Consider the following 57671-nt stretch of genomic DNA (forward strand, 5'->3'; position numbering starts at 1 on the left):
TCGTGTAGTCGAGCAATTGAGCATTGCCTGCTTGTCCATGACCAGGAACTACATGTTGGATGTTGCCATATTTTTGTCTGATTTCACGAACAGTGCCTGACCATGTTTGGATATTCCCATCACCTACGTATCCCTCTGTCGCACCGGTCTCTTTGATGAGGCATCCACCAAAAAGCACACTTTCCGGAACGATAGTGCTCACGATGTTGTCCGCTGTGTGTCCTTCTCCGAAGAATTCACTTTGGATTTCCACATCCCCGACTGTAGTCTTGAGGCGATTTTCAAAACCATTTTGTGGCAAAGTTTTATTTGACTCCTTAGCGAGTGTGATAGTATGTTGGTTGGCATAGGAGGGGATATTTGCTGCATGAACAATGTCCAAACCTCCCAGGCAGTCCGAATGAAAATGACTCACAATGACGGCCTCTACAGCTCGGTTGTTTTGCACTGTGACCCAGTGTAGTAATTCGATGGTTGCAGAATCCGTGGTGGGCGTGTCGAAGATAATAGCTTCATTTTCGTCCATATAGATGAGTCCGTTACAGGCCACATTGCCAAAATCCTGAGTTTGTAGATAGGACTCATGGATATAGGTGTTTGCTGTTAGCGGGTAGATTTTGAGATGTTCAGAGGTGTGATTTTCTATCTGCTTTGGTGAGCAGCTATAGATAGTCATGCAGAGACCTGTATATATGAAGATGTTGATGAGTTTCATGGAGTGTTGTTTTGGGAAGCTTATTTCTGTTGTTAATATATTTCGAATCTGGTACATAGACTGTCTATGTAATAGGAAACTTATCAAAAATATAAGAGTGGTCTGTGTTTTTAATTCTAATAGCGATACACGAACACTTATTGCTTGAATCACTTGATCTTAATAATGGACATTAAAAAAACTGTCCTTGCTTTGATACGTCATACCGCGTGTCAAAGCAAAGACAGTTTGTATTTAAGGATTGGAGTAGTTTTAGAGTTTACATTTCTCGGGTAGCTAGGGTTTCAGGCTTTTCTTCTCCGATCAAGATTTGGAATTTTTTGTAGATGTCAACTAGTCGGTGGTTTAGTAGATGAGGTACTCAGGCGGTCAGGATAGTTATACTGGAGAAACGATCTGATCTATAAAATAAACGAATTTGAAATGATATAAAACCGTTATTTTAAATAAATATAGATACATACATGTTGAGGTGTTTTTCTTGAGGTGAATTTTTAAGGAATGAATATTCAAATTTTATCATCTAACATTTGGTATCTGGGTAGTTACTGCATTATTCTTGTGACGTTAAAATTTGAAGTAGCATTTGAGAACGTACATTTAAATTTTAAAAAATGATTAACCAAAACGAATCAACCAAAACGAATCAACCAAAACGAATCAACCAAAACGAATCAACCAAAACGAATCAACCAATTTACTCGCTATTTAATTTTTTTCTCTATTATTTCTTGGTTGGTAGGGTGTGAACAGGAGCAGGTTAGTCCAGTCAAAGCGCCTGCGAAACACGTACTCACATCAGAAGAAGGTGCAATGATGCGACTGGGTAAACAAAAGGAAAATGCGTATTCGGTAGAGAATATGATTAAGGCGTATGAAAACCTGAAGGTAAATAGTAGGCTTTTAGAAGATATTGATATTCATGCTACGCATTTATATGTTCGATTTTTACCAAAGGACTCTTTGGATTATCAAGCCTTAGTATCTGATACCACCATGGAGTTTTTTGATTTTCCATTGGATTATGAAATTGTACAAACAGATCATAAATTTAGACCCTTTAAGTATGAGGTGCTTGCTGAGCTTTTCTTGACAGAAGATGAAAATGATCCTCTCTCAGGAGACGAGAGTTCTGCACGTCTCAATTTGGGAGTATTAGAGATGCTTGAGGACGAAGCGTTGCGTATCACGGGCAATCTAGAAGAAGAAAGAGAAAATGCTCGGGTGATGGGACGGTTCAACCCAAAGGGGAGAATCACTATTGATGAGGTTACTACTGACCGCAATACCTCTACCACTAGAGAGGTTGCGTTGAAACATACCAAAGTACGTGCGTACCGAGGGTTTAAATGGGGGTATGACTGGACAGATGCCAATGGTGATTTCAAAATCTCGAGACGGTTTAGATACAGTGTGAATTACACGCTGTTGTATGAACGGGGTGGGTTTGCTGTTACCAATTCCTTGGGTATTAGGACGGTGCATAAAAAGAATAGTAAATCTAGAACGTGGTACCGTAGAATCAAATATTCGGAAGAAGAGTCATGGACAAGAGCCACCGTGATGAATGCCATAGATGGCTATGTCACGCAGGCTAAACGATACAATGTGAAGTTGCCTGTGGCAGATCAAAAGGTGAAACTCAGGGCTAAATTGAAAAAGGGTCGGTCAAATGCATTAGGAGTAGCTAGACACTATGAACCCGCGATTGCATTGCTCAAACGAAACGATGTGGTTTTGTATACTAGGTTTAAATCTAATGCCAGATATGAGACCGATGATTTGTTTTCTCTAGTAATGCACGAGCTAGGGCATGTGAGCCATCACCTCAAGTCACCGATCAATGTCATCCTGAGCATTGGGATAGTAGGAGAGAGTTGGGCTACGATGATAGAATATTATTTTACTAGACCTTATTATCCAGAAGAAGTTAATCATTTAGATGATCAAAATAGAATTGATATTGAAGATGGTGGTGATGATTCTTGGAAATATACCCCTGTTTTTATCGATATGATCGATGATTCGAACCAGAGAGACGATCATGATTCCGATGATTTTGCAGACGATGACGTGGAGGGTTATTCGATATGGAACATACATCGCGCCTTGGACAACAAGACAAAACTGGATGGGGTCAAGGATTTTTTGAAGGATAACTATGCGAATACTACAGAAAGACATTTGGACAAATTGGTGGGTTTTTATAACGATATAAAAGAAGATAACAAATGAGAAATTTGATTTTAATATTGATAAGTTTAGTTGTAGTGGCATGTGATGCAGCCAATGACATAGATTATGATGCAGTGCGCCGGATTGTCAATGATACTGATTATCCTTTACAACTTGATGTTTACAACAGTACGGAGCATTTTCAATATGATATTGCCGCACGAGATACGTTAAATATTAGTGGTGAGTGTGAATCAGGAAATGTGCGTAGGTGTTATTTGGGATGGGATGGTAGTATGGTTTATGGGGAAATCACATTCTCTCAATCAAAAGTCTTGAAAGGAGAAGGGATAAGTGATTTGAACTGTAGAGAAGATCGAGCTGTACAGGGAGACCCTGTTAAGGGGTGTTATGGGTATGTCACTTCAAAGGAAGATGGGGTTTCCGTCTACACCTACACGATTGGTGAGGAGGACTATCAAAATGCTGTGCCGATCGATTGAGGTAAGATTACAGAATCATTTGATTATTAATAATGGACATTAAAAAACTGACTTTGCTTTGATATACAATATCACATATTAAGACAAAGACAGTTTTTATCTAAGATTAGGTGTGATTGTGGGGATTATATTTCGCTGTTAGCTAGGGTTTCAGGCTTTCCTTCTCCGATCAAGATTTGGAATTTTTTGTAGATGTCACGGGCGATGTTTCTGCCGAGATTGAGCCCTTCGATGTTGTCTGCTTGGATGTGGTAGCCTCCCATGACACGGGAGATGCCAGCCATTTCGCCTGCTTTGGTAAAGGTGGGGAAATGAAGCGTGACTGTGTCGCCAAGATTGTCGGGCTCGGTCATGATGCCAGGAACCAAATCTACTGACGAACCAAATTCATCACTGCCTGTGAATAAACGCAATGCCTCTGCACATCCACCACTGATGGTACTGTGCCCAGATACGTAGCTTGGGAATGGAGGACATAAGAAGCTGTTCGGTGAGTAAGGTCTCCATTCTTGGCCTTTCATTTCGGTCATTCCAACTTCTGGTCCTCCCCATGCTTTGATGGTTTCGTCTTGGTAGTAGTCGTGTACCAGTGCGAAAGGTCTTGCGAAATCATAGTACATTTTTGAATCCCAACATGCGATGAAACCATCCATGGCTACTGATTCCACATAAAAGTACATCTTGATATCGTCATCCAACGTGTGTTGGTCACGGATGGAGACTTGCTGCGCAAAGAGCAACCAGTGCCCTGCCTGCTGCACGGATTTGGGACCGTCACGCATGAACTCTACCAAGGCACGGTTTTCGTCGGTGAGGTTGGCTTGTAGGTCTACGACCTCTTTGACTTCAGCGGCTAGCTGCTCAGAGCCAACCATAGGAGGAGGCCCTGGTCTAAATTGACTGGCAGAATCAAGCATCAGAGGCTTTACCAATTGCCAGTAGGGTGTCAGACAGCCCGGAGCAAATTTCTTACCTTCCTTGTCAGAGAAGTACTTGGGCTGCCATCTGTTGAGTTCCACGTTGTTGTCTACGGTATTGATGGGCTGATACTCGGTGTAGTCGTAGTAGGGTTGTTTGGATGCTCCTGACTGTTCTCCGTATTGGTTAGAACCGTCGTTATGGCGAGCAGCTATTACTGCTTTGGCCGCTAGGTTTCCAATGCCTACGGGTGTGCTGGGGTCTAGGGACTCATCATTAGGGTCTAGTCCCATGGATGTCATAAAGTTACGATACATGGTCGAGTCAGAGTAGTAGTACTCCGACATGGCCCGGTAGGCAGCATAGCTAATGGCGATTTCTTTGTTTTCTAAAGTTAACTCGTCCATAGGTCGACGTTCTACACCTGTGAGGTAGACGGGAGTGGCTTTTTGATCATAGCGTGTCCATGCATCGAACATGGATGTGAAAATCAGCCCTAGAAAACGACTGGTGATCGTAGGACGTGGTTTGAACATGTCGGTATCATTGGCAGTAGCCTCTAGTGCTATTTTGCCCCACTGGTAGGCGATGTTGTCCGCGCCTCGGGGTTCTTCTACGATCGATTTTTCGGTGGAGTGCTGGCAGCCTGCGATCACGAGTAATGCGACGATGATGGGGAGTATTAGTTTGTTCATGTATTCGTGTTTTAGTCTTTCTGTTGAACAATACTATTTATTAATCTTTAAGCTTATTTCAATAGATGACGAATGGGAGCAAATAGTTGATGAATTATGGGTTTGGAAGGATAGAAATTATTTAAGGAAACCGCTCACTTGATGGGATTGGAAAACACATCAGTTGCGCTTAACTTGGTGCTTCTTATCCACTTATTTGAAACTATCACATGTCTAGAATTTCAAGCTTGTTGGTCGGAGCTATACCCGTTGCGGTTGTTCTATTTTTTGTCTCTTCCTGCCAGTTTTCTCAATCAGAAAAATTCGCCAACCAGTATGTTACCTACTGTGGCTCGTGTCATGCACTGCCATCGATAGACGATCTCCCAAAGCACATCTGGAGAGACAATGTGCTGCCTGAGATGGGGGCGAAGATGGGGATGCGAGATAGCACTTACAGCCCATATCAGGGTTTGTCTTTTCGACAGATGGAGGCTGTGATGAAAACAGGTCACTATCCAAGTCAGCCTATGTTGTCTGTCGAGGAATGGTCGGAGCTCAAGGAGTATATCATAAGCTTAGCGCCTGTTTCTTTGCCTGCGACCAGTGATGAAATAGAGGCAACTCTGGGACAGTTTGTGCCAGAGCCGATTGCACTGGATGATTCGGGTGGTGCTTTTACTGCTTTTTTGGCCTTCGATGAGCAACAAGGAAAAATCATGACAGCCAACCTGTCTGGGCAACTAGTGACCTATGATTATCCGAGCAGAACTACCGTTAAGACTAGCAGTTTTGGAAATGCAGTCACGGCGTATCAGGTAGATTCAGCTCGTCAGTATGCGACGCTGATAGGGATTTTGAATCCATCCGAGTTGAAGTCTGGGCAAGTCTATAGCATAGTGGATGGCCAGCACAAAGTAATTGCTGATGGATTGCATAGACCTGTACATACTTTGATCCGAGATCTCGATCAAGATGGTCAGGATGAAATCATAATCAGTGAATTTGGTCACTTGACAGGAGAACTCTCGATGCTCACAAAAGGAGATACGGGATACCAAAAAGAAACATTATACGCCATGCCGGGAGTGGTTCGGGTAGTGGCTGAGGATATGAACGGTGATGGATTAGAGGATTTGGTTTTCATGGCGTCACAGGGGAGAGAGGGTGTTTTTATCTTGTATCAAGAGGAAAGACTTAGTTTCCGTAGGGAACAGGTGATTGGTTTTAGTCCGGTGTATGGTAGCAGTTGGTTTGAAATGGTAGACTATGATGGCGATGGCGATCAGGACATCATCACTGTCAATGGAGACAATGCTGATTACTCCGTAGTGCTCAAGCCCTATCATGGTGTGAGGGTCTTTCTCAACGATGGGCATAACCAATTTTCAGAAGCATACTTTAGGCCGATTCATGGTGCCACACGGGTGACTGTTAGAGACTTTGATCAAGATGGAGATATGGATATGGCAGTGGTAGCAACGTTTCCAGATTACGCTACTACGCCTTTGCAGTCATTTGTGTATCTAGAGAATCAAAATTCAGATCAGTTTGTTTTTGAAGCCCAGACTTTTACGCAAGCTGATACAGGTCGATGGCTTGTCATGGATGCGGGAGACGTAGATCAGGATGGAGATGAAGATTTGATCTTGGGTTCATTTACTTATTCGTTTGTGTATGTGCCAGATAGCTTGAGCGAAACCTGGAATGCCAACCGTGTCGACCTGATGGTGTTAGAAAATCAATTGGTGAGATGATATAGATTTGAGAACCTAATAGTTGAGGTTGCCGTGCGTGCGTTTTGCACAAGGGGTGATTTAGTGATTTTTCACTTTCTTTTTCTGTTGATTTGCAGGTCTGACGAAACTTTAAAAATGAAAGTCGCATTTAGTCCTATATATCGCTATGATCAATTGCCCGAGGGACATCGTTTCCCGATGGAGAAATATGACTTGCTGCCACAGCAGTTGCTCTATGAAGGGACGCTAACCCAAAGGGATTTTTTCCATCCCAAGAGACTGACTGAAGAACAGATCCTCAGAACGCATACTGTCGACTATTGGCACAAACTGAAAACAGGGACGCTAAGTAAAAAGGAGATACGTAATACGGGGTTTCCGTTTCACCCCAGTTTAGTAGAGCGGGGCAGGCATATCGCGCATGGAACCCTACAATGTGCCTATCACGCAATGCAAGAAGGGGTCTCTCTCAATATCGCTGGAGGAACACATCATGCCTATGCCGATAGAGGAGAAGGTTTTTGCATCTTCAACGATATTGCCATCGCTTCTAACGAGCTACTACATACCGGTGCAGTGGATCAAATTCTAATCGTAGATTTGGATGTTCATCAAGGCAATGGGACAGCCAAAATATTTGAGCATGAGTCACGGGTGTTTACTTTTAGCATACATTGTGAGCACAACTACCCACTCCAAAAGGAAAGATCTGATCTTGATATAGGTTTGCCAGACCAGACCGATGATGAGGCTTACCTGCGTGTACTAGAGGATGTTTTGCCAGATTTGATCCGAACCGTCAGTCCTCAGATGATCTTTTATTTGAGTGGTGTAGATGTGATCGCTACGGATAAGTTAGGGAGACTGGCAATGAGTCGTGAGGGATGTCGCAGGCGAGATGAGTTCGTGTTCGAGCAGTGTTGTGAGTTTGGCGTGCCTGTAGCAGTAGCAATGGGTGGAGGATATTCGCATCGTTTGTCAGATATCGTGGCAGCTCATGCCAATACTTTTAAGGCTGCCGAGGAAATTTTCTTTTAACCCGAGTTTAACTCACGTTAGATCTATTGCTTTATCAAAATTGTCTTATTCTAAGTCATAAAAGAAGGAATCAAAGACAGTGGTAAAATCATCTATGGACTAGTTCAGTCGTTTTAAGAATCCTGTTATATTTACTCATGACACAAAGCAGCCATTTATGATCCAATTGCCCACAGAACTCCTAGATACATTTGGGAAAATTCTATATGCCGTAGCGAAAAGTGACGGTATAGTTCAAGATGAAGAACTCGCCGTGATCCGTAAAGTAATAGATGACCACACTTGGGCACAGGAGTTGGAGTTGTCCTTTGTTGTAGAGCGTGAGATGGACACAGATGCCGATGAGGTATTCGAAGAAGCCATGGAGGTCTTTGATCGCTATGACGTGCGGGAGCACTACGAACAATTCCTCGACTTACTTGATGAGGTGGCAGAAGCACACGGTGGGATCGTGAATGAAGAAAAAACTTTTATAGATCGATTTAGAAAACGATTATTGAATTAAGCAGTTGTATTCACTGTTTCTGCCATTTTTGAGGACACTCTTACTGTTTCAATATAAATCAGAAGGTTTACTGATTCCAAATCTCCCAAGCTTTCTCGGCCTGACCGACTAGCATTTTATAGCCGTTTTTTACTAGAGCACCTGCATTGAGTCCTTCTTGCATAAAGGCTGTGGTTTCAGGGTTGTAGACCAGATCGAATAACCGATGTTCGGGTGTCAAGGACTGGTAGGGGAGGTTGGCCTTGTCACTTACATCTGGATAGGTGCCTAGTGGTGTAGTATTGATGATGAGGTGATGCTCTTTTAGGGTTTCTGGTGTTTCCGATAGTTGGTCGTACGATATACAGTCCGTGCTGGCCGTACGTGAAACCATGAGGTATGGAATATTCAAATCTTCCAGTGCTTTCTTAATCGCCTTGGATGCGCCACCTGTGCCGAGCACGAGTGCTTTTTTGCCCTTTAAGTCCCAATCCTCAATAGAAGATTTGAACCCGTAATAGTCGGTGTTGTATCCTTTTAGTTTGCCATCAGGCATGAACTTAATCGTATTGACTGCTTGTATGGCCGCTGCATGACTATCTATTTCGTCCAGGTACTGCATGACCTCTAGCTTATATGGGATTGTAACATTGAGCCCAGATAGCGTACCGGTATGCTGAGCAAGTAGCTTAGGAAATTCATTGATTTGCTCCAATTCGAAAAGTTCGTATTCGCAATTGGGAATGTTTTCTTTTTGGTACTTTTCAGTGAAGTAGTTTTTGGAAAAGGAATAATGAAGCGTTTTCCCGATTAGACCGAATAGTTTCATTAAGACTGTTTTTTGGAAGCGTTGGATTTGACAATGAGGGCTATTTTTTCGATCACGATGACAATCATAAAGCCCAGTGTACCAAAGAGAATAGCTTGGATAATCATTGGTTGATGTCCAGTCTCAGATAGATACTGGGTAGGCAGGATGTTTTGCTCCAACACAGGGACTTGTTCACCTTTGATCCATTCGAATCGAATGGCTTTTTTCCAAGGCCATATCTTGTTCAGAGATCCAATCATAAAGCCTGCTAAAAGGGCGATGGCATAGTTGTGGAACTTCTTTAGAAACCATGAAATGGCTCTGGAAAAAGAAAAAAGCCCAGTGATACATCCTATTGCAAATACAAGAATTATAGTTATATCAAATTCATTGAGCGCTTTGAATATATAGGTGTATTTACCTAAAATAAGTAGTATAAAACTGCCGGAAATACCAGGTAAAATCATGGCACATATTGCAATTGCACCACTGATAAATATAAACCATAGCCCGTTTGGTGTGGTGGCTGGTGTCACAATAGTGATGAAGAAAGCTATTGCAATACCTGCTAAGCATGATAATAGCACCCCTATATTCCATTTAGTGATTTCTTTGGCTACTGAAATAGATGAAATGATTACAAGACCAAAGAAAAATGACCACAACTGTATTGGGTATATTTCTAATACGTGAGAAATCACCTTAGCTAAGGTGAATACACTAACTAATATTCCTAACAACAAAGGAAACAAAAAGGCACCATTGATATGTTGCCAGAATGCTTTGAGTTTGAATTGAGCGAGTAGTTTGAACGCCGTGATATCAAAAGAGCTAATGGAAGCCAATAGCTCTTCGTATATCCCTGTAATAAATGCAATCGTACCGCCAGATACGCCTGGTACTACGTCTGCACTACCCATTCCTATACCTTTGAGGAAAAGTAGTAAATAGTCTTTCAGTGATTTCATGTATGGGCTTGCTACAGTAGTAGCTTATTTGCTTTCAGCTTTCAAGAAGTGATCAAATGTGTCACCCCTCAAACCTAATCGGATGGTTTCTAATGGGATCACCTCGTTAGGAGCGATATTACCCAAATTAACATTAGATCCGAGGAGCTTGATGAACCATACTTGCTGTTCTTTTTGTGGCGCTTCCCAAAGTACTTTTTCCATCGGGATTTTTGTCAAAATTTCCTGAACCAATCCAGATCTCACTTCTCCAGTGGAGCGAAATAGCCCAACATTCCCACCTTCGCGAGCCTCTCCGATTACTTTCCATGCTCCTGCGTCTAGTTCTTTCTGCATCAATTCTATCCATTTGTATGGAGGAATGATTTCTTCGGCATCTTTGGATCCTACTTCAGATAGGACAGTGACTTGATCTGTGAGTGTTCTGATGTATTCACATTTTTTGTCATGATCCATGACCAGTGATCCATCAGATACTTCAGCATGGCTCAAGTTGTATTTGTCTAATACTCTACGGTATTCGTCAAATTGATTTCTCATGATGAACGCTTCGAATAACGTTCCTCCCAGATAGACTGGGATGCCAGCTTCACGGTAGACTGCTAATTTCTTGTCCAGGTTAGAAGTGACGTATGAAGTTGCCCAACCTAGTTTTACTATATCAATATGATCCCCAGAGGTTTCGATCATGTCTTCGGCTTGACGAGAGCTCAGCCCTTTGTCCATGACCATTGTAAATCCTTGTTCTCTTGGTTTTACTGTTCTACTTGGTAGATTCTCTATGTTGTAATTCATTCAAATAATTCAAAAATTCCTATACTCACTGGTCTCTTTTCGACTTGCAAATAAATTGATTTCTCTCATAGAAGCAAAGCGAAAGTACGAATGATTTCAGTGGGTGCTAATCTGTTATTTATACTGTTGGATTATTTTGTACAGTGCTTTTTGAGTCTCTAGGTTGGGAAAGTAATCATAAAGCAAGGTGTGTCCTTCATAGTCGAGGTACAAGCCTTTTTCTAGGAAGTTAAATGCTGTTTTGTATTTGCCACTTTCGATATAGTATACGACACACAAGTAATAGAGTGAAGCATCATCAGGGATTTCATTAATCCCATCTGTAATCACACCTATCGCGCGCTCCATATCTCCTTGTTCAAAGTAGATTTTAGACCAGTCTTTCCAGATGTCTGGGTTGTTAGGACTTAGTTGACTAGCCTCGTCATAGGCGTCAATACTGGATATAGTATTACCGACTTTGAACTCTGCCTTGGCAAGAGCTGTCCAGTAGTCGGGATTTTCTATGCCTAGTTTGAGTGCTTTGTTGAAAAAATGTACTGCCTCATACCATTTGTCTTGATGTCCGAGACAAATACCTGTGCAGTACCATGCCTCGTCATAGAACTGATCTAGTTTAGTTGCTTTGCGATAGTAGCGGATTGCTAGATCATACTGTTCCATGTTTTCATAGACAGATCCGATACTGAAATAGATTTCAGGCGTAGGTCCTTCTAGCTCGATAGTCGTTTTGAATGCATCTAGCGCCTGCTCGTTTTTTTTCAGCATCATGAACGAGTTGCCCATGTTGTAGTATGCCGAACTGTATTTGTCATCGATGGCGATACAGTATTCGTATGCGTTGATGGACTCTTCGTATTTTTCTAACTTATTATAGATAATACCGAGGTTGTACCACGCATATTCCGAATAGGGGTCTTTGTCTATGAATTCCTTGTAGTAGGTGACACTTGTGTCTAGTTCTCCCAGTACATCTAGACAGTATGCTAGTTCGTAGAGCGCAGATTCATTGTTTAGGTTTTCTTCTAAGGACATCTTAAAGTACTTGATAGCACTTTTGAAGTCTGAGATATTTTGATAGGCCAGTCCGATCGAAAAGTGAATTTCATCTTTTTCTTGGGTGTATTGTAGTGCAGTATGGAAACTCTCGAGAGCCTCTTCATGCTTGCCCTGCATGATCTGTACGTTGCCTTTAATCAGGTGGATGTCGCCATCGCCAGGGTTGAGATTAGAAGCATCATCCAGTAGTTTGATGGCTAATCCGTACTCCTCTAGGCTCGAATAGGTTTGGGCTTTGAGGATCATGAATTCAGCAGCGTATGGATGTTGATCCATTGCAAAACTGAGTGCTTTGAGTGCTTTCCTGAACTTAGAGTGCTCTATATAATGATGAACGATTTGTTCGTATTCATCGGTCGAAAAGTAAAACGCTTCCTTGTTCTCCTTATGCAGTTCGTATCTCTTGATGAGATCCTTATCTTCATTGCGTTTTTTGAAGTTTTCTTCCATCTACTAAATAATTAGGCTACAAAGATAGCTGTTTTTTAAAATCAATACTTTCAATGATCAGTTTTGAATATAGATATAAAATGCCAATTATGGAATGATACGGTGGGAGTAGACCAAGTAGATTATTGAATACTCACTATAGCGTTTGGGTAGTAATTGTAAGAAAATGAGAGGATTAGATGTGACTATACAATGTTAGAAAAAAAGTCTATTTTTTCTATTCAGGGTAATGCATGTGATAGAGTATAACTGAGTGTGTAACCATTGCCTAGTGTTTAGGCAATGGTGGTCAATATCTAATTAGAACGGTAGGTCGTCAGCATTGGAATCATTGCTGTTATTGAGCCATTCTGGTTCTGCAAGTGATTCTGAGGCACCGTTACCTGCTTGTGGAGCTGGGTTGCCGCCAGATACGTCATTGGCTGCAGAGATTCTCCATGCTTGTAGAGAGTTGAAGTACACTACTTGACCTTGAGGATTAGTCCATTTTCTACCTTTTAGATTAAAGGCTACATTGAGTTCTTGTCCGATGTTGAATGCATCGAGTTGCTCACATTTGTCTTGAATCAATTCAAATTTGACAAATTCAGGGTATTGCGGGTTCTCAGCATATTCTACTACAAATTCTCTTTTCTTGAATCCACTCGCTCCGAAAGTGGCTGTATCGTATTTCTCTAAAAGTTTTGCTTTGATTTCCATGGATAATGATTTGAATTGAAAAATGGGTGGCAAAGATGATGATTAGCCTCTGAACTCGCAAGAGCTTTTTGCCTTTCATTGAAGAATTATTGCGAACAGAAGATAAAACCCACTTATGGTTTAGGGAATAAAAAAGGGGGCTCGAATGAGTCCCCTTTTCGTGTCTTCGTAAGGTACTATTATTTGTTAGTACCTACGTTGTTTAGATCTTCGAAAGCACTTTTAAGTCTAGACACCATAGACTGCTCGGCAGCTCTAGTCCAAACTCTTGGATCGTAAGCTTTCTTGTTCGGCGCATCGGCTCCCTCTGGGTTACCAATTTGTCCTTGCAAGTAGTCTTTCTTGTTTTCGTAGTATTTTCTGATACCATCCCAGTATGACCACTGTAGATCTGTATCAATATTCATTTTGATCGCGCCATAAGAAATCGCTTCTCTGATTTCTTCTCTAGATGACCCTGATCCACCGTGGAATACGAAGTTTACTGGGTTTTCACCTGTTCCGTATTTCTTTTGAATGAAGTCTTGAGAATTTTTCAAGATTTTTGGTGTCAACTTGACGTTACCAGGTTTGTATACTCCATGCACGTTACCAAATGCTGCAGCAATAGTGAATTTATCACTCACTTTACCAAGCTCTTCGTATGCATACGCTACTTCTTCTGGTTGTGTGTATAGTTTAGACTCATCTACGTCAGAGTTGTCTACACCATCTTCTTCACCACCTGTGATACCCAATTCAATCTCTAGCGTCATGCCCATTTTAGACATTCTTTCTAGGTACTTTTTACATGTTTCGATGTTTTCTTCGATAGGCTCTTCAGACAAATCGATCATGTGCGAACTGAAAAGAGACTTGCCTGTTTTAGCATAAAACTCTTCTCCTGCATCTAACATACCGTCGATCCATGGCAATAATTTCTTGGCACAGTGATCTGTGTTCAAGATGACAGTCACACCGTATGCTTCAGCCATCATGTGGACATGGTGAGCACCAGCTACCGCACCTGCGATCGCTGCTTTTTGGCCGTCGTTAGATAATCCTTTTCCTGCATTGAAGGCGGCGCCTCCATTTGAGAACTGTACCATCACTGGAGATTCTAGATCTCTTGCGGTTTCCAATACTGCATTGATCGAGCTGCTACCAATTACGTTGGCTGCTGGCAATGCAAAATTGTTCTCATTCGCATACTTCAATAATTCGGTAACCTCGTCTCCGGTAAGTACCCCTGGCTTAAATTTCATAATTAATAATATTAGTGTTTGATATGGGTAATGGCTGGCAAATATATGTATTTGTCTGAAGATATATAAGTGATCCGAGGGCAATATCAATATACTTGGGGAGTTAATAAACCGAATGCCATAGCCTATAGGTGATGTGGTATTAAATTGAATTAAAAGTATAACCTTATCAACCTTAAAAAAGAATAGAAATGAAGAAGTTTTTGTATCCCTTAGTAGCAGTATTATTGATAGCATCTGCCTGTACGGAAGAAGAAAAAAGTGGAGACCTGACCCAAGAAGAAGCACAAGCAGTGATCACGAATATGTCGCAGGACATGGAGAGTGATGTGATTGATATGGTGGAATCAGAAGGAGTAGAAGCAGTCATGAGCATGGCGGATTTTTTATTAGAAACCGATGAGTCAGTTGAATTTATGCGTCAGGGGCAGTCACCAGTCGATGTGACTGCAATGATCAGTGATATAAAAGGACTGGGTAAAGCATTTGCTCCAAAGGCACGTAGACTGAAAGATGTGTCACCTGAGGAAGAGGAGGACTTTTCTTTCGAAGAGAGCTTAGGTATATATGTATGGAATGATACGGAGGGCTATTTCGAAATAGAGGACGAGACGGTAGATTTTATTGAGTTTAGATTCCCAGCGGAAGGATCTACGACCAACAATGCAAGTTTGTTTGTGTACGATCTTCAGCAGAGCGAGGAAGAGTTATCAGCTATCGATGCTGCTTTGAAAATAGACAATGAAGTAGTCGCGTCTGTAGATTTAGAAATAGAGTATGGCCAAGTACTCGCTGCAAACAAGATTAGCTTAGACTTGTTTTTGAAGCCTTTCACTTATAAAGTAGATGTAGACGATAGTGCTGAGAAAAGTTCTAGCGTGAGCGTATCTATTGCAAAAGACGATGAAGTGTTGACGTATGTGGATTTGTCAGTTGATTTCAAATCTTCTTTGAAACTAGAAGCAACGAAAGTAGATGGAGCGATAGGTTACAGAACTGTGGAAATCAAAGGGGATATTGATTTAGCAGGAATAGAAGCTGCTGAGGGAGAGAGGATCAATGACTATATCGACGTTAAACTCTATGCTGAGGGTAGTTTCGTAGGTGATTTGGAGTTGGATATTACCACAGATGAAGAAATTGATATTTTCGTAGTGTACAGCGATGGTACTTCCGAATCCTTGTTGGACCTGTTAGCACCTGTATTCGATGAAATCGAAGATATACTGGTAGAGACTTCCGAAGAAGTGATCTAAATGATCTTAGGATTATCGAACTACGAAGGGTGAGTCATGTGGCTCACCCTTTTTTTATAGCTCTTGAAATGTCTGTTGTTTTTTGATGAAATATCGAAATGGAACGAAAGGTATCTTTGGTTGTATGGAGAGTGTCTTGTTTTTAACCTGCTTCCGCTTTTTTAGGTTAAGAGGTATGCGCCAAAAGAAGTCTCTATGTGCTTTGAGTACAGCTAGGAAATGACCAAAGGAATCGTCTTTCCAGAACTTGATGGCTGACAACCAGTCTAGACTGAGTCTCACAGGTAGTTTCCAAATGAGATTGTCCAGACTTTCATTTTTGAGGATCATGGAGAGGTTGTTGCGGAAGTTGAGGTAGGTTTTTCGTGGGTTGATTTTGGAAAGTGTACCGCCACCCACATGATAGACCACACTCTGAGGGATGCAGTAGACTTTTCGTCCGCTGCGTTGTAGTCTCCAGCATAGGTCGATTTCTTCCATGTGAGCAAAGAATTCCTCGTCGAGTCCTCCTATGTTTTTGTAATCGGCTGTTCGGACGAACATCGCCGCACCAGTTGCCCAAAAGGTTTCCATAGTTTGGTCGTATTGTCCAGTATCTGTCTCTAAGGTGTCAAAGACTCGGCCTCTACAATAGGGGTAGCCTAGACTGTCTATGAAACCTCCGGCTGCACCTGCGTACTCAAATTTATCCTTGTCGTGAAAAGCTTTGATTTTGGGCTGACAGGCGGCTACTTCTGGATGTTGATCCATAAAGGTAATGATCGGGGTGATCCAGTTCGGAGTGACCTCTATGTCAGAGTTGAGCAGTACGCTGTATTCATGAGTGATCTGTGCTATGGCTCGGTTATACCCACCTGTAAAACCATAATTTTCTTCAAAAACAATAAGGCGAAGTTCAGGATACTCAGTACGAAGGTAGTCTAGCGAAGTGTCGGTCGAACAATTGTCTGCTACGATCACATCTGCATCCGGGCTGTTGGCGATGACGCCTGGTAGAAACTGTCTGAGGAAGTCTACACCGTTGTAATTGAGTATGACGACTGCTGTTTTATGCATTGAACATGTTGCCTAGATCGAAACCAGGGATGTTAGGCATGAGTCCTTCTGTATGTTCTTTCATGTACTCCTTGGCTTTGATATCTGCTTCGTCAGTGGCTTTGTTGACTGCTGCTACGATCAGGTCTTGGAGGACTTCTTTGTCTGCGGTATTGACTAGGGACTCATCTATGTCTACTTTGATGAGTTTTTTTTGTCCGTTGACGAGTGCTTTGACCAGACCAGCACCTGATTCGCCTTCTACCTCTATTTGGGCGAGTTCGGCTTGTACTTCTTTCATTTTAGACTGCATCTCTTTGACTTTGCCCATCATTTTCATCATGTCAAACATAGATTTTTTGTTTATCCGTGGCGTAATAATAGGAGTGAGCCCGTTTGGTCGTATCGCTTTCCCGCTCCATCTTCATAGTATATTTTGTACACGTAGGTGCCTTCTCGGGCTTTCTCTCCGTTGATCATTCCGTCCCAGCCATTGACCAAGTCGCTCGTCTCGTATATTCTGTTGCCCCAGCGGTTGTAGATTTCCATTCTGAAATTGAAAACAGCAGGGCCCTCTGCGATGAATCGATCGTTGAGGTTGTCACCATCAGGAGTGAAGGCTTTGGGTAGAAACATCTGTGTCTTCAGTTGAGTCTCTATCACATTGGAGTAGGAGTACAGCGTTTCATCATCCAGAGATTCAGCGCGAATGCGGATGAATTTGTCGTCCAAATCATTGATGCCAAATTCGATTTCTTTGGTTCTCCCACTTAGTACTGGGAACTCTTCTAATACTCTGCCAGCGGTATCGATACGTTCGAGGGTGTAATTTCGGATGCCTTGTTCCCAGATTTCATATTTGTTCCATTGATAAGTCACGACTTTTCCTCTGGCGCTGGTCTGTGTCAATATGATGGGGTTCGTAAAGGGAGAAGGGGTTGCGGTGTTGCCACAGTCATCATCATAGGAGATGCGATAGGAGTGTAGACCAATGAAATCCGCTTCAGCATCGGTGTAGGTCGTGTCTTCGGTAGCGTCGACATAGCGCCAGTATCTGTTGTTGATGTTTTTTTCAACAATGTAGCGGCGAAACGGGATCTCTCCAGGGTTAGGTGCTGTCCAGTTGAGGACAACTTCATTGTCTGTAGAAATGGTGGAGCTAGGATTGGTGGTGATCGGAGGAAGCTCGCCAGATTGAGAGGCGAATATGGCCGTGTCTAGTGCTGTGGATGACCCTTGGTCAAAAACAGCTTGGACGTTGTAGGCGTATTCTTGTTTGCAGATGACTGCAGTGTCGGTGAAGTTCTTGATTGAAGTGTCGTTGATTTCTGTGAGTAGACTGTTGTTTCGGATGAGGTTGTAGTGAGTGGCTTGCGTTTCGTCGGTATCCCAAAGTAACAGGTTGCCACCGTCGCTAGATTCTACATTGAAATCCACGGAACAAAGGATGTTGGACTGTAGGATGAGGTCGTTGCAGGCGTCATAAGTATTGATCTGATAACAGCTATAGCTACTGGTGGTGTTGATGCTGTTGATTAGCGTCTCTGCACCACTCGCATTGCTAAGCGAATCAAACGCATCGCTACCGTCTATGGATTGAAATAGATAGTAGAACGAGTTGTCACCTAGCGTATGCGCCATTTGTAAACTGCCATCTGTACGGCCGTTTTGGAGAGTTTCTAGTGATGTGATGACTGGATTGATGATTTGGTCGATAGATGTAAAACCTCTGTTGATGACAGTACAGTTGGGTGCTCCGTCTGTGAACTGACCCTGTACGTCTATGCGGTAGTCTCCTTGCGTGCCATAGTCATATTCGTTAGAGAGCGAATTAGGTGCTACGCTCTCGCTGTCTGTAGTCGTGAAGTTGACCGTGTAGCTATCGTAGTAGTCGTCCGTGATTTCTACTCTGACTTTGTGTTCGTCACAGTTGTGAATGACGAAAGTGGGTTCATGTGGCTCATGTACTTCTACGAGGATAGAGTCCAATTGATTGCCTTCATAAGGCGGGTCGGTATTGTTGATGAGCATCGCTATGTAGTACGTTCCCGACGTGTTGTAGATGTGACTCGTACTAGGGTTAGCAGGTTCGTTATCGTCAAAACCCGTGTACCAAAAGGTAGGGCTCTCGAACTCACCTGCTGGATCATTGATCGTGACGTTGACCTGCCAGCCAGTGCATCCATGGGTGTAATCTACCGAAAATCTACCCTGTACACTCGTATGCTGTGCCTGTACTGTCAGTGTACAAAACCCAAGCAGGAGTATACTAATGAGTGATTTGATGTGTTGTGAATGGTTCAAGTGCAGCAGCCTTTTTGATCGATTCTCAATCTAGTGACTATTCTTGATTTTAGAAATAAGATCATCCATTTTGAGTGACTCTTGTTCGCCTGTGACCATGTTTTTTAGCGCGTAGGTTTCATTGGCGATTTCTTCCGAACCGATTACCACGACATAGGGTACGCCTTTGTTGTTGGCATAGGTCATCTGCTTTTTCATCTTTGCATTGTCAGGATAAAGCTCTGTGTTGATATCCAGTGCTCTGAGTGCATTCATGAGTGTGATGCCTGGTGCAGTAGTCTCTGAACCGAAATTAGCTATCATCACCTGTAGCGAAGAAGCGTGGGTTTCTGGGTATAGATCGAGTTCTTCGAGTACGTCATAGATGCGATCCACACCAAACGATATACCTACGCCTGACATATCTGATAGTCCAAATACACCAGTGAGATTGTCATAGCGTCCACCTCCGCAGATGCTGCCGATTTTTACGTCGTTGGCTTTTACTTCGAAGATACTACCCGTGTAGTAGGACAGTCCACGAGCCAGCGTGAGATCTAGTTCGAGATGCGTATCTTTGATTGGGTATGCGTCTAGATAGGAGAGAATCTCTTCGATTTCTTGGATTCCCTTTTGTCCGATCTCGTTGGAGGCAAAGTATGATTTGAGGAATACCAAGTTCTCTGCAATGGTTTTGCTGCCATCAAAGATCGGGTCGAGCTGTTGGAGGTTGTCCGCTGAGAATCCACCTGCTACGAGTTCTTCGATGACTTTTTCTTTCCCGATTTTGTCCAGCTTGTCTATCGCGACACAAAATTCGGTTTCTTTTCCTGGTGCACCGATTACTTCGGTGATGGCGGTGAGCACTTTTCGGTTGTTGAACTTGATGGTAAAGTTTTTCAATTTCAATCCCTCGAACACTTCGTTGATCATCATGATGATTTCCGCTTCGCAGAGCAAGGAGTCCGTACCGACGACATCCGCGTCACACTGATAGAACTCACGGTATCGGCCTTTCTGTGGGCGATCGGCTCTCCAGACAGGTTGTATCTGAAAACGCTTGAAAGGAAACGAGATGTCGTTTCGGTGCATGACCACATAGCGTGCAAAAGGAACCGTGAGGTCATACCTGAGTCCCTTTTCAGCGACTTTGGTTAGGAAGGGTTTGCTGCCTGCCTGGTAGTCTGCTTCTGTGGTTTTGGAGAGATAGTCTCCGGAGTTGAGTACTTTGAATAGCAGTTGGTCGCCTTCATCGCCATACTTGCCAGTGAGTACCGATAGGTTTTCCATCGTCGGGGTTTCCAACTGGGCAAATCCGTATTTCTGATAGACTGCCTTGATGGTGTTGAAGATGTAGTTTCGTTTGACCATCTGTGCGGGTCCGAAATCTCTAGTACCTCTTGGGATCGAAGGTTTTTGTACTGCCATTGATGTTTTAAAATTTGAGCAAAACTAAGAACCCAAGGATTCGAAACCAATGTTTTGTGTAGATATTCAAGCCCTGCCTATTTATGCCCAAATTGTTTAGTTTAGCGGCTATGAAGCTACTCAAAACCACATGGCCTATTGCCATACTATTGACCTTGGTCTGGTCAGGATGTCATACCGACAGTTGGAGACAGATCGGTAGATTAGAAGAAATCAACGACAGTATTCGCGTGACATACGCCCCCGACAAACGTGTGGCGGTGTATGACATCTCACTGCTGTACGACAAGGGGCAGGTGAAGATCATAGGAGAGACCAATCTGCCTGCGGCGTTGGAGGTTCTAGAAGAGCAGTTGTTGCTGCAAGAGATTCGTGTGGATAATCAGGCGATCACGCTGCCTGATAGTTCGGTGGGAGAGATGACCTATGCGCTCGTCAACAACTCGGTCTGTAATATCCGCTCCGAAGCACGACATTCGGCAGAGCTGGCGACTCAGGCGCTCTTAGGGATGACGCTCAAGGTACTGAAGCGTACCGGAGAGTGGTATCTGGTACAGACGGCCGATGGCTATATCTCTTGGGTAGATCATGGAGGCGTTCAGCTCATGACTGCCTCGGAGCAGCTTCGATGGAGCAAAAGTCCCCAAGTTATATATCTACACAACTATGGCAATGTCTATGCCGATGCAGAGGAGTCTACTATAGTCTCAGACGTGGTGCTCGGTGATCGATTGGTAGCTAGACAACAGTCAGGTGATCATGTAGAGGTGGCATTTCCTGATGGGAGATTGGGATACGTTCGTCAGTCAGAAGTGACGGATTTTAAGACATGGAAGGAAAATGTATCCGCTACAGGTGATGGTGTGGTGGATTATGCGCTGGATCTGTTAGGAACACCCTATCTGTGGGGAGGCACGTCGACCAAAGGAGTCGATTGTTCGGGATTTACCAAAACAGCCTATCTCATGAATGGCTATGTGATCCCGAGAGACGCTTCACAGCAGATACATGCAGGAGAGGTAGTCGATCCAGCATTGAAATTCGAAGGACTAGCCAAGGGAGACTTGATGTTTTTTGGTAGAGCAGCTACCGATACCACCCAGCAGCGTGTGACGCATGTAGGGCTGTGGATGGGAGATAGCACTTTCGTACATGCCTCCCGAAATGTTCGGGTCAGCTCCGTCGATCCAGCATCTGAGTTCTATGACGAGTCTAATACCAACAGGTATCTCGGTAGCCGAAGATACCTCGGTAATGAGCGTGGGATAAGTAAGTGGTATTGATTAACCCCTTACTGCCAAATAGATTTATTTAAAAAGAATTTTACTTACTCAAACAAGTTGTTCTTGCTTGAAGAGTTTGGTGAATTACCTGAAGATTTATCTTATAGCATTATTCAATCGTATAAATTATTAAATAAACTCAGGAATGAGTTCGCTCATAAGTTACATTTCAATGAATCTATCTTTAGAGATTTATTGCTAAGTGTGAAAAGGATTGATCCAACACTTCTAAATGAAAAGGAAATAGAAAATGAGGGAGATGTTTTGAAATACTTTGAAAATATCTCTTTTATTCTTAGTTATCTAAATGGCTATATCTTTGGTCTTTATCAGCGCCGTAGGGACTTTCCTTCCCAACAATAGGCGAGGGTTTACATCCGCTCAGTCATATCCCCTAATACAACTGAAGCCTTTTTAGCATTTCAAAGACCATAAAATCACGTCATAGCCCGGCGATAGACCGGGCTATCCCCATCGGTGAGCGGAGAGGTTTTAACTTCCGCTAAAACTGGGGAGTTAGTGGGGCAAAACCATGCAACATCGATTATTATTAACTATTTTTAACAAGTAAGGATTCACTGTGACGTTACAGTAGTATATAATTCTTAAAAACATATAATGATGAAAAATTTTAGAATAGTTCTTTTTTTTATTGGTGCGTTAACTTTCTCTTGTTCGGATAGCGATGATAACACAGTTAGCTTAGAGGATGATGCTCCTGATACCTGTGCGAATACGGAGGTGTATGATCCTAATTTTACAGGTACAGCTTGCTGTATTCAAAGAAATTCTGATCTAAGTATAGGAGAAATAATTGAGTATGAGTACTTCACAAATCTTACTGATCCAAGTATAGATTGGGAGGTGATCTCTGGTGATATTGAAATTGTTTCTGGGAGTAGCTCTAGTGTGGTAACCATTCGGTTAGGTGATTCTTTTACTGAAGGAGTAATTAATGCTCAAGGAATATCATCTGAGAATGCGGCGTTGGCCTGCGGAGAGAGTGTTACGATAATGAGAAACTAAAAACATATGGTATATTCTTTTGGAGCCTTTCTCTTCCTGCCCAGTCATATTACTCACTGCAACTGAAACCTTATTGCTATTTCAAAAACCATAAAATCACGTCATAGCCCGGCGATAGACTGGGCTATCCCCATCGGTGAGCGGAGGGATTGATTATAGACGGTTTCTTTTGTTGTAGTAGATGTTGTATCATTATACTCGCATAGATAAAGAGACCTATGATCAATAGACAATTAGATAAAGGAATAGGCGCCATATTCTTCATTTTTACGATTGTATTCATCGTAGTATCGATGACCAACGAGCCGTTTTTTGAATGGGTCTTTGAAAGACATCACAATCAATGGAGTTGGTATCTAAGACCGCTGTTTTTGCTGCCGTTTTGTTATGCCGCTTTCAACAATAGTTATGCGGGCATGGCTATTTCACTATTTGCTTTGTTTACGAGTATGTTTTGGTTTCCCAAACCCGAAACCGTAGAGGACAGTGTGGTAGCGTTTTTAGCTTTTGAAAAAGAATACCTCTATGGAGCGTGGAACCTGAGCAAGTGGTTAATGACCTTGACGATCCCCGTTTCATTTATCGCATTAGGGTTGGCCTTTTGGAAACGGAGCTTGCCCATGGGGATAGCTGTCGTAGTACTGATGGCTACTGGGAAAATGGTCTGGAGTATTCAAAATGCGGGAGAATCTGGGAAATCAATATTGATCCCCGCCATCATAGGCTTAATCCTTTGTAGTGTATTGATTTACATTGGATTTAGACGGTTGGAAAGAAAGTAACCTGTTTTCTCACCGGTCACACCAGTATGATAGATGAAAAATAGCTGTCATCGTTGTGACTATTAGGTCATCGTGGGATTGTAAATACAAAAAGCCCATGAGATCGAACAAACTTAAACTCGAAAGTATCAATACTGGATCGATGGCAGATATTGCTTTTCTGCTCTTGATTTTCTTTTTGATCAGCACGACCATTCTCCAAGAAAAAGGGTTGATGCTCAAACTGCCACCAGAGGTAGATGATCCTACGACGATCAAAATCAAGGATAGGAATGTGTTCAACATTCATGTCAATTCGAAGAACCAGTACCTTATAGAAAACGAAGTGCGCGGAGACCTGTCTGGTCTACAGTCTGAGTTGATCAATTTTATCCTCAACGAATCCCATAGTGATCACTTTGCTGAGTCTCCTCAAGATGCCGTGGTGTCTATCAAGACAGATCGAGGGACGGATTACAAGATGTTCATCACGTTGCTAGATGAAGTCAAGGAGTCATACTACACCATCTATGGCGACCGAGTCGGGATGAGTGCGGCAGCCTATCGGGCACTGGATCAGTCGGCGCTGGAGCAGCGTATCCTATACGAGAAAGGCAAAGAAGGTATCCCGATGAATATATCGATAGCCGAGCCAGATGCACTGGCGATCAAATAATAGTCTAATTCTAAATCACTCTAAAGCGCATTGAAGATGAAAAAGTTTAAAACCAAGAATGTCTCTAAATCAGAAATCTCTACTGCCTCTCTGCCTGATATCGTGTTTCTGTTGTTGTTTTTCTTTATGGTCACGGCGACTATCAAAGCCAAGGATGATCAACTCGTAGTACAGCCACCAGAGGCCAGAGCGGTGACGAAGGTCGAGCAAAAGTCGTTGATTAGGGAACTGACTATAGGTTATCCTAAAAACGCAGCTTTAGGAGTCGAAGCACGAATCTCCTCGGACGGAAAGCTGCTGTCGCTGGAGGAAATCACACAGTGGGTGTTTGAGCAAAAAAACAGTTTGCCAGAGTCACAGCGAGATCAAATGATCGTCATGCTACGGGCAGACGAGTATGTCAAAATGGGGCTAATTGCAGATGTTCAGCATGAGCTGAGGAAGGCTGATGCACGGAAAGTCCTGTTTCGAACGGTTCTGTTAAGGGGAGGGGCTTGATACAGTCTTGTGCTCCCGAACCATTGACGAACTCAACAGATTGTTCCACTAAGTCCCCCGAACCATTGGCTAAGTCAACAGATTGTTCCACTAAGTCACCTGAACCATTGACGAACTCAACAGATTGTTCCACTAGGTCACCTGAACCATTGACGAACTCAACAAAACCTTCCACTAAGTCATCCGAGCCACTGGCTATCGGTTGGTGTCTTCTGAAAGCTTCTCGTTAGATCCAGCTTTGTAGGGGTAGGTTTGGAAGATACGATCGATCGTTTTTTTGAGCGTCATCTCTGGGGTCTCTTTGCGGCTGTATTTGAGGTCGAGGCTAGCTTGCCAGACGAGTTTTTTCTTTTTGGCATCCCGAAACTCGATCAGTAGGAGTCCCTCCGTGTAGCGTACCGTGCGTGGTGGTGGACTGTAGTAGTAGTAGTAGGGGTCATAGTAGTTGGTGTTGCCCTGCGTCTCGGTAGTGACGGTTGACATGATTTCGTAGCGGACGATGAGGTCTGCATCTTTTTTCTGTTCGGCAAACTCCTTGACTTGCATGTTGAGCCGAATCTCTTGTTCGATCTGATTGAAAAAGGCTGTTCCTTCTGCCGAATAGGACTTGTTGTCGGATTGGAAATTGATGAGACGGTAGCTGCGGTAGTCGCTAAAGTCCATCTCTTCGTTGACAAAATCAATCACCCTAGCCGGTGCGCAACCGAAAGCCAGGGTGATCATTAATACTCCTATCAATAGTCTGTGCATACTACAGTTTACGGGAACTTAGGGTATTTGTCAAAGTCAGGGTCTCTTTTTTCCAAGAAAGCATTTTTGCCCTCCTGGGCCTCTTCCATGAGGTAGTACATGAGTGTCGCGTCTCCGGCAAATTCCATGAGTCCACGCTGACCATCTAGCTCGGCATTTAGTCCGCGCTTGATCATTCGTAGTGCCATCGGGCTGCGTTTCATCATCGTTTTGCACCAGTCTACCGTTGTTTCTTCTAGTTTGTCTAGGGACACGACTTTGTTGACCATGCCCATGTCTTCGGCTTCTTTGGCAGTGTACTGTTCGCAGAGGAACCAGATTTCACGTGCTTTTTTCTGGCCTACGTGTCTGGCTAGGTAGGACGAGCCAAATCCAGCATCGAAGCTACCTACTTTAGGACCAGTCTGTCCAAATTTGGCATTGTCCGATGCGATGGTGATGTCACATACCACGTGTAGGACGTGTCCTCCGCCGATGGCATAGCCATTGACCATGGCGATGACAGGCTTAGGCAGTGAGCGAATAGACTTGTGGAGGTCTAGGACGTTGAGACGAGGTACACCGTTTTCGCTGATGTAGCCACCGACTCCTTTGACGTTTTGGTCTCCACCCGAGCAGAATGCTTTGTCTCCAGCTCCTGTGAACACTACCACACGTACATCGGCTCTTTCTCGCGCGATATCCATGGCGTCTAGCATTTCGAAGTTGGTCTCGGGTCTAAAGGCATTGTAGACCTCTGGACGATTGATCGTGATCTTAGCGATACCTTCGAAAAAATCGAATTTGATATCCGTATATTCTTTTATGGTTTCCCAGTTGAAAGTACTCATGTCGTATTTGTTTTAAAGTCTCAAAACTAATGTCTGGAGGATAAATCCTTCATTTTTTTGAATAATTGTTTGTAGGCGCGTTTGTTTTCTTCGGCATCACTGAATACTTCGAGTAGTATTCTGCCTTGGCTGAAATCAAAGAACGTATCCCAGCTGGTGTCCAAATCCTCCCACGAATGAGCCGTTAGGTATCGGAAACCAAACTCATGTGCCACATGTGATGCACTAGAACGCTGATCTGTTTCGAAGAAGGTTTTTAGTTCTGGCTGAGCGGCTGGTCCGTCGATCATTCGAAAGATGCCTCCACCGTTGTTGTTGAATACGACGATGCGCAGGTTGTCTGGCAGATGATTGTGCCAAAAGGCATTTCTGTCGTAGAGGAAAGCGACATCTCCTGTCAGCAGGAGGGTGTTGGTGCCGGAGGCGAGGCAGGTGCCTACTGCCGTACTGTTAGAGCCATCTATTCCGCTGGTGCCCCGGTTGCAGTATATCGCGAGCTGGTTTTTGACTGCCAAAGTATTGGCATAGCGCACGGCCATGCTATTGGCGAGGTGCAGGTCGGTATGTGCGGGGATGTGTTCTAGTAGTGTCTTGTAGATAGTCGTCTCTGTCCAATCTCGGGGATTGATGTCGCTGATGAGTGCTTGCGCAGATTGGTTCGCATTTTGCCATTCGGTAAAAAAATGTTGCTGGGCTGCTTTTGCTTCCTGTTGGGTGTTGAGCCATTCGGATATAAATGCCAAGGTATCAATAGCAATGACCTCAGAGAGATGATCGTAGGTGTCAGCTGCATCTTGGTTTGGTGTGATGTGCCAGTGTGTTAGGTTTTTACATCCGCGTAAAAACAGCTTGAGATTCTTAGAGATTACTGATAGTCCAAAACTGATGATCAGGTCTGGCTGTAGCGATGGATCACGGTTGATCAGGAATAGGTCTTGGTGCTGAATGGCTTGCGCTACCTCATGGCAGTTGGAGATCACGTCGGCGATCACGGGGATATTGTGTTTTGTGCTGAGCTGGTTCAGCGTCGTGATCAGTTTTTCCTCTTTGTGCCCCTGTCCTGCGATGATGAGGATTTTGGAGTAGTGGGTGAGCTGATTGAGTAGCGATTTGTCCCAAGTTGAAGGAGAATCGGCTTGTACTACTGCTTGGAGTCCATTAGTCGCTTGGTAAGTTTTGTTCTGCTCTGGGTAGAAAGGTTCTTTGAACGGAACGTTGACCTGAACGGGTCCTGAAGCATCAGACGTACATGCCAGTAATGCCTGATGGATGCATGTATGTGCAGTCTCTAGGTTTTCGTCGAATGACGGAAAATCAAAATAGGCTTTGGCGTGCGATCCGTAGAGTGATTGCTGGTAGATGGTCTGTCCATCGCGTTTGCCGATGAGGTCCGCGGGTCTATCCGCTGTGAGTATCAACAGCGGTACTTGGTTGAAATACGCTTCTGCTACAGCAGGGGCATAGTTGAGCCCTGCAGAGCCTGAGGTGCAGATCAGTACGGTGGGTTGGTGGGATTTGAGTGAAAGTCCTAGTGCAATGAAAGCTGCTGATCGTTCGTCGGGCACACTGTAGCACTGGATCTCAGGATGTCGTGCGAAAGCAATGGTAAGGGCGGCGTTTCTAGAGCCTGGAGAGATGACTGCATGCTGTACGCCATACTGATGGCATAGCTCGGGGATATCAAATGTAGATTGCAGGTCCATTACAGGTTTTCGAATATGTTGAGCAGCGTTCTGAACTTGATTTCGGTTTCGTTCCATTCGAGTTCAGGAATGCTTTCTTCTGTTACGCCTGCGCCGGCATAGATGATTCCGCCATCTTTGTACAGTTTGGTACAGCGTAGGTTTACATACAGAGAGGTGGTGTCACCATGGTTGACTGGGCCGAGGTAGCCACTAAAGCACTCTCGGTCATAGCCCTCGTGCTCGGCGAGGAAGTTCGCCGCAGGGATCATAGGCATGCCACATACGGCAGAGGTCGGGTGCAGTAGTTGGAGCATGGTGCTGGCCAGTTCTGGAAAATTGGTCTCCTTCATGTTCACTTCAAAACTAGTTTTGAGATGAATGAGGTTGCCTGCTTTGACAGTTTTTGGTCCTATCTCTAGGTATTCTCTAAGTCTGATTTTCTTGAAACAGTTGATGATGTAGCGACTCACGAGTGCTTGTTCTTCGATTTCTTTTTGTCTCCAAGCCGCCCTGGATAGCTCGAAATCATCTGGAACACCCTGTGTCCCTGCAAGCGATACCGTACGGAAGATTTCGTTTTGCGTCTCGATCAATAGCTCTGGTGTAGCACCTAGCCAAAGACCGTACTGCGGTGTATAAACGATAGATACGAATGCGTTTTTGTAAGCCTTACAGAGTTTGAACAGCTCTTTGACTGGGTGAAAATTGTTCGAATAGCTGTATCTTTCTCTTCGAGAGGGGACGATTTTTTGATACTGTCCATTGTTGATGGCATCTTGGCATTGTTGGACTAGATCAATGAAAGCTTGCCTGTCGTATCTTACTTCTGGCGCTTTGTGCAGATAATCTCTAAAGTCAAATGACTGCTGTTCTTTCGTCTCTAGGTAGGCCTCAAAGAAGGTTTCTAGTGACTGATCCTGATGCTGTAACGTAGGGTGTATTTTGAATGCATTGTCTTTTTCGTTGATCGAGATATCAGAGAGGATGTAGTTGGGTCTTGGTTCGTCTGATGGCGCAAAGGGGCTAACCATGAAGCCCTGCGGTGCATTCTCCAAATCCTCTATGTTAAGCTCGCTATCGCTAACTTGACAGCACCCTTGGATTAGTTCTTCTGTAGGTTTTCGCCAGATCGCAATAGGAGTATCTGTTTTGATCGCACAGTCAAAGAAAGCCGTCAGGTTGGCTTCAAAGGTGCGACTAGCTGTTAGTTGCGCTGTTTTATGCTGAGAATTCATCACTTTTTTCTATCTAAAATCGCCATGGTAATGCGGCTCACACATACCAATTCCTTCTTCTCATTGTATATTTTGATTTCCCATACCTGCGTTTTTTTACCACGGTGTAGTGGGGTTGCGATACCTTCTACTACGCCTTCTCGGACACTTTTGATATGGTTGGCATTGATGTCTAGTCCTACGCAGTACTGCTCATGAGGGTCGATGGTCATTTGCGCTGCTACACTGCCGAGGGATTCGGCGAGTACGACAGATGCACCACCATGTAGTAGCCCCATGGGCTGATGGGTACGCGAGTCGACAGGCATGGTTGCTTTGAGGTAGTCTGTCCCGATCTCTGTAAACTGTATGCCGATATGTTCTAAGAGGGTGTTTTGGGATAAATCATTAATGGCTTCCAGTGTAAAGATTTCATTGAACATATATTCCTTCTTTTTTCCCTTAATTTCGTGCGGTCACAAACAAAATCACATTTCGATTGAAAAGCAAAAATATATATATCATCCGTCATGGAGAGACGGATTTCAACAAACAAAAAAGAGTACAGGGCAGAGGGGTGGATTCGGATCTAAATGCACTGGGTAGACAGCAGGCAGCGTTGTTTTTCGAAGCGTATAAAAACGTTCCTTTTGAGAAGGTCTACACTTCATCGCTCAAGCGCACCATGCAGTCTGTACAGGGTTTTATTGAGATGGGGCTACCGTTCGAGAAGTTATCTGGTTTTGATGAAATCAGCTGGGGGTCTCACGAGGGACTGCCCTATGATGAGTTGCGTCATGAACTGTATCTCGCAGGGCTGGCCGAGTGGGGCAAAGGAAACCTTGAGCACCGCGTAGGGGGAGGAGATACGCCTATCGAAGTGTGTGAGAGGCAGCGTCTCGCGATGGATCAGGTGCTCGCAGGAGAGGAAGAGAATATTTTGATTGCTACCCACGGTCGAGCCATGCGGATACAGCTCTGTTGGATGATGGGATTGCTACTGTCACAATCTGAGGATTTTCCTCATGCTAACCTGTGTCTCTATCAACTGTGGTATAGCGACGGGAAATATGAAATTGTCAAAAATGCTGATGTGAGTCACTTGTCTGATCTCAAAGTAATGCCAGGAGAGTAGAGGTGGTCAGTATTAATCGAACTCACGTTCTTAGTTAAGAAACCTCATATATAGAGTTAGGAACCAAATTGTTTTGCAAAGGATCAAAAAAGGATACATCTTTATGTAGATCAACCTAAAAGAACAATGAAGACCATTATCGCTATTGCCTTAATTTGTTGTAGTGTCTATAATTCTAGCGCTCAAGAGACGATCCATCAGGTCGGGCATAATGAGATTTCCTTTGCGGCAACCTATTCTAGCTTAGATTTTGTGGATAAGGCTTCATTTGTGCAGTCAGTAGTGACTTTAGGAGGCCAATTTCGGTATGCAAGATATTTTCCACTCGCCAAGTTTTATGGTATAGGGACAGGGGCGTCTTTGGGAATTCAGGATTATGGTTTCATCATAGATATTGAAAAACTTGGCTACCCTAGTTATTACCACCCTGGTGGATTAGTGATAATTGAAAATGCAGATACTTTTTCAGTGTTTACGTTTGGTATACCTGTTTATCTTTCAGGAGCGTACCCTTTATCTCCTAGTTGCCTGATTAACGTCAAGATGGGAATTAATATCACCACAGTGTTTTCTTCTTCATCTACGAACGATGAAGTGATTGTCGTTGATCCAGACTCGACTGACCAAGTGGTTCTCACTGTTGATTATAAGGTTAATTCTATTCCTCAAGCAGGCTTCTTGTTTGAAATAGGTCCGCAGTATACACTACGAAGTGGAGGGATTATATCTCTATCCTTGGTGAGTACACTGAATTTTTTCAGTAGAACAAAGGTTGATTACACACTCTACCCAGAGATGCCGAATGACAGTGAGTCGGGAGCTGTTGTCGCAACGGGCAGTTATGTGGGGCTGAGTTTTGGGTTTGTTTTTACAGGTAATTGACTAGGACCAGTCAGACCGAAGTGATTCCTGCCTGAACAAAGATGGCTTGTATATCAGACGCAATCGGAAAGGGTTTCATCGGGGGTACATTGGCGCCACCAGGATTGCCTACAGGTACTTTGCCGACGAAGGATTTGACTCCACCTACTAAGAGTCGAGGGATTTGACCGATTACTTCTTTTGCACTTTTGATTTTGAATCCAAAGCATAACATCTTCCAGTGCACGAGCGAATGTGCATAAGGATACTTTTGTCCTAGGATATGCGCTCGCTCTAGGTGCGCCCATGCCTGCTGTAGATTTCCAGTAATATATGCGTCCGAGTATTGGACTAATTCAGCTTTGAAAAATGGTTTAAGCTTAGAAGGTAGACTGGTGTAAAGTTTCATATAGGTACAGTTTGTTCGGTTAGATTACGCGAAGGGATTGGTTAGGGTTCGTTGATAAAGTTGACTATATCAATTAGAAGTTAAATTGTAATTCAAAATTTCAAGTCTATTTCAAGGTAGAATATTACCTAATTATTTGACCCCTTCGTTTTTACCCTCTCTTGAAAGCCAATTTCGTATCTGTAGAGTCTTTGGGATCGAAGAAGTAGCCATCAAAGTCAAAAGCCTTGAGATCTTCTACATTAGTAATCTGGTGATCGATGATGTAGCGTGCCATGAGTCCACGCGCTCTCTTTGCAAAAAATGAGATGAGTTTGTACTGACCATTTTTGTGATCCTTGAACTCCGTATCTATCACTTGTGCTTTGAGGCTTTTTCTGTCGACTGCTTTGAAGTATTCGTTGGAGGCTAGGTTGATCACTACATTGTCGTCCTGTGCTTTGAGGTCTTTGTGTAGCATTTTGACGATTTTGTCGTCCCAGTAGCTATATAGATTTTTGTGTTGATCGAATACCAATCGCGTTCCCATCTCCAGTCGGTAGGGTTGAATCAAATCTAGAGGCCTCAGTAGCCCATAGAGTCCAGACAAGATACGTAAATGCTGCTGAGAAAAATCTAATGCTTTGTGGTCTAAGGTTTCTGCTTCTAGCCCGAGGTAGACATCCCCTTTGAAGGCATGGAGACAGGTTTTGGCATTTTTTTCATTGTGGGTGGCTTTGAATCCTTTGTAGCGACCGACGTTGAGATCAGCGATGTTTTCACTGATGCTCATGAGTGACTGTAGGTCTGCACTTGACTGTTGTTGGAGTACAGATACCAATTCCTTGGTTTCTTTTGGGAAACGGGGAAAAGTATGTTCACCAGCAGTTTTTGTTTCAAAATCGAGTGTCTTGGCAGGAGAAATAAGTGCAATCATGTAGCTATTGTGTTTTGCTGCGAAGATAAAGCACATCTATAGACTAGAGAAGATCACCCAATAGATTTGTTTGATGTCGCGATAGGGGAACGTATAATAAGCTACTGTCTCATGTCATTCAGTCTTTCGTTGGTTAAACATCCAAGGAATGAGCATGTCGTTGGTCCAGGCTTTTTGGAAAGTTTCTCCGTGTCCCAGACCTGTATATTCTGTGTATCGGACATCTGCACCTGTCTCCGCCAGGAGTTGGTGCATGTTGCGTGAACCTGCGACGGGGTTGTATTGGTCTATGTCTCCATGAAATATCCAGACAGGAATGTGTTTGATTCGCTCAACCTGACTAGGGTCAGAATAACCCGCCATAGGAACCGCCGCAGCGAATAAATCTGGGCGTCTTGCGATAAACTCCCAGGTGCCAAATCCTCCCATGGATAAGCCTGTTAAGTAGACACGCGCAGTGTCAATATGATACTGAGTGATCGTCGTGTCTATGAGTTCTAGTGCGGCAGCACCTGATTCAGAGGGTGTTTCGTTCATGGTGTAGCTGCCGTCTTTTCCCAATCCCTCGAAGGGGGTTTTAGGAGTGTTACCGACCCACTTGGCCCATTCTTCGTTGGTGGTTTTGTTGGAGCACTGGGGGACGAGGACTATGCAGCGGTAGCGGTGTTGCATATTGGGCGATACGATGGCATTTGGCCCGTTGAACAGTGGGATGTTATTGTACGTCTTGGGGGTATTGTCAGTGCCTCGTTCACCCCTGCCATGTAGGTGAATAAGCAAAGGGAGCTGCTCATCAGGTTTTAGATCCGAAGGGACGAATATCCTGTAAGGCAAGGCTAAGCCATTGGTAGCAGAGAAAGTGTGTGGCTGCATGACGCTAGACAAGTTCTCATAGATCCAAGTTTGATTTTCGGTCTCACTTAGTGCTTGATAACTCGGTTCTTCATTTTTCGAATCGCCTTTTGGTTTGGATTGACATTGACAGAGGGTGGTGATTAGTAGGATTAGATATGGGAGTTGAATAAACTGTTTTTGATTCATAGTCGTGTGCTGTTTGCGCAGATATACTAAGATAGGTGAGACCTATGGCTTGTGTGTTGCAAAGAAAATTCTACCCTGTGCGTTTGATACAAATGTCCATTGTCATCGCTTGTTTTACGTTTCATCAAATTGTCTTTTCTAATCCTATAACCCTTCATTATCTTCGACGTAGAAATCAAAAAAATAAAATACATCATGGAGTTTAGAAAATTAGGAGAGTCAGACTTAGAGGTATCAGTGATTACTTTCGGTGCATGGGCAGCTGGAGGATGGATGTGGGGACATACCGAAAGATCAGAAGCTGTAGCAGCTATCAGAGCCGCCTATGATCATGGGATGACTTCTATAGATACTGCTCCGATTTATGGTCAGGGAACGAGTGAGGAGATCGTAGGAGAGGCCATCAAAGATTTGCCTCGGGATCAGGTTCAGATACTTACTAAATTCGGATTAAGATGGGACTTGAACAAAGGCGAACACTATTTCGATAGTCAAGACAATGAAGGCAAGGACATAGCCATCTACAAATATTCAGGGAAAGAAAGTATCATCGCCGAGTGTGAAAACAGTCTCAAAAGACTGGGGACGGATTATATTGACCTTTATCAGATCCACTGGGCGGATAGTACCACGCCTATTGATGAGTCATTCGAAGCAGTGGCACAGTTGATTCAGCAGGGAAAAGTGCGACAAGCGGGCGTATGTAACTATGATGTAGCACAAATGACGCAGGCGGAGCAAGCGGTGTCTTTGGTATCTAACCAGATTCCGTTTAGTATGGTGAACCGTGGAGTAGAGGATGAGACTGTACCGTTCTGTATCGAACAAAACAAATCAGTGTTGGCTTATAGTCCGATGGAGCGTGGTTTGTTGACAGGTAAGATTACACCTGACTATAAGTTTCAAGAAGGAGATCATCGTGCGAGCCATCCGCATTTTCAACCTGATTTTCTCCAAAAGACCAATGATTTTCTGAATAAGATCAAACCAATCGCTGACGAAAAGAATGCCTCACTCTCACAGTTGGTGCTACGATGGACGATCGAAAGACCCGGTATCACCATAGCACTAGCGGGTGCGCGAAATGCGGAACAAGCCATTCAAAACGCTAAGGCCATAGATGTGAAACTTTCAGCGGAAGAATTAGCTTTCATCAGTAGCCATGTAGAAAAATTGTACGTTTAGATGTAAAAAATATTCACCTTAAATAAACAACCATGGCAAGCGTAAACACCTATTTGAATTTCTCGGATCAGACCGAAGAAGTATTTAACTATTACAAAACCATTTTTGGCGGAGAGTTCGCTGGGGATGGGTTTTCACGGTTTGGCGATATTCCTCCTTCGGACGATATGCCAGCTATCCCTGAGTCTGACAAGGATTTGATCATGCACGTCGAACTACCCATACTTGGAGGGCATAGTTTGATGGGATGTGATGCCCCTGCCTCTATGGGATTCAAATTGAACAAGGGGAACAACGTGCATATCAGTATTCAGATGGATAGTAGAGAAGAGACCGATGCGCTATTCTCTAAGCTAGCATCAGATGGCGTGATCACTATGCCACTGGCAGAGATGTTTTGGGGAGATTATTTTGGAAGTTGTACGGATCGGTACGGTATCCAATGGATGCTCAATTGTGCTGCCAAATGAGTAAGTGTTTAAACTTTGAGAACATGCAGCAAGGAGTACCAGTACTACGAAAGTAGTGACTGACCAGTGTGTCCTCAGTGTGAACAAGAGAGAAAGCCTACTGAGGGTTTCCTCTCTTTGCTGAGTGTACCAGCTTGACGCGCGCTCGAACATGCAGTGATCACTCGCATTCAAGACAGAGGACTGAAATACCGATCTGTTGTTTCAAGATAAGTTTTTCATAATGATAAATATAGCACGCAAAAGCATAGTAGCTTTGTGTTTTTAAAATTTTCAGATCAACAGGGTATGCGTGAGGAGTCTATAGCAGAAAAAACGGGAGGAGGTTGTTTTAAGCGATTTCAGGTACCTATAGATAGTTATACATTGCCCGAGCGATTTACGTTTCCATTTTATTACGAACCGCACCCACTCTGTTTGTTGGCGGTCGAAGCGTTGCAGACACATCTCAAAGAACAACGCGAATGGAAACATGATTTTGGGTTCGATGCGTATGTCGATGCACCGAACGTTGGTAAGATGTTTGGCGTGTTACTGGTACGAAATCAAGCTGGGGAGGTTGGTTATTTGACTGCCTTTTCGGGAAAGCTGGCTGGAGTCAATTTACATAAGGGGTTCGTGCCGCCCGTAGTTGATATTTTGGAGATGGATAGTTTTTACCGCAAGGGCGAAAAGGAAATCATGGCGATCAATGAACAAGTCTGGGCATTGGAGAAGTTACCGGATTATTTGGCATGCAAATCAATGCTGTCCGCCGAAGAGCAACAAGCAGCCGAGGAAATCGCTGCGAAGAAAGCGGAAGTGAAGGCAGCCAAACAAGCACGGAAAACCAAAAGACTGGAAGGACAAGAGACACTGGATGCAGACGCTTTCGAGCTACTCGAAAAGCAACTCAACCATGAAAGTAGTCAGATGCATTTTGGTCAGAAGGATCTGAATCGAAGCTGGAAGCAAAGGCTCGAAACACGCCGTGCTGAGTTAGCGGCGTTTGAGTCCGAGATCAATAAACTAAAAAAAGCACGAAAGCAACGCTCTTACGATCTACAGCAAGAGATTTTTGATCAGTATCAGTTTCTCAATATAGAGGGAGAGACCAAGAGCCTGATGGATATATTCGTGGAGACACCTTTGCAAGTACCACCGTCTGGTGCTGGCGAGTGTGCGCTGCCTAAGATGCTACAATATGCTTTCAAACATGACATGCAACCGCTCGCCATGGCAGAGTTTTGGTGGGGACAGTCGCCGAATTCAGAGATTCGAAAGCACGGCTTTTTTTATCCGTCGTGCAAGGGGAAATGCGAACCTATCCTCACACACATGTTAGATGGTATGACCTTAGATGAAAGCCCGATCAAATATTTATCTACCAAAGAAAAGGAAATTGACGTCATCTATGAAGATGAAGTGATGGCTGTAATACATAAACCTGCTGATTTGCTCTCCGTGCCAGGTCGAAATAGTTCTGACTCGGTATCGGAGCGTATGACCGAGCGATTCCCGAATATGACAGGGCCTGTGATGGTACATCGGCTAGACAGAGCTACTTCTGGGCTGATGCTCATCGCCAAGACCAAAGATGCACATAAGGCACTGCAGGAGCAGTTTCTTACGCATACGATCAAGAAACGATACCTCTCGGTACTTAAGGGGATAGTGGAAAAGGACGAGGGGACGATCGATTTACCATTGCGAGTAGATCTAGAAGATAGACCAAGGCAGTTGGTATGCTATACCCATGGCAAGCCAGCTCAGACTAAATGGAAAGTACTGGATCGAAAAGACGGGCTCACGCGTATTTATTTCTATCCGATAACAGGGCGTACACATCAGTTGCGTGTACATGCAGCACACCCTTTAGGGCTCAATGTGCCCATGGTGGGAGACGATCTTTATGGGCAGCGTGCGGATCGCTTGTACCTCCATGCTGAGACGATAGAATTTTTGCATCCCGTGACGAAGGAGAAAATGTCCTTTCAGCGTGATGCTGAATTTTAAACTAGGTTATTCATGGAAGCATTTGTTGGACTTGATCCCAATCTATGTTAAGTGGTTTCTCTTCGAAGGAATTGGGCGTTTTGTAATCAGACGATTTTTGTATTCTGTCACTATCCAGTGGATGGGTTCGGATAAATTCTAAATCGTCAAGTGCCGTACTATTCTTTCCTTTGAGACGGATAAAAAACTGTCCTAATCGACGTGGATTGATTTTGCTTTTTTTGGCTAGCTCTAGTGCAAAATCATCCGCTGCTTCTTCATTTTTTCGATCAAATGCTGTAGAGATTCCTAGTTTAGCCAACTCTGACATGAGCACTGCGTCACCTCCAGTGGCAATAGAAAAAAATGCTTCCATACCTATAGTTTTGGCTATCTTCTCAATGACGTGCTTTTGCTCTGCGTGACCGATTTCATGTGCTAGAATTACAGCCAGTTCTTCTGCGGATCCAAGCTCTTCTATCAATCCTGTGAAAATGTAAATATTACCATTGAGGGATGTGAAGGCATTGATCTGACTGTCTCGGATGACGTGAATCTGATAGTCGTAGGATACTGTATCCATATGTGTCGTGAGTCTAGTCATGATCACTCCGAGGACTGAGTCTAGTGGTGCCTGATCAACTGTTTCGAAATCTTGGAGCATGTACTCATTCATAAAGTCCGCCATTTCCTGTTCTGTCTCTGCTTTGATCGCAAAGGGGTTGGCATCTATCTCATAGTTGTAGTAGGAAAAGGCTATCCAGATCAGACCGAATATCGCTAGTAGTATGAGGAGTTCTTTCCAAATTTTTCCAGACATCACATAGGAGGTTGATTGCGGACAGTATTCTTTTCAGAAGTATTCGTGATTTTATAGACCTGATGATAGCAGAGTTTTCCAAAAAACAAGAAGTAGTACATATGTCCTTTTCGTGCTTTGACCGCACCTATAATACTGAATATGAAATATAGAATGTTTAAAATCCCAGCCATGATGAGGTAGCCTATGTATGGATCGGAAATCTCTAAATCCTTGAAAAAGAAAATCTGCAAGGTCCAATAAAGTGCTCCTGCATTGATCAGTGTAGTAGGAAGCTGACTGAATAGAGATTGCATGCTATGAAACTTAACGAAGCGAGAGTTCTTTTGCTGCACAAAGTAATAGATCACCGCAGCTATTAGATTGATAATAGGCAAGGGGAGGCCAGCTCCCATTGCCGCAAACATCATCAAATAGGCTCCCATAGCATCTTCTTTTTCCTTTTTGGAAAGATTGTCTGGTTGTTCTAATTCGTGATATTCCATACTGTTATTTACCTGAGAATGGAGGGTAAGTGTCAGTCATGTAGCTCAAATAGAGGTTGATACGAATACCCCATCTCAGGGTACCTACGTTGAACCTAAACCACGACTCTGGGTAGTTGCCCGTAAACAAAACCGAGAAGAAGGCTAAGAACATAAGAAACATAGTGGCGTAGGATCTGAATATGAGTACAAATATGTGTGGTAGTACTACATATAGCCAGCCAAATAAAAAACGAACCAAAACAGAGCTTCTACTTGTAGTCTCTGAATAAGGTACTTCTAATTGGAAAGCCTCGTCTTCGGATTCTAAACCAAATGAAGGATAGCCATCAGCCATGTTATATAGCCTGAGATTGACTCGGGTACTCCATTTGATGAGTTTGAGTTGGTATTCAAAAAATGATTCAGGATAACTGCCCGTAAATAGGATCACCCAAAAAGTGATAAAACTTAAAATTTGACCCCATAGCCCTAAAAACAACAGAATGAATGCATGAGGAAATCCAATGTAAATCATTCCAAAAAAGGAACGTAAAAGTAATTCTCCTCTAGAATAGCTGTCTTGATGTTTAACTTCAAAAGTCATAATGGTTAGTGATTTGTTATAAAATTATAAACCTTGAAGATACAATGATATGGTCGAGGACTGCAAGTACTCGACCTAGATTCCTTAGATATTCATTAGACTTTCTATCTCTTCGGCGTGAATTGGGATGTTTTTCATGAGGTTTTTCTGTCCTGATTCAGTGATTACAATGTTGTCCTCTAGACGGATGCCGATTCCTTCTTCGCGTATGTAAATACCAGGTTCTACTGTGAGCACCATGCCGGGTTCGAATTTTTTGTAGATACTAGCGACATCATGGACGTTGATTCCCAAATGATGTGAAGTGCCATGCATGAAATATTTTCTGTATGCTGGACTGTTCGGATCCTGCTTTTCTATATCGACTTTGCGAAGTAGCCCGAGTGCTAGTAATTCGCTCTCCATGATTTTGCCAACCTCTTTGTGGTATTCAGGGATTGCATTACCTGGGATTAACATTTCGGTTGCTGCATTTTTGACTCTTAGTACCGCATTGTAGACATCTTTTTGTCGTTTGGTGAACTGACCGTTGATAGGAATGGTTCTAGACATGTCGGCATTATAATTGGCATATTCTGCACCTACATCGAAGAGGATTAAATCACCATCTTTGCACTGTTTGTTGTTCTCGACATAGTGTAATACACAGGAGTTAGCGCCTGATGCAATGATGGGTTCGTACCCAAACCCTGTTGCTCTATTTTTGAGAAATTCATAAATGTATTCTGCCTCGATTTCATACTCCCAAATACCTGGTTTGGTGAACTCTAATATTCTTCGAAACCCTTTTTCGGTGATATCACAGGCGTGTTGTAGTTGTTTGATCTCTTCGGGTTCTTTGATACATCTGAGATCTGTGAGGATAGGAGCGATGCGTTCATAGCGATGCAGTGAGTACAGCGACTGGCACCATTTGTTGAATCGCATGCTGCGTGTCTCTACAGCTGAGGCATTACGGATGTGCTCGTTGCTGTCTAGGTAGATGTTTTCGGTCTCCGCGAGAATGGTGTTGAATGTACTTTCAAAAGAATCCAACCACATGATATTCTTGATGCCTGATGCTTCCTGTGCTTCTTCTTTGGTGTATTTGTGGCCTTCCCAAATAGCGATTTCTTCGTTGGTTCTGCGAAGAAATAGGATCTCTCTCATGTTCTCGTTAGGGAAGTCAGGTGCTATGAGTAAGATAGACTCCTCCTGATCGATCCCAGATAGGTAGAAGATGTTAGCGTCTTGCTTGAAAGGTAGGGTGCCGTCTGCCGTGGTAGGCATTATATCGCTAGAATTTAAGACGGCTACTGAACTAGGTTTTAACCTTTTGCTGAATTTGGCTCTGTTTTTTAAAAACAGATCTTTGCTTATGGGGAGGTATTTCATCTGAGTATTGTTAAATGTTGTGAGGTAAAATTAATTGTTAATAAAGTCTTTTGGATACAAAACGGAATATAATCCCACAAGTCGATACCCTGTTTCGGGTAACTTATTTTAGCTAATTTTGCCTCCTTAAAAATTTAAGAAAATCGATACGTGGATTACGAACTGATAGAACTACCCAATAAAATCCGAATAGTACATAAGCAAGTACCTCACACCAAAGTGTCGCACTGTGCCATCATGCTCGATATAGGGAGTAGGGATGAGAAAGAGGGACAGCAAGGGATTGCTCATTTCTGGGAGCACATGGCGTTCAAAGGGACTAAAAAGCGTAAAGCGTATCATATTATCAATCGACTAGAATCTCTGGGGGGAGAGCTTAATGCTTATACGACCAAAGAGAAAATCTGCTTTTATGCGACCATTCTGGACAAGCATCTCGATAAATCGGTAGAGCTGCTGAGTGACATTACTTTTAATTCAATCTTTCCAGAGACTCAGGTCGAGAAGGAGCGTCAAGTGATCCTAGAAGAAATGTCGATGTATCTGGACGATCCAGAGGATGCCATACAGGATCAGTTGGATTCATTGGTGTTTAAAGGACACACATTGGGAGATAACATTTTAGGAACGAAAGAAAGTGTCAGGCGTTTTCAGTCTCAGGACTTTCACTCGTTTTTGGATGAGAATATGGATACTTCGCGCATTGTTCTATCTTCGATGGGGAGTTATTCGATGGCTGATTTGCTCAAGTCAGTGACCAAATACTTAGAGCCAGTTCCAGAAGTTACTCGTGAACGTACTCGTGTAGTAGTCAATGGGTATAATGCACAGCAGCTATCCGAAAAACGTGATATCACGCAAGCGCATATTGCTTTGGGATCTAGGGCTTTTGATATTCATTCAAAAAATAGAGTCCCATTTTTTGTGCTTAATAATATACTGGGGGGGCAGAGCATGACTTCTAAACTAAACCTTTCTCTTCGAGAAAAATACGGTTTGGTGTACCATGCAGAGAGCAATTTTATGACTTTTTCGGATACAGGATTGTTTTCGCTTTTTTATGCGACAGAACCTAGGAAGGTCAAGAAGTCCTTGGATATCGTCAAGCGTGAGTTTGACAGGCTTAAGAACGAAACCCTCGGCGTAAGGCAGCTGCAAGTAGCCAAGGATCAGATCAAAGGTCAATTGGCCATCTCGGAAGAGAACAACCAGCACTATATGCTGATGATGGCTAAAAGTATATTGAATTTCAACAAGATAGAATCCTTGGAGTCTGTTTTCGCGAAAGTAGACCAAGTGACGGCAGATCAGATGAGGGACTTGGCTCAAGACATGCTAAATATAGAGGAGATGTGCGAGCTTATCTATATTCCCAACAAATAGCTTCGGTTGTCCCTGAATCACTTTTCTAATTGCGGTTTTTTTAGCAACTTCATACCAGTAGGACAGTTAGAACGATGTGATTATGAACTATTGGTTAGTCAAGACAGAACCGAATACATATTCTTGGGACGATTTCGTCAATTTAGGAAAAGATCATTGGGACGGTGTACGCAATTATGCGGCACGCAAGCAAATGATGGCGATGAAAGTCGATGATCAGGTGCTGTTTTACCATAGTGTAAATGAAAAATCGGTAGTTGGTATTGCTCAGGTTGTCAAAGAATTCTACTCAGACCCTACGACTGACGATGATCGATGGGTAGTGGTCGATTTAGTCCCAGTCAAACCTTTAGTTCATCCAGTCTCTTTGGATCAAATCAAAAATGATCAACGTCTCGAGGAGATGGTACTTGTTCACAATTCTCGGTTATCTGTACAACCAGTCAAAAAAGAGGAATTTGATGTTATTCTAAAACTAGGAGATGCATAATATGAGTAAAATATGGGGTCTATCGGTAGTGTTGCTGTGCTGGTGTCAGGGAATAATTTTAGGGCAAGACATCGAAGAATATGATTCATTTATATCCCAGCCCCTCCGACTGGAATATGAGGTGAGTAATCAAGACCGGAGTTTTGAAACAGTACAGGCAGATGACGAGGGGTTGCTTTTGGTGCGTCAGACGAATATTCGTACGCAAACTGGATTTGCGTGGGGATTATACTATCTAGACACTGCGCTCAATGAAAACTGGCATGTTGATGTCAATGTGGAGTATGGTATGAACTTTATAGGGCACGACTTTAACGGTGAATCATTCTTTTTACTGTTTACGGATCACGAATACAATCTCGAAGAACTATATGTGATCAAGGTGGATAAGGAGAATGGAGCACTGTCGGATTACCATATCAATACTGTTTTGCCAATGAACCTTTCACATTTTGAGGTGATTCAGCACTCTCTCATTTTCGGTGGAGAATCCAATAACCGCCCAGTAGTACTTTTCTACGAACTGAATGGAGATAAAGCCAAAGTGCTACCAGGTGTGTATAACAATCAAAGCAAGATTGTCGATATCATAGTCAATGACGAAGAGGAAATATTCACCGTCGTTTTGAACGAGAAATCTTACAAAAAGAATGTGACAGTGTCTCTCAAGATTTTTTCGAGCGAAGGACGAACACTTCATACTAGTACCATTCAGACAGAATATGAAAAAAGCCTCATCGATGGTGTGCCAACTAATTTTGAAGGAGGTGTTCAGTATATCGCAGGGACTTATGCTGCGCGCCATTCGGATGTATCCAGAGGGCTTTATGTCTCCAAACTAGTGTATGGAGAACAGGAGTTTATCAAGTATTATAGTTATGGTGATTTGGATAATTTCTTTTCCTATCTGACAGATAGGCGTGAGGAGAAAATGAAAAAGAAAATAGAGAAAAAGAGGGGGAATGGTAAGAATTTAAAACTAAACTATCGTTTGATGGTACACGATATTGTTAAACGGGGTGATGAGTATATTTTGATAGGAGAGGCCTATTATCCTAAGTATTCGAGTACAACCAGTGTGCAGGGTAGTATGAATAATCCTTACAATCAGACAGGACAGCAGCCCACTTATGCACAGCCAAAACTGTTAGGGTACAATTATACGCATGCTATAGTGGTAGCGTTCAACAAGGATGGTGAGATTTTATGGGACAATAGTTTTGAAATCAATGATGTACTTATATTTCCTTTGAGAGAAAACGTACAAGTCAGTGTAAGGCCGAATGATATTGTCTTGATGTATGCTTTTGACAACTCACTAAAAACAAAATTAATCCAAGGGGACAGCGTACTAGAAGGTAAAACGATCAATGATATCAAATTGAAATACAAGACCGATGAGGTACGCGAAAATATTACCGGTATGCAAGGAATTAAATGGTGGTATGGACAGTCTTTTTATGCTTATGGAATGCAAAAAATAAAGAACAAGCATGATGATAACGTTCAGCTCAATCGAAAGGTATTCTATATCAATAAGGTAGAGTACGATATGGAATAGCACAAATCTTATCAGCTAAATGCTTTTCAAAATGTAAGTGGACTCTCTATATTTGCCTAATTTCAAGCACATGCAGAAACGACTTCTACTTAATAAGAAACACTTAAGTATCACCATCTCTCGCCTTTGTCATCAACTTATTGAGAATCATTTCTTATTCGAAAACACGGTTTTGATTGGTTTGCAGCCTAAGGGGGTTTTCTTCGCTGAGCGAATCAAATCTAAATTAGAAGAGATTATCAAGAGACCCATTGAACTCGGTTACTTAGATATTACGTTTTATAGAGATGATTTTAGAAGACGTGATGAGCCCCTCACGCCTAACGAAACCAAGATTCCATTTATCATCGAAGACAAGAAAGTCATACTGATCGATGATGTATTGTACACTGGGCGATCAGTGAAGTCTGCGATGGATGCAATGAGTGCTTTTGGGAGACCTGCCAAAGTAGAATTTTTGACATTAATAGATAGAATATACAGTAGAGATATCCCTGTGGAGGCTACTTATGTAGGCAAGCAGGTGAATACGGTGTTTTCTCAAAAAGTACTCGTAGAACTCACCGAACAGGGAAAGAAAGAAGATAAAATTTGGTTGATCGATAAGTCTAAATAATGAGTCATTTAAGTAGTAAACATTTATTGGGTATCAAGGATCTGACAAAGGAAGATATCCATTTGATATTTGAGACTGCCGATAATTTCAAGGATGTCATCAATCGACCGATCAAAAAAGTGCCCTCCCTGAGAGATATTACGATCGCTAATGTTTTCTTTGAGAATTCGACGCGGACGAAGTTGTCTTTCGAGCTGGCAGAAAAAAGATTGTCTGCCGACGTAATAAACTTCTCTTCCTCAGGGAGCTCTGTCAAGAAAGGTGAGACCTTGCTCGATACGGTTAATAATATTTTGGCAATGAAAGTGGATATGATCGTGATGCGACATAGTTCACCTGGAGCACCTCATTTCTTAGCCAATCATATCAGTGCTAATATTGTCAATGCCGGTGACGGTACACATGAGCACCCTACACAGGCACTATTGGACGCATATTCTATGCGTGAGCGAGTAGGTGACTTGGAAGGGAAAAACGTTGCTATCATCGGGGATATTATTCACTCTAGAGTCGCACTGTCCAATATTTTTGCATTGCAAAAAATGGGTGCAAATGTAATGATATGTGGGCCAGCTACTTTGATTCCTAAGTATCTGTCTTCGTTTGGAGTGAAGATCGTGTCAGACGTGAGAGAGGCTTTGGCATGGTGTGATATCGCCAACGTGTTGAGGATACAGCTGGAACGCCAGCAGATTAAATATTTTCCATCTTTGAGAGAGTATTCCTTATATTTTGGGGTGAACAAGCAGTTGCTTGATAGCCTGAATAAGGAAATAGTAATCATGCATCCAGGTCCTATCAATAGGGGAGTAGAACTGACGAGTGATGTCGCAGATTCTCACCATTCGATAATTTTAGATCAGGTGGAGAATGGCGTAGCAGTCCGGATGGCTGTATTGTACCTTTTAGCAGGGACGGTAGGGTAGCCCAAGCTCAATATTATATACCAGCTCAGGGGTTTAGAAAGTTTGCCTAAACCTATTAGAGTTTGCTGAGACCATTATTGATCAAAAATTGTCCATATAAGGTTTGGAAATCATCTACATCAGGAGACCCTTCTATGATCTCTTCGTATTGAGTGATCGCATCCAATAATAACCCTTTCTCTTCGTAGAATGAAGCTAGAATCAATTTGTTCAACGGTGAATCAAATGGGATGTCGGCTTTTACCTCGTCAAGTTCTCGTTGCACTTTGGCATGTTCTGGTGCAGGAAGCCTTTCTATTCCGTAATTAGGAGAGAAGAGTTCTTCGTTTCCTTTGACTGTTACTTTGATCGTGATGAGTTCCTCTTGCATGAGGTTTTCGTCATTGAAGTTGATGAATAAGTGTGTTTTGTCTGTTTCTGCAGTGTAGATTTCTTCATCGAAGATGTTTTTGATCGTGATGTAGTAGTAGGCACTGTCACTTACTGAATTCCATCTAAGTATAATTTCGGGATTGAATATCTGTACAGACTGAGGGATCATGAGTGATATGGCAGTACTATTGGCTCTATGGACCGCCTCTTTGAAGTTTCCATTAACATCCGTACTTCCATCAGCTTTTTTGAGGACGTATTTCGCATATCTGTTAGATGATTCATTGTCTGTGCCCGCTAGTTTACTGAGTAGCTCATCTACGGTCATAGTTCCAGGAGACTTTACTTCCAGTGTTTGACCAGACTTATGCATTAACCCGACATAGGGATTGGCACCAACGGTGATTTGGTCTCCATCATCGAGTTTGACACCAGTTCTGAGGAATACGGGTTCACCTGTTCCTGCTTTTTGAACTTTATTCGCTCCTTTGTTGGCAAGCACTCTAAATTCAAAGGTTTGACCAAAGGAATCAATAGATAGCACTAAAAGTGCTGAGAAAAGAAAACAAATGTTTCTTGCCATGACTGTCGTATTTTAGCTGGAGCAACGAATTACTAATTAAATGTAATCCACAATAAGAAAAGAGCAAAAAAAACCGCATCATAAGATGCGGTTCAATTCATTAATTTTTCTCTTGTGTCTTATTGTAATCCGTTTTTGATTAAGAAGTCATCATAAATCATCTTGAAGTCATCAACTTCTGGGGACAATTCAATTGCTTCTTCGTACTGTGTCAAAGCATCCAAGATAAGATTGTTTTCTTCATAGAACGATGCGAAGATGAGCTTATTAAGCGGTGAATCATCTGGGACTGCAGATTTTAAAGCTTCTAAATTTTCATTGATAGCCGAAGCGTCATCAGCAGAGATTCTTTTGATTCCATAGTCTCCAGATACCAAATCCATTTGATCTTTCACCTTTACGCTCAGAATAACCAGTCTTTCACTTGATAGGTTTTCATCATCAAAGTTGATTGCTAGACTAGTGTCTTCCGTTTCTGCTTTGTAGATTTCTTCATCAAAAATATTCTTGATGCTAACCACATACTGTGGGTTTTCTACATCTGGAGCCTGAGTCCATCTTATGATGGCATTTGGGTTTAGAATGTCTACAGAACTTGGTAACATGACTTTTAGTGATCCGTCACTAGCTGCTCTAGTGACCGCACCAGTTGCTTTCATGTTTTGACGATAGTTGCTATTGACATCACCATCGTCTTCGTTCATTTTATTCATCACGAATTGCGCGTATTTGTTTGCTACATCGCTTTGTGATTTGGCTAATTTGGATTCTAAGTCTGTGATTTTAGTAACACCAGAGTTTCTTACTTCTATGGTTCTACCTGTTTTGTGCATCAATCCTATGTAAGCACCATTTGCTGCAATCAGCTCATCACCACTCATCAGTGTTGCCCCTGTTTTGAGAGGGGTAGTCTCTCCACTGGCCTTTTTTACTTGATTGGCACCCTTACTGGCTAATACTCTAAATACGAATCCTTGTCCGAAGCTGGTATTGACTAGCAAGAATATCAAAAGAGTTGAAAATATTAGTTTGTTTCTCATGATATAATGTATTAATGAATTTTCAAATTTACAATTTCTTTACTTGTGTTAATTCCTTTCGTCCTTCTTTTGTGAAAAGATTTTTAACAACTCCGAAGTACACTTCTAATGCATCTCCGGCGATTAGTACTCCTAATATCATCCAAGTCGTATCGACCTTAAAGCTATAGCTATTAAACAGTATCAATCCTAAAGTGAATAACGTAGAAGCTTCTATTAATTGTATAAGTTTAGTTAATCCATCATACCATTTTGGCATGACTTTATAAATGAAGACAAACAATACAACATTGATGTAGAGTAAAATGATGGCTATAATGTAGGTGATGTTATCACCTAGTTGATCCACATAGTCCTCTGAGAGTATCATAGACATGGCATTGGCATGAACGACTCCTCCAAACATATCTGCATGTCCTTTACCTGCATAGTTGGCGTTAAGCGGTGTAAAATATTTGTCCTCCAATGCCTTTCGGTCTCCGAGTTCACTGCCCAAGAAGCAAAAGAGAACGCATTTGTCTTTGATGAGTTCTGGAGCAAACTGTCCATCGTACACTTGATACCAGTCCAGTGCAAAGTAGGTTATGGGTGCTTCCGTTGCGCCATAATCAAAGATGTTGCCTCGGTAGTTGATGACTTCTACTTCTTTGTTACGCTCGAGGAAGTTCATGGTCTTGACTGAGTCCATATAGTAGGACAGTTTTACAGATAGGGCGTATTGTAGCTCATCATTGGCATATTCTTTTGGAGCGAATGTTCTACATACTTTGATGTCATCTTGATCCGCAGCACCTGTTATGAAGTTGGCAAAGGCAGATTCTCCATACTGACTAAAAATTTCATGAGATAGTGCCAGTGAGTCAAACGTGTTGTTATCGTTAGGCTGTTCGAGCTTACTCACCAAGACTAGGTTTTCTACTTGGGAAAAAGCATAGGACAAAGCTAAATCCCCAAGGGTGTCAGGTTTTAGTTCTGGAAAAAACATATCCATGCCAATAACTCTTGGCTCTGCTGCATTGATAATGTTGACCAAGTCAGCGATCCCTTGACGGTTAAGATTACCAATGTTGACCAGAATCAAATCTTCTTCTGCTAGTGGGTCTTCTCGTAGTTGCGAAAACACAATGTCTGTACTCTCCATGTCTTTGAAGGCATCTCCTATAGGATCAAACACGTCAAAGATTTTGAAAGCGAAGGCTTGCGTAACGATGAACGCTAGGACTAGGATAAAGGCTAAGGCATAAATGGTGTCGAGCCAGAATTTTTTGAACATTCTAGATTTGATTAAGGTTATGATCGTTTGTTGATATGTCTTCAGCGACAATAGTAACCAACAACTGTAAAATTAGGGATAAGATGTAAATAAACGTGCTGACTTGTTTTTTTCTCGATGAACAATAGTATTCAAGCTATAAACATAATGATTCCATGGAGAAGAAAAAATAATCTACTAAGCAATGGTCATTGTAGTTCGAGTGGAAGTTTAATTTTAAGACTATATTTCGAGAGATGAAAAGAAAGATGGCATCATATTATTTGGGAGCGATCCGAGAGGGTGACAGAAACGCACTCTCTCGAGCCATATCTATCGTAGAGAGTAACGTCACTCAGGATGAGAAATTAGCCAACGATATTTTGTCCCAACTCTCCATGAAGGATACGTCAGCAGTACGATTAGGGATCACAGGGGCGCCTGGAGTAGGAAAGAGCACCTTTATAGAAGCTTTTGGACGGGAGGTCATAGATTCTGGGCATAGATTGGCGATTTTGGCTGTAGACCCGAGTAGTCCAGAGAGCGGCGGTAGTATTTTGGGGGATAAGACGCGTATGCTATCCCTGACGGTACATCCAGATGTTTATATCCGTCCGAGTGCCTCTTTGAGTTATGCAGGTGGTGTTAATCCTAGCACATACAAAAGTATTTTGCTCTGTGAAGCGGCGGGGTTTGATTACATCATCATAGAGACGGTGGGAGTAGGGCAGTCAGAATTCGTCGTTCGAAATATGGTCGATTACTTTTTACTCCTTGTGCAACCTGCCGCTGGGGATGAACTACAGGGGATAAAAAAAGGAGTAATGGAGATGGCGAACGGCATAGCGGTTAATAAATGCGATGGAGAGCTTATTCATGCTGCAGAACTCACCAAAAGGCAGTTGATCGAGGCTTTACATTATCTGCCAACTCAGGAAGAGGGGGATTCACCGATGGTGATGGTCTGCTCTGCCATAGCGCATTCTGGGATCAAAGAAGTATATACCGATATAAAACAGCGGTATCTCAAATGGATGAAAAGCGGTCGTTTGGCTCAACTTAGAGGAGCACAGCGCGAAATATTCTTTCGAACAACTGTGCAAGATGGTATGAAGGCTTTTCTTCTCCAACATCCCAAAGTTCAGGCACAGATGGCTGTCTACTTCACTAGATTAGATAAAGGTGAGTTTGATGCCTTTACTGCTGTTGCCTCTTATATGGATTGGTTTGTACAGCAGGACTTGTCTAGTGATGAGTGATTTTTTTGCTTCGCATATTTTAGAGTCTATCTACAGTCTCTGATAGCTTGATTTTCCATCTCCACAGGTTGGACATAGATAACTTTCGGGCAAATCCTCAAAGTGTGTGCCTTCAGCAATATCTGCAGCATCATCCCCATAGGTTTCGTCATAGATAGTCATACAGCTACTACACTGGTGTTTCACTGATTGCTTGCCTTTTGAATCAGAGGTCTTGGTATTCTTCTTGACAGGTAGCTCTTCGAGTTGTTCGTAGTAGAGGTGACTCAGTTCGATAAGCAGTGCGGGAAGTACCTCTCGTGTAGCACCTGCTACATAGGTTTGATATTCGCCAGCATTTGGATTAAAATCCGTGGAGTATAGGATGTTGTATAGTCTGTCGTTGATATTTTGTGCTTCATCAAACTCTATTACCACGGAAGTAAATAGGTGTATATCGTCGTTTGGTTTGATCGAAAAAGTCAGACCTGATGTACTGATATCTTGTTGATCTAGTGCTCTGACAAGGCTGTTCTTTAGTTGCAGGCACTCCTCATGCATCACAGGTAAGTGCCAGTTGAGTTCTAGTGATGAGTGCCGTAGATTCATGCCAGACTTACCCATGAGTTTTTCCCAGCCGATGATATGCTCCGCACGTATCCCTTGGATGATAAAGGCTTTCCATGGAGTCAGGCTCACACGGCCCACGTTTGTGTCGAGGCAACGCTGACAGATATCTCTTAGGATATTAATGGAGAATTTGTTATTCCTCCAGTAGAGTCCTAACCAATAAGTGCCGCCAGGTTCACGGTTCAGTCCTTCGTAGTAGGGGAAGTATGCTTTTGGATATTGTAGTTCTTCTACTACATTCTGTTTGGTGAGGTCCAGTTGGTCGATTGCTTCGAATATATCCTCAGCACTCAACTGGTTTTCCTCGACTTTCATCTCAGAGATCAGAGTTACTACTTTATGTAGTTCATAGCCATAGATGATTTTAGAATAAGCAATGGGCTCATTATTGGTTGTTTTAAATCGTAGATATAGATACCAGTAGTTATCCTGTTTGGTGGCAATGAAATTTATGTTCCCTGTAAACAGTGGGACCATGCTTTGCAGTGGATCTACGATGTTGATTCTGTAGGGGGATTTGACTTGTATACTGTCTAGAATGTAGTGAAATACGTGAGGGACTAGCCAAACCCGATGCGGCATGATGTCTAATGCTACGTATGAACTAAGAATGTTTTGGTGGGTAAATTCATTGATTTGGTACTCCGTCTGGATTTGTTCAAAGGTCTCATCGAGGTTGTCTTTGTACTGTTCCTTGACAGGAAAAAGTATGTCTTGACGAGAGCCCAGATGGATGTGTTCACTACCTAACTTTTGTGCGGTGTTGATGATTTTTAGGAAATCACCTGTCGACAGAACTCCCCCCTTCACAAATACCCTAACCAAATCCTTTTTCTTCATTGCAGTTAACTATTCAATGTTTTCTCAAAAGTATAAAGTAATTTCAAATGTCATTCTGAACGAAGTGAATTCTTTTTGAGGACACAAAATGGCAGATTCACTTCGAACAGGGTTTGACAATTTTTTTACACCTCTATAGTTTCTTCTATTTTTTTGGCTTGATGTGCTTTGATCATTTGTTGGATTTCACCTTTGCAGCTGCCACACCCCAGTCCTGCACCTGTCGCTTGACATACATCAATAAGTGTGCTACATCCGCCTTCTATAGCAGAGGAGAGGTTGCCAGTCCCTACATTGTTGCATGAGCAGACCAAACTACCGAGCATAGGTTCTCCAGCATCACCAGAACGCAACAGCTCTTTGCGTTTATCGGAAAGTTCTACATTGTTTTCGATGAGTTCTTTGAACTCAGCGAATTCAGATTTGTCTCCCATCAATATCGCCCCGACCAGCTTGTCGTTGTGAATGATGCACTTTTTGTAGTACTTCTGAGACTTATCTATGAATAGAATCTCTTCGAAATCTTTCATGCTAGGAGGAGGGTCGGGCATACCGATAGAGCAGAGATCCAAATCGGGAAATTTCAAGATATTCATAGATACTGTGCCCTGATACATCGCGGTGAGGTTGCCCGAAATATGTCGAGCGGAGATATCAGCCATGTCCTCTGCTGCTGCGGTAGTGCCATTTAGTGTGCGGTTAAACTCTGCAATCTCACCCATGGCATAGATCGTAGGGTCTGAGGTCTGTAAGTAGTCGTTGACCAAAATCCCACGTCCACATTCGAGACCGATTTCTCGGCCCATCTCTGAGTTGGGACGTGTGCCGATGGCAAATACTACAGCATTGCCATGTAGGGTTTTGCCACTTTTGAGGTCAGCTTCTACACGTTTTTCTGTTTCGAAAGAACGGAGTCCCTGTACTTCATCATTGGTGTAGACGTTGACGCTCATGTCTTCCATAAGGTCACGCAGCAATGTGCTAGCCATAGGGTCTAGCTGTCTCTCCATCAGTCTGGCAGATAGCTGGATGATAGATACTTCAATGTCTATTTCGCGTAGGGCAGAGGCGAGTTCTAACCCGAGTAATCCACCGCCTACGATGATGACATGTCCTTGGTTGCCTGTGAATGCTTTGAGATCATCAGCACTTTTTCTATCTCTCATGGTGAAGAGACCAGGCTTATCTATAGGTACGTTAGGTGGTACGAATGCTCTTGAACCAGTCGCCATGATCAGGATGTCATAGTCATGCTCTGTGCCGAACTGATCGATTACTGTTTTATCTTCTCGGTTGATCTTGTCAATGCTACATGAGGTATGTAGGTGGACGTTGAGCTCTTCGAGTTCACCGTACTTGAATTTTAACAAATCTTCCCATTGCTTGTGCTGGTTGATGTACTCTGGTAGGAGTACTCTGTTATAGAATGGGTATTCCTCTTTCGAGAAAACATGGATTTCATCTTCTTCGTTTAGTGATCGGTAGGTGTTGAGAAAGCGGTAAGTTGCTGCTCCTGCACCGACGATCACGATTTTTTGTTTTTCCTTGACGAATTTCTCTACTTGGACTGCTGAATACTTAAATCCAGGTTGCTTTGAGATAGGGTCAAATGCTTTGTTGGTTAGGTTGTTGGCTCGACCAAAATCACTATTGAGAATTTTGCCCCAGTGCATCGGTAGGAATACGACTCCACGTTTTATCTTTTCGGTTAGCGTAGCAGTGACTTTGACTTCACCGCGACTACCTGTTACTACGACGGGAGTTCCTTCTGTGATGCCCCGTTTTTCAGCATCTTTCGGATGAATCTCTAGATAAGGCTTGGCAATATGCTTGTTGAGTTTACTGACTTTGCCTGTTCTCGTCATGGTGTGCCACTGATCTCTGATTCGGCCAGTGGTTAATATGAGTGGGAAATCCTCAGAAAGCATGTCTGCGTCGTTGGATACGCCAGTGGTAAGTATCTGTGCCTTTTTGTTGGGCGTGTAAAATTGTTTGTCTTCGAATAGTCGTGGAGTCCCTTGATGTCCTTCGCTAGGTACTGGCCACTGTACAGATCCTTCTTTCTTTAGACGGTCGTAGTTGAGCCCAGAGATGTCAATGTTCGTTCCTTTGGTGAGTGCACAATGCTCACGGTAGATTGCCTCCGTGTTTTCAAAATCAAATCCTTTGTATCTCATCTTCTTGGCAAAACGAAGTAGGATTTCATTGTCAGGGAGTGCCTCTGCAGGTGCATCAACCATTTTGGGCAGGTAGGAGATTCTACGCTCAGAGTTGGTCATGGTACCTTCTTTTTCCAACCATCCTGCTGCGGGGAGTACGAGATCGGCATATTTCACTGTATCTGACTTTCTCGAAATATCTTGTACGATGACAAATTTGGCTTTTTTCATCGCTCTGTCCACTAGTGTGGCATCTGGCATGCTCACCGAAGGGTTGGTGCAGATAATCCAGATGGCTTTGAGCTCGCCAGAGTCCAGTGCGTCAAACATCTGTGTGGCGGTTAATCCAGGTTTGTCAGGAACAGAATCTACACCCCAAAAGTCAGCGACTTCTTGTCTGTCTTCAGGGCTGGCTTGTTTTCTATGAGCGGCTAGGAGAGAGGCCATACCGCCTACTTCTCGTCCTCCCATGGCATTGGGTTGACCTGTGAGAGAAAAAGGGCCTGAGCCTGGCTTGCCAATGTGTCCTGTGATGAGGTTGAGATTGATGAGTGCTAGGTTGTTGTTGACACCCTGTGTACTTTGGTTTAGTCCCATTGTCCACATCGATAGATAGGCTTTGGCATTCCCGATATACTGCGCTGCTAGTTTGATGTCATCTACAGGCACATCGCATATCAGTGCTGCATCCTCTAACGTCGTGTTGAATACTTCGCCCTTGTATGCTTCAAAACCATCTGCATGATTTTGGATGAAGTCCAAATCAATGTTGCCATTTTCAATCAATACTCTACCGATCGCTTGGAGTAGTGTGATGTCAGTGCCTGGCCGTAGTTGTAAGTGAAGATCTGCCAAGGAACAAGAGTCTGTGACTCGTGGATCGATGACAATGATTTTGGTGTCTGGGTTCTTTTCTTTGTGTTGCTCTATTCGTCTGAATAGGATGGGGTGACACCATGCAGGATTTGCTCCAGCAATCAAGAAGGTGTCTGCGATCTCTATATCCTCGTAGGAGATAGGTACTGAGTCTTCACCTAGTGTCTTGACATATCCCATCACTGCCGAACTCATGCAGAGTCGAGAGTTGGTGTCTACGTTGTTAGTACCTATATAACCTTTGGTTAGCTTGTTGACGAGGTAGTACTCCTCGGTTAGGCACTGGCCAGATACGTAGAAACCAACTGAGTCAGGTCCATGTTTCTCTATGAATGTTTTGAAAACAGCTGCGGCACGGTCTATCGCCGTGTTCCAGTCTACTTTTTGCAAAGGGTGGTTCTTGGACCATCTCATCTCAGGGTGTAGCAGTCTGTCAGATTGATCTTGAACGACATAGTTCAAGTTTCGCCCTTTCGAACATAGCATTCCCCGGTTGACAGGATGGTCCTCGATACCTTCGAGTTCTATTTTACCTTTCTTGTCTATGCTTACTTCCATACCACACCCGACTCCACAATATGAACAAGTAGTTTTCGCTTTGGTGATATTTCTGCTAGTGAAAGTAGAACTCATATGAATTTGAATAAGTAGTTACTGTTTCATAGAAGGAAGTGATTAATGACTCCCTCTTTTATACGTACAAATATACATAATTACATTTTTAAAATAAGTATTGATACGTATAAAATATGTTTACAACTACGTAGTGTTTTATGTCAAATGACATAAAAAAGCCATTACGATAAACGTAATGGCTAGGAATGCTTTCAGGAGTAACTCTTTACTGGGTTATGTATGGCTCTGCATCTATTTTTCTCAGTAGTTCGGTGATATTAGATACACTTAGCTTTTTCATGATATTGAAACGATGTGTTTCTACGGTTCTAACACTTTTTCCTAGTTTGTCTGCAATTTCTTTGTTGCTATTGCCTTCGTAGACGAGTTGTAGAATTTGCTTTTCACGTTTGGTAATATGGTAATCTATGATGCCAGACTGGGAAGAGGTGCTGACAGGTTTGCCATCTTTTATGTTTAGGTAAGAGTTGACTAGAATGTTAGAGATGTCTCCGCTAAAATACTTTTGTCCATCCAGGATGGCGTGTAGTGCTTTTGAAAACTCTTCTTTGGTGGTATCTTTTAGTAAGTATCCTGAAGCACCGCTTTCGATGGATTTGATGATGTATTCTTCATCGTCATGCATGGATAGGATGAGTGCCTTGGTATTGGGAGAAAACTCTTTGAGACGAGCCGTTGCTTCTATACCATTCATGATGGGCATTCTGATGTCCGAAATCAATATGTCTGGTTTAAGTAATCTTACTTTTTCTAATGCTTCCTCTCCGTTGGATGCTTCCGCAATCACATCTACATCACCGTTGCTTTCGAGCAGGATTTTGATTCCATTTCTAACAATGACATGATCGTCGGCTAATATTACTTTAATCTTACTCATAGGTGGATTACGTTAAAGGTAAACTAATGGTGATAGATGTACCTTGTCCAATTTTGGTGTCAATATCTAATTTGGCATTGATGTATGCAGCACGTTCTTTCATGTTGAATATCCCATGGCCTGAGGCGCCAAAGTGGCCTACGTTTTCTAACTTCTTTATATCGAACCCTTTTCCGTTGTCTTCTATGTTGACGGTTAGTTGGTTGATCGTGTGCTCCAAAGTGATTTTTATTTGGTCGGCTTTGGCGTACTTGATTCCATTGTTGACGGCTTCTTGAATGATGCGATAGAGGTTGGTTTCTATCGTGCCATCTAGTCTGTTGATAAAGCCTGTTTTGTTTTCGAATACCACCTCTGTACTGGTTAGGGAGGTGGTTTCTTGGCTGATTTTCTTGAGAGCTGGGACGATCCCAAAATCCACCAAACTGCTTGGAGCAAGGTTGAAGGATACCCGTCTGACCTCTTTGATGATACTTTTCATGAGATGTTTGGTGTCACTCATGCGCTGTCTCATGTGTGGTGAACTAGAGGTAGTAATCCCTTCTAGATTCAGTTTTAGCCCTGTTAGCATCTGGCCTATGCCGTCATGGATTTCTTGTGCGATTCGTTTCCTTTCTTCCTCTTGTCCTTCGAGAATTAATACGGATCTGTATTGTTGTTCTTTCACACGTTTGTTGACGAGTTCGAGGTTTATCTCTCTAGAGCGTTGTTTGGCTTCTATCGTATTACTGATGTCTGTACCGATCACTAGGAGCCCAAATTGACTCTTTTCCTTGTTGAGAGGAACAGGCTGAACAACTAGATCGAACCAAACGAAATCACCTTCATCATTGGTCGCTTTGATTTCACCATTCCAAGATTTTCGTTCCTTGGCCAAGGATTTCAATTGTTCTATGAAATCTTCGCGATAGGTGTGCTGCTCTAACCAACTATAGAAATTGGCTGGGACAGTTTCAGTATCCAATAGCAAAATCTCTCTGAATTTGTCTGAGGTTTGAAGGATGTTGCCATCGATATCTAGTTTTAGTAGAATACTCAGTTCGGCAGGCTGATGATTTACAGCTTCCAGGTCTTGATAAGATTTACCTAACTCATCATAGAGTTTTGATAACTGAGAAGCCATTGATTTTGCACTATCTTCTGATTGGATGAGATCCTTATACGAAGCGTATATGCGTTGGTATCGGGGATAGAGTAGCGCGAAAAACAAAGAGGCAATGAGTGCCAGTATTAGGACTATGAAGATGATTTCATGGTTGATGAGCCCGCTTTTCTCTTGGCTGAAATTTAATATATAATACTGTCCCGCCAGTATAGCAGCTACTACACCAATAAATGAAGCTAGGCCTGAATAACCTAGTTGTTGCAATGTTCTGGTACTTCTCAAGTATTTAAAGTCTAAAGTGCAATATTAGGTGAAATTACGCAGCTTACTGCGAAAATCCTACGTAAACATACCCCTCTTCCACTTTGACGGGGTAGGTAGCTAGGTCGCATTCGCTTCCATTCAAATTAACCCCAGTTTTGAGGCTAAATGTTTTCTTGTGAAATGGGCAAGCGACCTTAGGTTCTTGTCCCTCAGAGCCTAACATGCCTCTTGATAAGATCATTTGCTTTTTGTGTGGGCATAGGTTTTGACTGGCGTACCATTCACCTCTACGGCTAAAATTGAAAATGGCGACTTGTAGTCCTTTGTATTCTATGGCTGCACCGCCGTCTGTAGGGAATGCATCTACTGATGCGGCCTTGTGCCAGATTTTTACTTCTTCTGACTTTACTGTTTTATATTCTGCTGTTACTTCTGTCATGGTTGTATGCTTTATGGGTTGAAAAAAGGGTCAATAGGGGCTAGGATCAAGCACCCCATTCTACTGGTTTTTTCTGCCCTCTCATGTCTTCGAATTTCATGGTGGGATCAGGAATCTCTGTATTGACAAAG

The 57671-nt window shown here is 42.9% G+C and carries 56 protein-coding genes (2 of these 56 running past the window's edge); 23 read left to right on the forward strand and 33 right to left on the reverse strand.

Features of this window, described 5'->3' with window-relative positions:
- Positions 1–715, reverse strand: partial view of a subclass B1 metallo-beta-lactamase gene (gene bla / locus BGP76_RS04605; protein ID WP_158584054.1) — the 5' portion only. The gene continues 41 nt to the left of window position 1, outside the view; the window shows 715 of its 756 coding nt (coding positions 1–715); it begins with the start codon at positions 713–715; its stop codon lies beyond the left edge, outside the window.
- A 735-nt stretch (positions 716–1450) separates the two neighbouring features.
- On the opposite strand from bla, the gene BGP76_RS04610 reads away from it, so the two are divergent.
- Entirely contained in the window at positions 1451–2950 is a 1500-nt protein-coding gene (locus BGP76_RS04610) for a hypothetical protein (RefSeq protein WP_119843772.1), read from the forward strand.
- The gene (locus BGP76_RS04615; protein WP_119843773.1) at positions 2947–3393 is read left to right on the forward strand and encodes a hypothetical protein; all 447 of its coding nucleotides are present in this window, start codon (positions 2947–2949) and stop codon (positions 3391–3393) included. Before BGP76_RS04610 ends, BGP76_RS04615 begins: the two co-directional genes overlap by 4 nt.
- 125 nt (positions 3394–3518) lie before the next feature.
- Here the strand turns inward: BGP76_RS04615 and BGP76_RS04620 are convergent, their stop codons facing one another.
- On the reverse strand, positions 3519–5006 hold the full coding sequence (locus tag BGP76_RS04620; RefSeq protein WP_119843774.1) for a vanadium-dependent haloperoxidase: 1488 nt from the start codon (positions 5004–5006) through the stop codon (positions 3519–3521).
- Between the two features lie 209 nt (positions 5007–5215).
- On the opposite strand from BGP76_RS04620, the gene BGP76_RS04625 reads away from it, so the two are divergent.
- From BGP76_RS04625 to BGP76_RS04635, 3 genes are all read left to right on the forward strand, one after another.
- The gene (locus BGP76_RS04625; protein ID WP_119843775.1) at positions 5216–6742 is read left to right on the forward strand and encodes a VCBS repeat-containing protein; all 1527 of its coding nucleotides are present in this window, start codon (positions 5216–5218) and stop codon (positions 6740–6742) included.
- A 117-nt stretch (positions 6743–6859) separates the two neighbouring features.
- Positions 6860–7762 carry a histone deacetylase gene (locus tag BGP76_RS04630; RefSeq protein ID WP_119843776.1) on the forward strand — a complete coding sequence of 301 codons (903 nt, stop codon included), beginning with the start codon at positions 6860–6862 and terminating at the stop codon, positions 7760–7762.
- Positions 7763–7919: 157 nt separating this feature from the next.
- The gene (locus tag BGP76_RS04635; protein WP_073118881.1) at positions 7920–8267 is read left to right on the forward strand and encodes a TerB family tellurite resistance protein; all 348 of its coding nucleotides are present in this window, start codon (positions 7920–7922) and stop codon (positions 8265–8267) included.
- A 67-nt stretch (positions 8268–8334) separates the two neighbouring features.
- On the opposite strand, the gene BGP76_RS04640 is transcribed toward BGP76_RS04635, so the two are convergent.
- The 6 genes from BGP76_RS04640 to fbaA form a co-directional block, all read right to left on the reverse strand.
- Positions 8335–9075, reverse strand: a complete 741-nt coding sequence (locus BGP76_RS04640; protein ID WP_073118880.1) for a shikimate dehydrogenase — start codon at positions 9073–9075, stop codon at positions 8335–8337.
- Positions 9075–10025 (reverse strand): DUF368 domain-containing protein, encoded by a 951-nt coding sequence (locus BGP76_RS04645; RefSeq protein WP_073118878.1) that lies wholly within the window; start codon positions 10023–10025, stop codon positions 9075–9077. The genes BGP76_RS04640 and BGP76_RS04645 overlap by 1 nt, the downstream gene beginning before the upstream one ends.
- A 24-nt stretch (positions 10026–10049) precedes the next feature.
- A complete protein-coding gene (locus BGP76_RS04650; RefSeq protein WP_073118875.1) occupies positions 10050–10820 on the reverse strand; it encodes a phosphosulfolactate synthase in 771 nt (256 codons plus the stop codon).
- Positions 10821–10934: 114 nt separating this feature from the next.
- Complete coding sequence (locus tag BGP76_RS04655; RefSeq protein WP_073118873.1) at positions 10935–12329, reverse strand: lipopolysaccharide assembly protein LapB; 1395 nt, start codon at positions 12327–12329, stop codon at positions 10935–10937.
- A gap of 300 nt (positions 12330–12629) precedes the next feature.
- A complete protein-coding gene (locus BGP76_RS04660) occupies positions 12630–13028 on the reverse strand; it encodes a DUF3127 domain-containing protein (RefSeq protein ID WP_073118872.1) in 399 nt (132 codons plus the stop codon).
- A gap of 179 nt (positions 13029–13207) precedes the next feature.
- On the reverse strand, positions 13208–14272 hold the full coding sequence (fbaA, locus tag BGP76_RS04665) for a class II fructose-bisphosphate aldolase (protein ID WP_119843777.1): 1065 nt from the start codon (positions 14270–14272) through the stop codon (positions 13208–13210).
- Positions 14273–14463: 191 nt separating this feature from the next.
- Here fbaA and BGP76_RS04670 point away from each other — a divergent pair, with 191 nt between their 5' ends.
- Entirely contained in the window at positions 14464–15528 is a 1065-nt protein-coding gene (locus tag BGP76_RS04670; RefSeq protein WP_147407373.1) for a hypothetical protein, read from the forward strand.
- Between the two features lie 54 nt (positions 15529–15582).
- On the opposite strand, the gene BGP76_RS04675 is transcribed toward BGP76_RS04670, so the two are convergent.
- The 4 genes from BGP76_RS04675 to hisS are packed head-to-tail and all read right to left on the reverse strand — an operon-like array spanning position 15583 to position 20274.
- A complete protein-coding gene (locus BGP76_RS04675) occupies positions 15583–16584 on the reverse strand; it encodes a glycosyltransferase family 2 protein (protein WP_119843779.1) in 1002 nt (333 codons plus the stop codon).
- A complete protein-coding gene (locus tag BGP76_RS04680; protein WP_119843780.1) occupies positions 16577–16915 on the reverse strand; it encodes a YbaB/EbfC family nucleoid-associated protein in 339 nt (112 codons plus the stop codon). Before BGP76_RS04680 ends, BGP76_RS04675 begins: the two co-directional genes overlap by 8 nt.
- Before the next feature lie 11 nt (positions 16916–16926).
- Positions 16927–18867 carry a gliding motility-associated C-terminal domain-containing protein gene (locus tag BGP76_RS04685; RefSeq protein ID WP_119843781.1) on the reverse strand — a complete coding sequence of 647 codons (1941 nt, stop codon included), beginning with the start codon at positions 18865–18867 and terminating at the stop codon, positions 16927–16929.
- 30 nt (positions 18868–18897) lie between these two features.
- Entirely contained in the window at positions 18898–20274 is a 1377-nt protein-coding gene (gene hisS / locus BGP76_RS04690; protein ID WP_119843782.1) for a histidine--tRNA ligase, read from the reverse strand.
- Between the two features lie 110 nt (positions 20275–20384).
- Between hisS and BGP76_RS04695 the strand changes: the two genes are divergently transcribed.
- The 6 genes from BGP76_RS04695 to BGP76_RS04720 all read left to right on the forward strand — a co-directional run bounded on the left by BGP76_RS04695 (position 20385) and on the right by BGP76_RS04720 (position 24518).
- On the forward strand, positions 20385–21557 hold the full coding sequence (locus BGP76_RS04695; RefSeq protein ID WP_221409844.1) for a C40 family peptidase: 1173 nt from the start codon (positions 20385–20387) through the stop codon (positions 21555–21557).
- A gap of 63 nt (positions 21558–21620) precedes the next feature.
- Entirely contained in the window at positions 21621–21920 is a 300-nt protein-coding gene (locus tag BGP76_RS04700) for a hypothetical protein (RefSeq protein WP_119843784.1), read from the forward strand.
- Positions 21921–22175: 255 nt separating this feature from the next.
- Complete coding sequence (locus tag BGP76_RS04705; RefSeq protein ID WP_073118856.1) at positions 22176–22583, forward strand: hypothetical protein; 408 nt, start codon at positions 22176–22178, stop codon at positions 22581–22583.
- A 218-nt stretch (positions 22584–22801) separates the two neighbouring features.
- Positions 22802–23365: a hypothetical protein gene (locus BGP76_RS04710; RefSeq protein WP_119843785.1), complete on the forward strand. Its 564-nt coding sequence runs from the start codon at positions 22802–22804 to the stop codon at positions 23363–23365.
- Between the two features lie 97 nt (positions 23366–23462).
- Positions 23463–24020, forward strand: a complete 558-nt coding sequence (locus tag BGP76_RS04715) for a biopolymer transporter ExbD (RefSeq protein WP_119843786.1) — start codon at positions 23463–23465, stop codon at positions 24018–24020.
- A 36-nt stretch (positions 24021–24056) separates the two neighbouring features.
- Entirely contained in the window at positions 24057–24518 is a 462-nt protein-coding gene (locus BGP76_RS04720; protein WP_119843787.1) for a biopolymer transporter ExbD, read from the forward strand.
- A gap of 195 nt (positions 24519–24713) precedes the next feature.
- Here BGP76_RS04720 and BGP76_RS04725 read toward each other — a convergent pair whose 3' ends face one another.
- The 5 genes from BGP76_RS04725 to BGP76_RS04745 are packed head-to-tail and all read right to left on the reverse strand — an operon-like array spanning position 24714 to position 29440.
- The gene (locus tag BGP76_RS04725; RefSeq protein WP_119843788.1) at positions 24714–25268 is read right to left on the reverse strand and encodes a DUF4136 domain-containing protein; all 555 of its coding nucleotides are present in this window, start codon (positions 25266–25268) and stop codon (positions 24714–24716) included.
- Positions 25269–25276: 8 nt separating this feature from the next.
- Positions 25277–26098, reverse strand: a complete 822-nt coding sequence (menB, locus tag BGP76_RS04730; protein WP_119843789.1) for a 1,4-dihydroxy-2-naphthoyl-CoA synthase — start codon at positions 26096–26098, stop codon at positions 25277–25279.
- A gap of 26 nt (positions 26099–26124) precedes the next feature.
- Positions 26125–27801, reverse strand: coding sequence for a 2-succinyl-5-enolpyruvyl-6-hydroxy-3-cyclohexene-1-carboxylic-acid synthase (gene menD / locus BGP76_RS04735; RefSeq protein WP_158584056.1), 1677 nt, complete (start codon positions 27799–27801; stop codon positions 26125–26127).
- A complete protein-coding gene (locus BGP76_RS04740; RefSeq protein ID WP_119843791.1) occupies positions 27801–29018 on the reverse strand; it encodes a chorismate-binding protein in 1218 nt (405 codons plus the stop codon). The genes menD and BGP76_RS04740 overlap by 1 nt, the downstream gene beginning before the upstream one ends.
- Positions 29018–29440, reverse strand: a complete 423-nt coding sequence (locus tag BGP76_RS04745; protein ID WP_119843792.1) for a hotdog fold thioesterase — start codon at positions 29438–29440, stop codon at positions 29018–29020. The genes BGP76_RS04740 and BGP76_RS04745 overlap by 1 nt, the downstream gene beginning before the upstream one ends.
- Before the next feature lie 56 nt (positions 29441–29496).
- Here BGP76_RS04745 and BGP76_RS04750 point away from each other — a divergent pair, with 56 nt between their 5' ends.
- Together BGP76_RS04750 and BGP76_RS04755 are read left to right on the forward strand one after the other, a co-directional pair.
- On the forward strand, positions 29497–30132 hold the full coding sequence (locus tag BGP76_RS04750) for a histidine phosphatase family protein (RefSeq protein WP_119843793.1): 636 nt from the start codon (positions 29497–29499) through the stop codon (positions 30130–30132).
- 126 nt (positions 30133–30258) lie between these two features.
- Positions 30259–31014, forward strand: a complete 756-nt coding sequence (locus tag BGP76_RS04755) for a hypothetical protein (protein WP_119843794.1) — start codon at positions 30259–30261, stop codon at positions 31012–31014.
- A gap of 10 nt (positions 31015–31024) precedes the next feature.
- Here BGP76_RS04755 and BGP76_RS04760 read toward each other — a convergent pair whose 3' ends face one another.
- The 3 genes from BGP76_RS04760 to BGP76_RS04770 form a co-directional block, all read right to left on the reverse strand.
- On the reverse strand, positions 31025–31402 hold the full coding sequence (locus BGP76_RS04760; RefSeq protein WP_119843795.1) for a DUF3703 domain-containing protein: 378 nt from the start codon (positions 31400–31402) through the stop codon (positions 31025–31027).
- Between the two features lie 151 nt (positions 31403–31553).
- A complete protein-coding gene (yaaA, locus tag BGP76_RS04765; protein ID WP_119844325.1) occupies positions 31554–32318 on the reverse strand; it encodes a peroxide stress protein YaaA in 765 nt (254 codons plus the stop codon).
- A 114-nt stretch (positions 32319–32432) separates the two neighbouring features.
- A complete protein-coding gene (locus BGP76_RS04770; RefSeq protein WP_119843796.1) occupies positions 32433–33359 on the reverse strand; it encodes a prolyl oligopeptidase family serine peptidase in 927 nt (308 codons plus the stop codon).
- A 195-nt stretch (positions 33360–33554) separates the two neighbouring features.
- On the opposite strand from BGP76_RS04770, the gene BGP76_RS04775 reads away from it, so the two are divergent.
- From BGP76_RS04775 to BGP76_RS04785, 3 genes are all read left to right on the forward strand, one after another.
- A complete protein-coding gene (locus BGP76_RS04775; RefSeq protein ID WP_119843797.1) occupies positions 33555–34544 on the forward strand; it encodes an aldo/keto reductase in 990 nt (329 codons plus the stop codon).
- 32 nt (positions 34545–34576) lie between these two features.
- Positions 34577–35014, forward strand: coding sequence for a VOC family protein (locus BGP76_RS04780; protein ID WP_073118833.1), 438 nt, complete (start codon positions 34577–34579; stop codon positions 35012–35014).
- A gap of 288 nt (positions 35015–35302) precedes the next feature.
- Positions 35303–37009 carry an RluA family pseudouridine synthase gene (locus BGP76_RS04785; protein WP_119843798.1) on the forward strand — a complete coding sequence of 569 codons (1707 nt, stop codon included), beginning with the start codon at positions 35303–35305 and terminating at the stop codon, positions 37007–37009.
- 10 nt (positions 37010–37019) lie between these two features.
- On the opposite strand, the gene BGP76_RS04790 is transcribed toward BGP76_RS04785, so the two are convergent.
- The 4 genes from BGP76_RS04790 to BGP76_RS04805 all read right to left on the reverse strand — a co-directional run bounded on the left by BGP76_RS04790 (position 37020) and on the right by BGP76_RS04805 (position 40253).
- Positions 37020–37808 (reverse strand): M48 family metallopeptidase, encoded by a 789-nt coding sequence (locus tag BGP76_RS04790; RefSeq protein WP_119843799.1) that lies wholly within the window; start codon positions 37806–37808, stop codon positions 37020–37022.
- A complete protein-coding gene (locus tag BGP76_RS04795; protein ID WP_119843800.1) occupies positions 37808–38293 on the reverse strand; it encodes a DUF4870 domain-containing protein in 486 nt (161 codons plus the stop codon). The genes BGP76_RS04790 and BGP76_RS04795 overlap by 1 nt, the downstream gene beginning before the upstream one ends.
- 4 nt (positions 38294–38297) lie before the next feature.
- Entirely contained in the window at positions 38298–38879 is a 582-nt protein-coding gene (locus BGP76_RS04800; protein WP_119843801.1) for a DUF4389 domain-containing protein, read from the reverse strand.
- 84 nt (positions 38880–38963) lie between these two features.
- Positions 38964–40253 carry an aminopeptidase P family protein gene (locus BGP76_RS04805; RefSeq protein WP_119843802.1) on the reverse strand — a complete coding sequence of 430 codons (1290 nt, stop codon included), beginning with the start codon at positions 40251–40253 and terminating at the stop codon, positions 38964–38966.
- A gap of 150 nt (positions 40254–40403) precedes the next feature.
- Between BGP76_RS04805 and BGP76_RS04810 the strand changes: the two genes are divergently transcribed.
- The 5 genes from BGP76_RS04810 to BGP76_RS04830 all read left to right on the forward strand — a co-directional run bounded on the left by BGP76_RS04810 (position 40404) and on the right by BGP76_RS04830 (position 45229).
- The gene (locus tag BGP76_RS04810) at positions 40404–41636 is read left to right on the forward strand and encodes a pitrilysin family protein (RefSeq protein WP_073118821.1); all 1233 of its coding nucleotides are present in this window, start codon (positions 40404–40406) and stop codon (positions 41634–41636) included.
- An 82-nt stretch (positions 41637–41718) separates the two neighbouring features.
- Entirely contained in the window at positions 41719–42126 is a 408-nt protein-coding gene (locus BGP76_RS04815; RefSeq protein ID WP_119843803.1) for an EVE domain-containing protein, read from the forward strand.
- A 1-nt stretch (position 42127) separates the two neighbouring features.
- Entirely contained in the window at positions 42128–43687 is a 1560-nt protein-coding gene (locus tag BGP76_RS04820; protein WP_119843804.1) for a hypothetical protein, read from the forward strand.
- A 70-nt stretch (positions 43688–43757) separates the two neighbouring features.
- On the forward strand, positions 43758–44303 hold the full coding sequence (gene pyrR, locus BGP76_RS04825) for a bifunctional pyr operon transcriptional regulator/uracil phosphoribosyltransferase PyrR (RefSeq protein WP_073118816.1): 546 nt from the start codon (positions 43758–43760) through the stop codon (positions 44301–44303).
- Positions 44303–45229 (forward strand): aspartate carbamoyltransferase catalytic subunit, encoded by a 927-nt coding sequence (locus BGP76_RS04830; RefSeq protein WP_119843805.1) that lies wholly within the window; start codon positions 44303–44305, stop codon positions 45227–45229. The genes pyrR and BGP76_RS04830 overlap by 1 nt, the downstream gene beginning before the upstream one ends.
- A gap of 55 nt (positions 45230–45284) precedes the next feature.
- Here the strand turns inward: BGP76_RS04830 and BGP76_RS04835 are convergent, their stop codons facing one another.
- The 3 genes from BGP76_RS04835 to BGP76_RS04845 all read right to left on the reverse strand — a co-directional run bounded on the left by BGP76_RS04835 (position 45285) and on the right by BGP76_RS04845 (position 48497).
- Positions 45285–46184, reverse strand: coding sequence for a hypothetical protein (locus tag BGP76_RS04835; protein ID WP_147407374.1), 900 nt, complete (start codon positions 46182–46184; stop codon positions 45285–45287).
- A 119-nt stretch (positions 46185–46303) separates the two neighbouring features.
- Positions 46304–47224 carry a hypothetical protein gene (locus tag BGP76_RS04840; RefSeq protein WP_073118810.1) on the reverse strand — a complete coding sequence of 307 codons (921 nt, stop codon included), beginning with the start codon at positions 47222–47224 and terminating at the stop codon, positions 46304–46306.
- Positions 47225–47252: 28 nt separating this feature from the next.
- The gene (locus BGP76_RS04845; protein ID WP_139280853.1) at positions 47253–48497 is read right to left on the reverse strand and encodes a CHASE2 domain-containing protein; all 1245 of its coding nucleotides are present in this window, start codon (positions 48495–48497) and stop codon (positions 47253–47255) included.
- 236 nt (positions 48498–48733) lie between these two features.
- Between BGP76_RS04845 and meaB the strand changes: the two genes are divergently transcribed.
- Positions 48734–49735, forward strand: a complete 1002-nt coding sequence (gene meaB, locus BGP76_RS04850) for a methylmalonyl Co-A mutase-associated GTPase MeaB (RefSeq protein WP_119843807.1) — start codon at positions 48734–48736, stop codon at positions 49733–49735.
- Positions 49736–49765: 30 nt separating this feature from the next.
- Here the strand turns inward: meaB and BGP76_RS04855 are convergent, their stop codons facing one another.
- From BGP76_RS04855 to nirB, 6 genes are all read right to left on the reverse strand, one after another.
- Positions 49766–51184 carry a rubredoxin domain-containing protein gene (locus tag BGP76_RS04855; protein ID WP_119843808.1) on the reverse strand — a complete coding sequence of 473 codons (1419 nt, stop codon included), beginning with the start codon at positions 51182–51184 and terminating at the stop codon, positions 49766–49768.
- 125 nt (positions 51185–51309) lie between these two features.
- Positions 51310–54852, reverse strand: coding sequence for a nitrate reductase (locus tag BGP76_RS04860; protein WP_119843809.1), 3543 nt, complete (start codon positions 54850–54852; stop codon positions 51310–51312).
- 208 nt (positions 54853–55060) lie between these two features.
- Positions 55061–55732 (reverse strand): response regulator transcription factor, encoded by a 672-nt coding sequence (locus tag BGP76_RS04865; RefSeq protein WP_119843810.1) that lies wholly within the window; start codon positions 55730–55732, stop codon positions 55061–55063.
- A gap of 7 nt (positions 55733–55739) precedes the next feature.
- Complete coding sequence (locus BGP76_RS04870; protein WP_139280852.1) at positions 55740–57119, reverse strand: ATP-binding protein; 1380 nt, start codon at positions 57117–57119, stop codon at positions 55740–55742.
- Positions 57120–57162: 43 nt separating this feature from the next.
- Positions 57163–57540 carry a nitrite reductase small subunit NirD gene (gene nirD / locus BGP76_RS04875; protein ID WP_119843811.1) on the reverse strand — a complete coding sequence of 126 codons (378 nt, stop codon included), beginning with the start codon at positions 57538–57540 and terminating at the stop codon, positions 57163–57165.
- A gap of 46 nt (positions 57541–57586) precedes the next feature.
- Positions 57587–57671, reverse strand: partial view of a nitrite reductase large subunit NirB gene (gene nirB, locus BGP76_RS04880; protein ID WP_119843812.1) — the 3' end only. 2408 nt of this gene lie beyond the right edge of the window; the window shows 85 of its 2493 coding nt (coding positions 2409–2493); its start codon lies off the right edge, out of view — the gene reads right to left on this strand; it ends in the stop codon at positions 57587–57589.

It is taken from the genome of Reichenbachiella sp. MSK19-1 (genome assembly GCF_003590315.1).
In the GTDB taxonomy this organism is placed as follows: Bacteria; Bacteroidota; Bacteroidia; order Cytophagales; family Cyclobacteriaceae; genus Reichenbachiella; species Reichenbachiella agariperforans.

Bases quoted from the DNA above. Each gene is read 5' to 3' on its own strand.
- BGP76_RS04795 (WP_119843800.1), bottom strand. From the start codon at position 38,293: ATGGAATATCACGAATTAGAACAACCAGACAATCTTTCCAAAAAGGAA.
- BGP76_RS04840 (WP_073118810.1), bottom strand. From the start codon at position 47,224: ATGAGAAACAAACTAATATTTTCAACTCTTTTGATATTCTTGCTAGTC.
- BGP76_RS04740 (WP_119843791.1), bottom strand. From the start codon at position 29,018: ATGAATTCTCAGCATAAAACAGCGCAACTAACAGCTAGTCGCACCTTT.
- hisS (WP_119843782.1), bottom strand. From the start codon at position 20,274: ATGGCAGTACAAAAACCTTCGATCCCAAGAGGTACTAGAGATTTCGGA.
- menD (WP_158584056.1), bottom strand. From the start codon at position 27,801: ATGGACCTGCAATCTACATTTGATATCCCCGAGCTATGCCATCAGTAT.
- nirD (WP_119843811.1), bottom strand. From the start codon at position 57,540: ATGACAGAAGTAACAGCAGAATATAAAACAGTAAAGTCAGAAGAAGTA.
- BGP76_RS04820 (WP_119843804.1), top strand. From the start codon at position 42,128: ATGAGTAAAATATGGGGTCTATCGGTAGTGTTGCTGTGCTGGTGTCAG.
- BGP76_RS04645 (WP_073118878.1), bottom strand. From the start codon at position 10,025: ATGAAATCACTGAAAGACTATTTACTACTTTTCCTCAAAGGTATAGGA.
- BGP76_RS04675 (WP_119843779.1), bottom strand. From the start codon at position 16,584: ATGCATAAAACAGCAGTCGTCATACTCAATTACAACGGTGTAGACTTC.
- BGP76_RS04635 (WP_073118881.1), top strand. From the start codon at position 7,920: ATGATCCAATTGCCCACAGAACTCCTAGATACATTTGGGAAAATTCTA.
- BGP76_RS04625 (WP_119843775.1), top strand. From the start codon at position 5,216: ATGTCTAGAATTTCAAGCTTGTTGGTCGGAGCTATACCCGTTGCGGTT.
- BGP76_RS04640 (WP_073118880.1), bottom strand. From the start codon at position 9,075: ATGAAACTATTCGGTCTAATCGGGAAAACGCTTCATTATTCCTTTTCC.
- BGP76_RS04785 (WP_119843798.1), top strand. From the start codon at position 35,303: ATGCGTGAGGAGTCTATAGCAGAAAAAACGGGAGGAGGTTGTTTTAAG.
- fbaA (WP_119843777.1), bottom strand. From the start codon at position 14,272: ATGAAATTTAAGCCAGGGGTACTTACCGGAGACGAGGTTACCGAATTA.
- BGP76_RS04725 (WP_119843788.1), bottom strand. From the start codon at position 25,268: ATGCACAGACTATTGATAGGAGTATTAATGATCACCCTGGCTTTCGGT.
- BGP76_RS04620 (WP_119843774.1), bottom strand. From the start codon at position 5,006: ATGAACAAACTAATACTCCCCATCATCGTCGCATTACTCGTGATCGCA.
- BGP76_RS04655 (WP_073118873.1), bottom strand. From the start codon at position 12,329: ATGGAAGAAAACTTCAAAAAACGCAATGAAGATAAGGATCTCATCAAG.
- BGP76_RS04835 (WP_147407374.1), bottom strand. From the start codon at position 46,184: ATGGCAAGAAACATTTGTTTTCTTTTCTCAGCACTTTTAGTGCTATCT.
- BGP76_RS04705 (WP_073118856.1), top strand. From the start codon at position 22,176: ATGATGAAAAATTTTAGAATAGTTCTTTTTTTTATTGGTGCGTTAACT.
- BGP76_RS04615 (WP_119843773.1), top strand. From the start codon at position 2,947: ATGAGAAATTTGATTTTAATATTGATAAGTTTAGTTGTAGTGGCATGT.
- BGP76_RS04760 (WP_119843795.1), bottom strand. From the start codon at position 31,402: ATGAAACTTTACACCAGTCTACCTTCTAAGCTTAAACCATTTTTCAAA.
- BGP76_RS04650 (WP_073118875.1), bottom strand. From the start codon at position 10,820: ATGAATTACAACATAGAGAATCTACCAAGTAGAACAGTAAAACCAAGA.
- BGP76_RS04805 (WP_119843802.1), bottom strand. From the start codon at position 40,253: ATGAAATACCTCCCCATAAGCAAAGATCTGTTTTTAAAAAACAGAGCC.
- BGP76_RS04775 (WP_119843797.1), top strand. From the start codon at position 33,555: ATGGAGTTTAGAAAATTAGGAGAGTCAGACTTAGAGGTATCAGTGATT.
- BGP76_RS04710 (WP_119843785.1), top strand. From the start codon at position 22,802: ATGATCAATAGACAATTAGATAAAGGAATAGGCGCCATATTCTTCATT.
- menB (WP_119843789.1), bottom strand. From the start codon at position 26,098: ATGAGTACTTTCAACTGGGAAACCATAAAAGAATATACGGATATCAAA.
- BGP76_RS04715 (WP_119843786.1), top strand. From the start codon at position 23,463: ATGAGATCGAACAAACTTAAACTCGAAAGTATCAATACTGGATCGATG.
- BGP76_RS04855 (WP_119843808.1), bottom strand. From the start codon at position 51,184: ATGAAGAAAAAGGATTTGGTTAGGGTATTTGTGAAGGGGGGAGTTCTG.
- BGP76_RS04720 (WP_119843787.1), top strand. From the start codon at position 24,057: ATGAAAAAGTTTAAAACCAAGAATGTCTCTAAATCAGAAATCTCTACT.
- BGP76_RS04845 (WP_139280853.1), bottom strand. From the start codon at position 48,497: ATGTTCAAAAAATTCTGGCTCGACACCATTTATGCCTTAGCCTTTATC.
- BGP76_RS04865 (WP_119843810.1), bottom strand. From the start codon at position 55,732: ATGAGTAAGATTAAAGTAATATTAGCCGACGATCATGTCATTGTTAGA.
- yaaA (WP_119844325.1), bottom strand. From the start codon at position 32,318: ATGATTGCACTTATTTCTCCTGCCAAGACACTCGATTTTGAAACAAAA.
- BGP76_RS04660 (WP_073118872.1), bottom strand. From the start codon at position 13,028: ATGGAAATCAAAGCAAAACTTTTAGAGAAATACGATACAGCCACTTTC.
- BGP76_RS04630 (WP_119843776.1), top strand. From the start codon at position 6,860: ATGAAAGTCGCATTTAGTCCTATATATCGCTATGATCAATTGCCCGAG.
- BGP76_RS04780 (WP_073118833.1), top strand. From the start codon at position 34,577: ATGGCAAGCGTAAACACCTATTTGAATTTCTCGGATCAGACCGAAGAA.
- pyrR (WP_073118816.1), top strand. From the start codon at position 43,758: ATGCAGAAACGACTTCTACTTAATAAGAAACACTTAAGTATCACCATC.
- BGP76_RS04670 (WP_147407373.1), top strand. From the start codon at position 14,464: ATGAAGAAGTTTTTGTATCCCTTAGTAGCAGTATTATTGATAGCATCT.
- BGP76_RS04830 (WP_119843805.1), top strand. From the start codon at position 44,303: ATGAGTCATTTAAGTAGTAAACATTTATTGGGTATCAAGGATCTGACA.
- BGP76_RS04770 (WP_119843796.1), bottom strand. From the start codon at position 33,359: ATGAATCAAAAACAGTTTATTCAACTCCCATATCTAATCCTACTAATC.
- BGP76_RS04745 (WP_119843792.1), bottom strand. From the start codon at position 29,440: ATGTTCAATGAAATCTTTACACTGGAAGCCATTAATGATTTATCCCAA.
- BGP76_RS04860 (WP_119843809.1), bottom strand. From the start codon at position 54,852: ATGAGTTCTACTTTCACTAGCAGAAATATCACCAAAGCGAAAACTACT.
- BGP76_RS04800 (WP_119843801.1), bottom strand. From the start codon at position 38,879: ATGACTTTTGAAGTTAAACATCAAGACAGCTATTCTAGAGGAGAATTA.
- BGP76_RS04815 (WP_119843803.1), top strand. From the start codon at position 41,719: ATGAACTATTGGTTAGTCAAGACAGAACCGAATACATATTCTTGGGAC.
- BGP76_RS04790 (WP_119843799.1), bottom strand. From the start codon at position 37,808: ATGTCTGGAAAAATTTGGAAAGAACTCCTCATACTACTAGCGATATTC.
- BGP76_RS04755 (WP_119843794.1), top strand. From the start codon at position 30,259: ATGAAGACCATTATCGCTATTGCCTTAATTTGTTGTAGTGTCTATAAT.
- BGP76_RS04680 (WP_119843780.1), bottom strand. From the start codon at position 16,915: ATGTTTGACATGATGAAAATGATGGGCAAAGTCAAAGAGATGCAGTCT.
- BGP76_RS04695 (WP_221409844.1), top strand. From the start codon at position 20,385: ATGAAGCTACTCAAAACCACATGGCCTATTGCCATACTATTGACCTTG.
- meaB (WP_119843807.1), top strand. From the start codon at position 48,734: ATGAAAAGAAAGATGGCATCATATTATTTGGGAGCGATCCGAGAGGGT.